The sequence below is a fragment of the bacterium genome (assembly GCA_017744355.1).
Lineage (GTDB): Bacteria > Cyanobacteriota > Sericytochromatia > S15B-MN24 > UBA4093 > JAGIBK01.
In genome coordinates, this window is record JAGIBK010000010.1 from 1 (window position 1) to 55,802 (window position 55,802).

56 protein-coding genes and 1 tRNA gene (1 of these 57 running past the window's edge) are annotated in these 55,802 nt (G+C 65.9%); 37 read left to right on the forward strand and 20 right to left on the reverse strand.

What is annotated here, in order from left to right; all coding sequences use genetic code 11:
• The 7 genes from J7643_18795 to tatC form a co-directional block, all read left to right on the forward strand.
• The coding region (locus J7643_18795; protein ID MBO9542641.1) for a DNA recombination/repair protein RecA at positions 1-254 on the forward strand (254 nt) is incomplete at its 5' end.
• A 92-nt stretch (positions 255-346) separates the two neighbouring features.
• On the forward strand, positions 347-1,900 hold the full coding sequence (rny, locus tag J7643_18800; GenBank protein MBO9542642.1) for a ribonuclease Y: 1,554 nt from the start codon (positions 347-349) through the stop codon (positions 1,898-1,900).
• Between the two features lie 62 nt (positions 1,901-1,962).
• Positions 1,963-2,757 (forward strand): TIGR00282 family metallophosphoesterase, encoded by a 795-nt coding sequence (locus J7643_18805; protein MBO9542643.1) that lies wholly within the window; start codon positions 1,963-1,965, stop codon positions 2,755-2,757.
• Positions 2,758-2,805: 48 nt separating this feature from the next.
• Positions 2,806-3,066: a stage V sporulation protein S gene (locus J7643_18810; protein MBO9542644.1), complete on the forward strand. Its 261-nt coding sequence runs from the start codon at positions 2,806-2,808 to the stop codon at positions 3,064-3,066.
• 101 nt (positions 3,067-3,167) lie between these two features.
• Complete coding sequence (locus J7643_18815; protein ID MBO9542645.1) at positions 3,168-4,100, forward strand: PHP domain-containing protein; 933 nt, start codon at positions 3,168-3,170, stop codon at positions 4,098-4,100.
• Between the two features lie 11 nt (positions 4,101-4,111).
• Positions 4,112-4,666, forward strand: coding sequence for a ribosome-associated translation inhibitor RaiA (raiA, locus tag J7643_18820; GenBank protein ID MBO9542646.1), 555 nt, complete (start codon positions 4,112-4,114; stop codon positions 4,664-4,666).
• Between the two features lie 63 nt (positions 4,667-4,729).
• Positions 4,730-5,470, forward strand: coding sequence for a twin-arginine translocase subunit TatC (gene tatC, locus J7643_18825; protein MBO9542647.1), 741 nt, complete (start codon positions 4,730-4,732; stop codon positions 5,468-5,470).
• A 6-nt stretch (positions 5,471-5,476) separates the two neighbouring features.
• On the opposite strand, the gene J7643_18830 is transcribed toward tatC, so the two are convergent.
• Positions 5,477-6,190, reverse strand: a complete 714-nt coding sequence (locus J7643_18830) for a hypothetical protein (GenBank protein MBO9542648.1) — start codon at positions 6,188-6,190, stop codon at positions 5,477-5,479.
• Positions 6,191-6,273: 83 nt separating this feature from the next.
• On the opposite strand from J7643_18830, the gene J7643_18835 reads away from it, so the two are divergent.
• The 7 genes from J7643_18835 (at position 6,274) to J7643_18865 (ending at position 13,619) form a co-directional block, all read left to right on the forward strand.
• Entirely contained in the window at positions 6,274-7,593 is a 1,320-nt protein-coding gene (locus J7643_18835; protein MBO9542649.1) for a homoserine dehydrogenase, read from the forward strand.
• A complete protein-coding gene (locus J7643_18840) occupies positions 7,583-8,668 on the forward strand; it encodes a threonine synthase (GenBank protein MBO9542650.1) in 1,086 nt (361 codons plus the stop codon). The genes J7643_18835 and J7643_18840 overlap by 11 nt, the downstream gene beginning before the upstream one ends.
• A gap of 152 nt (positions 8,669-8,820) precedes the next feature.
• Positions 8,821-10,062 (forward strand): peptidase S8, encoded by a 1,242-nt coding sequence (locus J7643_18845; protein ID MBO9542651.1) that lies wholly within the window; start codon positions 8,821-8,823, stop codon positions 10,060-10,062.
• Positions 10,063-10,161: 99 nt separating this feature from the next.
• The gene (locus J7643_18850) at positions 10,162-11,067 is read left to right on the forward strand and encodes a phosphate/phosphite/phosphonate ABC transporter substrate-binding protein (protein MBO9542652.1); all 906 of its coding nucleotides are present in this window, start codon (positions 10,162-10,164) and stop codon (positions 11,065-11,067) included.
• An 18-nt stretch (positions 11,068-11,085) separates the two neighbouring features.
• Positions 11,086-11,883 carry a phosphonate ABC transporter ATP-binding protein gene (gene phnC, locus J7643_18855; protein MBO9542653.1) on the forward strand — a complete coding sequence of 266 codons (798 nt, stop codon included), beginning with the start codon at positions 11,086-11,088 and terminating at the stop codon, positions 11,881-11,883.
• Between the two features lie 7 nt (positions 11,884-11,890).
• Positions 11,891-12,835 (forward strand): phosphonate ABC transporter, permease protein PhnE, encoded by a 945-nt coding sequence (phnE, locus tag J7643_18860; protein ID MBO9542654.1) that lies wholly within the window; start codon positions 11,891-11,893, stop codon positions 12,833-12,835.
• 1 nt (position 12,836) lies between these two features.
• Entirely contained in the window at positions 12,837-13,619 is a 783-nt protein-coding gene (locus J7643_18865) for a CPBP family intramembrane metalloprotease (GenBank protein MBO9542655.1), read from the forward strand.
• A gap of 9 nt (positions 13,620-13,628) precedes the next feature.
• On the opposite strand, the gene J7643_18870 is transcribed toward J7643_18865, so the two are convergent.
• On the reverse strand, positions 13,629-14,180 hold the full coding sequence (locus J7643_18870) for a hypothetical protein (protein MBO9542656.1): 552 nt from the start codon (positions 14,178-14,180) through the stop codon (positions 13,629-13,631).
• 149 nt (positions 14,181-14,329) lie between these two features.
• On the opposite strand from J7643_18870, the gene J7643_18875 reads away from it, so the two are divergent.
• From J7643_18875 to J7643_18885, 3 genes are read left to right on the forward strand one after another with little or no spacing between them, the layout of a single operon-like run.
• Positions 14,330-14,980, forward strand: coding sequence for a hypothetical protein (locus tag J7643_18875; protein MBO9542657.1), 651 nt, complete (start codon positions 14,330-14,332; stop codon positions 14,978-14,980).
• A 24-nt stretch (positions 14,981-15,004) separates the two neighbouring features.
• Entirely contained in the window at positions 15,005-15,889 is an 885-nt protein-coding gene (gene miaA, locus J7643_18880) for a tRNA (adenosine(37)-N6)-dimethylallyltransferase MiaA (GenBank protein ID MBO9542658.1), read from the forward strand.
• A complete protein-coding gene (locus tag J7643_18885) occupies positions 15,889-16,680 on the forward strand; it encodes a diaminopimelate epimerase (GenBank protein MBO9542659.1) in 792 nt (263 codons plus the stop codon). Before miaA ends, J7643_18885 begins: the two co-directional genes overlap by 1 nt.
• Before the next feature lie 55 nt (positions 16,681-16,735).
• Here J7643_18885 and J7643_18890 read toward each other — a convergent pair whose 3' ends face one another.
• Positions 16,736-17,182, reverse strand: a complete 447-nt coding sequence (locus J7643_18890; protein MBO9542660.1) for a hypothetical protein — start codon at positions 17,180-17,182, stop codon at positions 16,736-16,738.
• Positions 17,183-17,683: 501 nt separating this feature from the next.
• Here J7643_18890 and J7643_18895 point away from each other — a divergent pair.
• A complete protein-coding gene (locus J7643_18895) occupies positions 17,684-18,616 on the forward strand; it encodes a 1-phosphofructokinase family hexose kinase (protein MBO9542661.1) in 933 nt (310 codons plus the stop codon).
• A 13-nt stretch (positions 18,617-18,629) separates the two neighbouring features.
• On the opposite strand, the gene J7643_18900 is transcribed toward J7643_18895, so the two are convergent.
• Positions 18,630-19,286, reverse strand: a complete 657-nt coding sequence (locus J7643_18900; GenBank protein ID MBO9542662.1) for a hypothetical protein — start codon at positions 19,284-19,286, stop codon at positions 18,630-18,632.
• Between the two features lie 166 nt (positions 19,287-19,452).
• A complete protein-coding gene (locus J7643_18905; GenBank protein ID MBO9542663.1) occupies positions 19,453-20,772 on the reverse strand; it encodes a hypothetical protein in 1,320 nt (439 codons plus the stop codon).
• A 181-nt stretch (positions 20,773-20,953) separates the two neighbouring features.
• On the opposite strand from J7643_18905, the gene J7643_18910 reads away from it, so the two are divergent.
• Together J7643_18910 and J7643_18915 are read left to right on the forward strand one after the other, a co-directional pair.
• Positions 20,954-21,358, forward strand: coding sequence for a DUF2267 domain-containing protein (locus J7643_18910; protein MBO9542664.1), 405 nt, complete (start codon positions 20,954-20,956; stop codon positions 21,356-21,358).
• A 28-nt stretch (positions 21,359-21,386) separates the two neighbouring features.
• Complete coding sequence (locus tag J7643_18915; protein MBO9542665.1) at positions 21,387-22,454, forward strand: alpha/beta fold hydrolase; 1,068 nt, start codon at positions 21,387-21,389, stop codon at positions 22,452-22,454.
• Positions 22,455-22,507: 53 nt separating this feature from the next.
• On the opposite strand, the gene J7643_18920 is transcribed toward J7643_18915, so the two are convergent.
• Positions 22,508-23,071 carry a hypothetical protein gene (locus J7643_18920; GenBank protein MBO9542666.1) on the reverse strand — a complete coding sequence of 188 codons (564 nt, stop codon included), beginning with the start codon at positions 23,069-23,071 and terminating at the stop codon, positions 22,508-22,510.
• A 104-nt stretch (positions 23,072-23,175) separates the two neighbouring features.
• Positions 23,176-24,420: a PD40 domain-containing protein gene (locus J7643_18925; protein ID MBO9542667.1), complete on the reverse strand. Its 1,245-nt coding sequence runs from the start codon at positions 24,418-24,420 to the stop codon at positions 23,176-23,178.
• Positions 24,421-24,596: 176 nt separating this feature from the next.
• Here J7643_18925 and J7643_18930 point away from each other — a divergent pair, with 176 nt between their 5' ends.
• The 3 genes from J7643_18930 to J7643_18940 all read left to right on the forward strand — a co-directional run bounded on the left by J7643_18930 (position 24,597) and on the right by J7643_18940 (position 26,486).
• Entirely contained in the window at positions 24,597-24,911 is a 315-nt protein-coding gene (locus J7643_18930) for a hypothetical protein (GenBank protein ID MBO9542668.1), read from the forward strand.
• On the forward strand, positions 24,908-25,855 hold the full coding sequence (locus tag J7643_18935; GenBank protein MBO9542669.1) for an LCP family protein: 948 nt from the start codon (positions 24,908-24,910) through the stop codon (positions 25,853-25,855). The genes J7643_18930 and J7643_18935 overlap by 4 nt, the downstream gene beginning before the upstream one ends.
• A 133-nt stretch (positions 25,856-25,988) precedes the next feature.
• Positions 25,989-26,486 (forward strand): hypothetical protein, encoded by a 498-nt coding sequence (locus J7643_18940; GenBank protein MBO9542670.1) that lies wholly within the window; start codon positions 25,989-25,991, stop codon positions 26,484-26,486.
• Positions 26,487-26,558: 72 nt separating this feature from the next.
• Here the strand turns inward: J7643_18940 and J7643_18945 are convergent, their stop codons facing one another.
• Together J7643_18945 and J7643_18950 are read right to left on the reverse strand one after the other, a co-directional pair.
• Entirely contained in the window at positions 26,559-26,855 is a 297-nt protein-coding gene (locus tag J7643_18945) for a hypothetical protein (GenBank protein MBO9542671.1), read from the reverse strand.
• A 175-nt stretch (positions 26,856-27,030) separates the two neighbouring features.
• A complete protein-coding gene (locus J7643_18950; protein MBO9542672.1) occupies positions 27,031-27,537 on the reverse strand; it encodes a DNA recombination-mediator protein A in 507 nt (168 codons plus the stop codon).
• 237 nt (positions 27,538-27,774) lie between these two features.
• Between J7643_18950 and J7643_18955 the strand changes: the two genes are divergently transcribed.
• The 6 genes from J7643_18955 to J7643_18980 all read left to right on the forward strand — a co-directional run bounded on the left by J7643_18955 (position 27,775) and on the right by J7643_18980 (position 35,646).
• On the forward strand, positions 27,775-30,018 hold the full coding sequence (locus tag J7643_18955; GenBank protein MBO9542673.1) for a UvrD-helicase domain-containing protein: 2,244 nt from the start codon (positions 27,775-27,777) through the stop codon (positions 30,016-30,018).
• A gap of 63 nt (positions 30,019-30,081) precedes the next feature.
• Positions 30,082-30,543, forward strand: coding sequence for an ATP-binding protein (locus J7643_18960; GenBank protein ID MBO9542674.1), 462 nt, complete (start codon positions 30,082-30,084; stop codon positions 30,541-30,543).
• Positions 30,540-30,887, forward strand: coding sequence for an STAS domain-containing protein (locus J7643_18965; protein MBO9542675.1), 348 nt, complete (start codon positions 30,540-30,542; stop codon positions 30,885-30,887). The genes J7643_18960 and J7643_18965 overlap by 4 nt, the downstream gene beginning before the upstream one ends.
• 39 nt (positions 30,888-30,926) lie before the next feature.
• A complete protein-coding gene (locus J7643_18970) occupies positions 30,927-32,477 on the forward strand; it encodes a diguanylate cyclase (protein MBO9542676.1) in 1,551 nt (516 codons plus the stop codon).
• Between the two features lie 171 nt (positions 32,478-32,648).
• A complete protein-coding gene (locus J7643_18975) occupies positions 32,649-34,793 on the forward strand; it encodes a sodium-translocating pyrophosphatase (protein ID MBO9542677.1) in 2,145 nt (714 codons plus the stop codon).
• Between the two features lie 79 nt (positions 34,794-34,872).
• On the forward strand, positions 34,873-35,646 hold the full coding sequence (locus J7643_18980) for an HD domain-containing protein (GenBank protein ID MBO9542678.1): 774 nt from the start codon (positions 34,873-34,875) through the stop codon (positions 35,644-35,646).
• Positions 35,647-35,683: 37 nt separating this feature from the next.
• Here J7643_18980 and J7643_18985 read toward each other — a convergent pair whose 3' ends face one another.
• The 5 genes from J7643_18985 to J7643_19005 form a co-directional block, all read right to left on the reverse strand.
• Entirely contained in the window at positions 35,684-36,358 is a 675-nt protein-coding gene (locus J7643_18985; GenBank protein ID MBO9542679.1) for a pentapeptide repeat-containing protein, read from the reverse strand.
• A gap of 7 nt (positions 36,359-36,365) precedes the next feature.
• Positions 36,366-36,905 (reverse strand): hypothetical protein, encoded by a 540-nt coding sequence (locus J7643_18990; GenBank protein ID MBO9542680.1) that lies wholly within the window; start codon positions 36,903-36,905, stop codon positions 36,366-36,368.
• A 97-nt stretch (positions 36,906-37,002) separates the two neighbouring features.
• Positions 37,003-38,223 (reverse strand): hypothetical protein, encoded by a 1,221-nt coding sequence (locus J7643_18995; GenBank protein ID MBO9542681.1) that lies wholly within the window; start codon positions 38,221-38,223, stop codon positions 37,003-37,005.
• 9 nt (positions 38,224-38,232) lie between these two features.
• On the reverse strand, positions 38,233-39,084 hold the full coding sequence (locus J7643_19000; GenBank protein MBO9542682.1) for a flagellar motor protein MotB: 852 nt from the start codon (positions 39,082-39,084) through the stop codon (positions 38,233-38,235).
• Between the two features lie 6 nt (positions 39,085-39,090).
• Positions 39,091-39,909: a MotA/TolQ/ExbB proton channel family protein gene (locus J7643_19005; protein ID MBO9542683.1), complete on the reverse strand. Its 819-nt coding sequence runs from the start codon at positions 39,907-39,909 to the stop codon at positions 39,091-39,093.
• 196 nt (positions 39,910-40,105) lie between these two features.
• On the opposite strand from J7643_19005, the gene J7643_19010 reads away from it, so the two are divergent.
• Entirely contained in the window at positions 40,106-41,329 is a 1,224-nt protein-coding gene (locus tag J7643_19010; protein ID MBO9542684.1) for a hypothetical protein, read from the forward strand.
• Here the strand turns inward: J7643_19010 and J7643_19015 are convergent.
• Positions 41,326-42,480 (reverse strand): tetratricopeptide repeat protein, encoded by a 1,155-nt coding sequence (locus tag J7643_19015; GenBank protein ID MBO9542685.1) that lies wholly within the window; start codon positions 42,478-42,480, stop codon positions 41,326-41,328. The two genes, J7643_19010 and J7643_19015, sit on opposite strands and share 4 nt — an antisense overlap.
• Positions 42,481-42,656: 176 nt before the next feature.
• Here J7643_19015 and J7643_19020 point away from each other — a divergent pair.
• The 3 genes from J7643_19020 to J7643_19030 all read left to right on the forward strand — a co-directional run bounded on the left by J7643_19020 (position 42,657) and on the right by J7643_19030 (position 45,413).
• Positions 42,657-42,737: transfer RNA gene (locus tag J7643_19020), tRNA-Leu, on the forward strand.
• Between the two features lie 237 nt (positions 42,738-42,974).
• On the forward strand, positions 42,975-43,661 hold the full coding sequence (locus J7643_19025) for a DUF429 domain-containing protein (GenBank protein ID MBO9542686.1): 687 nt from the start codon (positions 42,975-42,977) through the stop codon (positions 43,659-43,661).
• A gap of 690 nt (positions 43,662-44,351) precedes the next feature.
• Positions 44,352-45,413 carry an alpha/beta hydrolase gene (locus J7643_19030; protein ID MBO9542687.1) on the forward strand — a complete coding sequence of 354 codons (1,062 nt, stop codon included), beginning with the start codon at positions 44,352-44,354 and terminating at the stop codon, positions 45,411-45,413.
• Positions 45,414-45,516: 103 nt separating this feature from the next.
• On the opposite strand, the gene J7643_19035 is transcribed toward J7643_19030, so the two are convergent.
• Positions 45,517-45,870: a hypothetical protein gene (locus tag J7643_19035; GenBank protein ID MBO9542688.1), complete on the reverse strand. Its 354-nt coding sequence runs from the start codon at positions 45,868-45,870 to the stop codon at positions 45,517-45,519.
• A 728-nt stretch (positions 45,871-46,598) separates the two neighbouring features.
• Positions 46,599-47,237, reverse strand: coding sequence for a nucleotidyltransferase domain-containing protein (locus J7643_19040; GenBank protein MBO9542689.1), 639 nt, complete (start codon positions 47,235-47,237; stop codon positions 46,599-46,601).
• A 251-nt stretch (positions 47,238-47,488) separates the two neighbouring features.
• Between J7643_19040 and J7643_19045 the strand changes: the two genes are divergently transcribed.
• Positions 47,489-47,905 (forward strand): carboxypeptidase regulatory-like domain-containing protein, encoded by a 417-nt coding sequence (locus J7643_19045; protein ID MBO9542690.1) that lies wholly within the window; start codon positions 47,489-47,491, stop codon positions 47,903-47,905.
• 17 nt (positions 47,906-47,922) lie between these two features.
• Positions 47,923-48,264 (forward strand): hypothetical protein, encoded by a 342-nt coding sequence (locus tag J7643_19050; GenBank protein ID MBO9542691.1) that lies wholly within the window; start codon positions 47,923-47,925, stop codon positions 48,262-48,264.
• 171 nt (positions 48,265-48,435) lie between these two features.
• On the opposite strand, the gene J7643_19055 is transcribed toward J7643_19050, so the two are convergent.
• From J7643_19055 to J7643_19065, 3 genes are all read right to left on the reverse strand, one after another.
• Positions 48,436-49,050, reverse strand: a complete 615-nt coding sequence (locus tag J7643_19055) for a hypothetical protein (protein MBO9542692.1) — start codon at positions 49,048-49,050, stop codon at positions 48,436-48,438.
• A gap of 130 nt (positions 49,051-49,180) precedes the next feature.
• A complete protein-coding gene (locus J7643_19060; protein MBO9542693.1) occupies positions 49,181-49,879 on the reverse strand; it encodes a response regulator transcription factor in 699 nt (232 codons plus the stop codon).
• Positions 49,872-51,494 (reverse strand): HAMP domain-containing histidine kinase, encoded by a 1,623-nt coding sequence (locus J7643_19065; GenBank protein ID MBO9542694.1) that lies wholly within the window; start codon positions 51,492-51,494, stop codon positions 49,872-49,874. The genes J7643_19060 and J7643_19065 overlap by 8 nt, the downstream gene beginning before the upstream one ends.
• A 313-nt stretch (positions 51,495-51,807) precedes the next feature.
• On the opposite strand from J7643_19065, the gene J7643_19070 reads away from it, so the two are divergent.
• Together J7643_19070 and dinB are read left to right on the forward strand one after the other, a co-directional pair.
• Positions 51,808-54,879, forward strand: coding sequence for a DNA polymerase III subunit alpha (locus tag J7643_19070; protein ID MBO9542695.1), 3,072 nt, complete (start codon positions 51,808-51,810; stop codon positions 54,877-54,879).
• Positions 54,876-55,802, forward strand: the 5' portion of a protein-coding gene (gene dinB / locus J7643_19075) for a DNA polymerase IV (GenBank protein ID MBO9542696.1). 282 nt of this gene lie beyond the right edge of the window; 927 of the gene's 1,209 nt are visible here — the first part of the coding sequence; the start codon lies at positions 54,876-54,878; its stop codon lies beyond the right edge, outside the window. The genes J7643_19070 and dinB overlap by 4 nt, the downstream gene beginning before the upstream one ends.

The window sequence follows — 55,802 nt, forward strand, 5'->3', positions numbered from 1 at the left end:
GGGTCGGTGAGTTCGACCTGATGTTCGGCGAAGGCGTCAGCCGCGAGGGCTGCGTCCTGGACCTGGCCGTCGAGCACGACATCGTCAAGAAGAGCGGCTCGTGGTTCAGCTACGGCGACAGCAAGATCGGTCAGGGCCGCGACGGCGCCAAGACCTTCCTGCAGGCGAACCCCGACCTCTTCACCGAGATCGAGGGCCTGGTGCGGACCAAGATCTTCGGCGCTCAGGAGCCCGAACTCGCGGGTGTTCGCTGAACGTCGTGATCGACTAAGATAGCTGTAGATGCTGCTTTGCGCGGCCCGCTGCGAGGTGGGCCGCGCGCGAAACTAGAAAGAGAGGGGTGGCCATGGTCGCACTCGACGCGATCTTGCTGCTGCTTGCACTCGTCGGCCTCGCGGTCGCCGGCGGCCTGTTCTACGCCGCCGACCGGAAGCGCAAGGCGATCGATAAGACCCTGGCCGAGGCCGAGGCCCGTGCCCAAGCGCTCGTCGCCCAGGCCGAGGCCGAAGCGCAGAACCAGCAGAAGGCCCTCATCCTCGAAGCCAAGGACGAGGCCCTGCGCCTCAAGCTCGACGCCGAGCGCGAGCTGAAAGACCAGCAGGCCGAGGTCGTTCGCCGCGAGAACCGCGCCATCCAGAAGGAAGAGACCCTTGACGCGAAGGCTGAAGCCGTCGCGCGCAAGGGCGAGGAGCTGCTCGTGCGCGAGCGCGAGCTCGTCGTCCTGCAAGAGGAGGTCGAGCGCCTGCGCGATCGTCAGCTTTCCGAGCTGCAGCGGGTAGCGGCCCTCTCCGCCGACGAGGCCAAGAAGCTGCTCTTGACCAAGCTCGAGCACGAGCTGGAGCGCGAGTCGGCCCTGATGATCAAGCAGGCCGAGCAGGAAGCCCGGGCGATCGCCGACAAGAAGGCCCGCGAGATCGTGACCACCGCCATCCAGCGCTGCGCGGTGGATCACTGCGTGGAGGGGACGGTCTCGGTCGTCACCCTGCCCTCGGACGACATGAAGGGCCGCATCATCGGGCGCGAGGGCCGCAACATCCGCGCCCTCGAGAACGCGACCGGCATCGACCTCATCATCGACGACACCCCCGAGGCGGTCGTCCTCTCCAGCTTCGACCCGGTCCGCCGCGAGATCGCCCGCCGTGCCCTGGAGGCCCTCATCGCCGACGGCCGCATCCACCCCCAGCGCATCGAGGAGCAGGTCGAGAAGGCCCGCCGCGACGTGGAGGCCCAGATGAAGGAGGACGGCGAGGCCGCCCTCCTGGAAGTCGGGGTCCAGGGGGTGCACCCCGAGCTGGTCAAGATCCTCGGCCGCCTGCGCTACCGCACCTCGTACGGCCAGAACGTGCTCGCCCACTCCAAGGAGGTCTGCTACATCGCGACCATGATCGCCGAGGAGCTGGGGGCCAACGTCCAGGTGGCCAAGCGTGCCGCGCTCATGCACGACCTGGGCAAGGCCGTCAGCCATGAGATGGAAGGCTCCCACGCCGTGAACGGCGCCGACATGGCGGCCAAGTACGGCGAGAACCCTGCGGTGGTGCACGCCATCCGGGCCCACCACAACGACGAGGAGCCCACCACCGTCGAGGCGGTCATCTGCCTCTTGGCCGACGCCATCTCCGCGGCGCGCCCCGGCGCCCGGCGCGAGAACATCGACATCTACGTCAAGCGCTTGCAGAAGCTGGAAGAGATCGCCAACTCCTTTCCCGGCGTCGAGCGCACCTTCGCCATCCAGGCGGGCCGCGAGATCCGGGTCATGGTCCAGCCCGAGGTGGTCGACGACGTCATGGCCCACAAGATCGCGCGCGAGATGGCCTCGCGCATCCAGAGCGAAATGGAGTATCCTGGAATGATCAAGGTAACGGTCATTCGGGAGACGCGCTCGACCGAGTTCGCCAAGTAATTGGGATCCCCAGTCCCAGGCGAACCCGCCTGCGGCGCTCAAGCTAGAAATGGAACGCCTTCATGTCGGCGCATCCGAATGCCTTTCATGTGGTCCTCATCGGGGACGTGGTCGGGCATCCAGGCCACCAGGCCATCGTCAAAGGCCTGCCGCGCCTGCGCAAGCAGCTCCCGGTCGATCTGGTGATCGCCAACGGTGAGAACGCCTCCGGCGGCTTCGGTCTCCAGGAGAAGACCTACCACCTCCTGCGCGACGCCGGGGTGGACGTGATCACCCTCGGCAACCACGCCTGGGACAAGAAGGAAATCTTCGACTACATCGACGACGCGGATCGCGTCGTGAGACCGGCCAACTACCCGCCCGGCACCCCCGGGCGCGGCCACACCGTGGTCCAGGTCAAGGGCACGTCGGTCGCCGTGATGCAGCTGATGGGCCGCGCCTTCATCAACATCGGGGACTGCCCGTTCCAGGTGGCCGAGCGCGAGCTCAAGAAGCTCAAGACCCAGGCCAAGATCATCATCGTGGACATGCATGCCGAGGCCTCCTCCGAGAAACTTGGGATGGCCTTCATGCTCGACGGTCAAGTGAGTGCCGTGATCGGCACTCATACTCACGTTCAGACCGCCGACGAGCAAATTTTTCCGCGTGGAACCGGGTATATAACGGATGCGGGCATGACCGGGCCCCGCGACTCCATCCTCGGGATCCGGCCGGAGCTCGCCCTGAAGCGCATGCGCCAGCATCTGCCGGTTCGTTTCGAGGTCGCCGAGGAGGAAGGGGTCTTCTCGGCCGTGTGGCTCGCCATCGATCCCCAGACCGGACGCACGCTCCAGATCCAGCGCATCCACTACCGCTAGCGGCACTCCTCATCATCGGCCCCATGGCCAGCAACGGGAGGATCGAACGTGGAGGTTTTCAAGGTTTCCGCCAAGTCCAGCCCGAGCGCGGTGGCCGGTGCCCTCGCGGGGGCGTTGCGCGAGAAGGGCCGGGCCGAGATGCAGGCCATCGGGGCCGGTGCCCTCAACCAGGCGATCAAGGCGGTCGCCATCGCCCGGGGCTACGTGGCTCCCGCCGGCATGGACCTGATCTGCATCCCCGCCTTCATCGACATCGCCATCGAGGGCGAAGAGCGCACCGCCATCAAGCTGATCGTCGAGCCCCGCTGACCGCTTTTCGTCTCGTCTCAGGCTCGGGCCTTTGGCTCGGGCCTCGTATCGCTTAGAATGGGCGGCAATCCCGCACGATCGTGCAAGCGGAAGGGGCGCCCATGAAAGCCGATCTCCACCTCCACACCACCCACTCCGACGGGCGTCACACCCCGGAGGCCCTCGTTCTGGCGGCTGCGCGCGCGGGGCTCTCGGCCATCGCCATCACCGACCACGACACGACCGACGCCCTCGAAGAGGCGGCGGCTGCGATCGCCGCCCACGGCCTCAAGCTCGAGCTCGTGTCGGGGGTCGAGGTCACGGCGATGCACGGCGAGCAGGAGCTGCACATCCTCGGCTACTTCGTCGACCCGCTGACTCCAGGCTGGTGCGAGGCCATGGCCGCTCAGCAGCGCGAGCGCGAGCAGCGGGCCGCCGCCTTCGTCGCGGCCCTTGCCGCCCACGGCGTCTCGCTCTCGCTCGAGGCCGTCCAGCGCCAGGCGGGGGATGGGGCCATCGGGCGGCCTCACGTGGCTCGCGCCCTGGTGGAGGCCGGTGTCTGCAACACCGAGCAGCAGGCCTTCGACCGTTACCTCAACCCCGGCTGCCCGACCTTCGTGCCGCGCGGGGCCCTGACCCCCGCCGAGGCGATCGCCTTGATCCATGCGGCCGGCGGGGTCGCCTCGCTCGCCCATCCGCGCAGCGTCCCCCTGAGCGAAGCGGGAGAGACGGGTGAGACCTTGCTTGAATACCTGGTGGCCTCCGGCCTGGATGCGCTGGAGGTGGTGCACCCGTCGGCCACCTCGCTGCTGCGCGCCCACTACGGGCGCCTTGCGGCCGAGCACGGCCTGCTGGTGACGGGGGGCTCGGACGACCACGGTCCGAGGCCCGGGCACGCGAGCCGCCTTGGAGGCGAGAGCATCCCATACGCCTGGCTGGCGGCGCTTCGCGCGCGGCGTCCTGGAAGCATCCGCGGGGTTGCGGCAAATTACGCTAGACCTTTGCCGGAAAGCTTCTATAATGGGACCATCAAGCAACGGTCCCAGTTTCAATGAGGGAGTGGCTTATGGAACTCGTGATCAAAGGACATCATGTCGAGGTGACGGACGCGCTGCGCGACTACGCCGACAAGAAGGTCGGTCGTGTCGTCCGTAACGTGGATGGGGTCATCGAAACGCAGGTCGAGCTCTCGGTCAACAAGAACCCGAGCGTGCCCGACAACCAGATCGTCGAAGTCACCCTGTTCGCCAAGGGCACGGTGATCCGCGCCGAGGTCAGCACCGAGAGCATGTACGCCTCGCTCGACCTGGTCGCCGACAAGCTCGAGCGCCAGATTCGTCGCTATCGCCAGAAGCTCAACGGTCACGATCGCCACCACCGTCAGAAGACGGCCACGGCGGTGGCCGCCGAGCCGATGGTCGAGGCCACCGAAGAGGTCGAACGCGAGATCGTTCGCTCCAAGTCCTTCCCGGTCCTGCCCATGTCGCCGGATGACGCGGCGGTCCAGATGGAGCTGTTGGGTCACAACTTCTTCATGTTCATCAACCAGTTCACCAGCCAGGTGAACGTGATCTACCACCGCAAGGACGGCAACTACGGCCTGATCGAGCCGACCGCCTAGTCCATTTCCACGACGGGGCCGGCGCATGCGCCGGCCCCGTTTCGATTTTTCGCGAGGCCCCCCTTGACCACCCCCGAGCACGAGCAACTTGCGCCGCGCGATCGCCGCCCCGGCGAGATGACTTTCGTCGAGCACCTCGAGGAGCTGCGCTGGCGCATCGTCAAATCACTCGCCGCCCTCGCGGCGGGCTTCGGCCTCGCCTTCGTCTTCGCTCGGACCCTGATGGCTTGGCTCTCGGTGCCCGCGGGCAACGTGAGCTTCATCTTCACCTCGCCGGCCGAGTACTTCATGGCGAGCCTCAAGGTCGCCTTCTTCGCGGGGCTGTACCTGGCTTTGCCGGTGATCCTCTACCAGCTGGTGGCCTTCGTGGCCCCGGGGCTCAACCCCTCCGAGCGGCGCTGGGTGCTGCCCGTCGTCGTGGGCTCCTTTTTGCTCTTCACCGCGGGCGGGGCCTTCGCCTACTACGCCCTCTTGCCGGCGGGTCTGCACTTCCTTCTGGGCTTCGCGCCGTCCACCGTGGCTCCGATGCTCTCGATCGGGACCTACCTGGGCTTTGCGGCCTCGCTGCTCTTCGCCGCAGGCTTCATCTTCGAGCTGCCGCTCGTTCTCTTGGCGCTTTCGTGGATTGGGGTGCTCTCGTCGGCCATGCTGGCCAAGTTCCGAAAGGTGGCGATCGTGCTCGCGCTCGCCATCGGGGCGATCATCACCCCTTCGGCGGACATCTTCAGCCAGTTGATGCTGGCGGGCGCGCTGGTGCTGCTCTACGAACTGAGCGTCTGGCTCATCCGCCTCACGGGCAAATAGAGCGCTTTACTTCCAGAACATCCAGCTCTTCTTCTCGGGCTTCTGAGGGGCGGTCTTGGCGACGACCGCCGGCCGCGTGCTCAGCGGGCCGGTCTGCGGCTTGACCTGGGACTTGGCCGCGGGCTTGGACTGCTCCCAGTCGAAGACACCGAGCTTGATGACGTCGAGGTTGGAGGCCGAGAGGCCCAGGTACTGGTAAGCGTCCAGCTCGGTCTGCTCGGCCTTGGCGCTGAGGAACGCCTGCCAGGCCTTGGTCATCATGGCCTGCTCGGTGATGAAGCCGACGGCCGGGATCCAGTGGGCGACGCCGATGGTGAGGGTCCGGCGCAGGTTGAGGTTCTGCAGGCCCTGGGTCGCGTAAAACTCGTTGCGCATCTGGTGGGCGATGCGCGCCAGGGGCACCTTGAGGCTGCCCTTGTCGACCGAGCCGAGGCTGAGCACGATGAAGCGATCGAGGCGTATGGCGAAGTCGGCGACCTTGCGCCGGGGGCCTCGCTCGAGCCGGATGGAGCGCTCGGTGGCCGTCTGGGCGCGCTTGAGCAGCCGCTCGCGCATGGCCTCGGCCTCCTGCGCATGCAGGGGGATCTCGTCGGCGATCTCGATGATGACGAAAGCCATTCCCGCCAGGTAGTGATTGCCCAGCTCCAGCTCCTCGCGCAGACGCGCCATGAGCTGGGGGTAGTCGGGATGGGCGGCGAACGATGGCATCGTAGTGTCCATGCGAGGATTATACCCCCTTTATGAGGCAAAGTTCTGGACGGCCCGCGTAGGCTGCTCCTTTTCGGAGACGGGGCGGGATGGGTATGAAACCCTTAGCGTTGGGTGAAGGAAACGAGGTGTCGGTGCAGGACGTGGCCAAGCTCGGAATCGGGTTGCTCGGATGCGGGGTGGTCGGGCAAGGAGTGGTGCGCCTGGTGGCGAAACACCCGACCCTGCGCCTGGTGGCGGTCGCCGTTCGCGACGCGGGGCGCGATCGCGGCCTCGATCCGTCTCTCATCACCACCGACCCGCACCAGGTCGTCGATCACCCCGAGGTCCGGATCGTGGTCGAGGTCATGGGCGGCCTGGAGCCTGCGCGAACGCTCGTCTTGCGCGCCCTTGGGCAGGGGAAGCACGTCGTCACCGCCAACAAGGCGCTGCTCGCTCATCACGGCCGCGAGATCCTCGAAGCCGCCCGCGCCCACGGGGTCGAGGTTTATTTCGAGGCGGCGGTCGGCGGGGGCATCCCCGTCATCATGCCCCTCAAGCGCGGCCTTGCCGCCAACGCCATCCAGCGCGTCAGCGGCATCATCAACGGCACCACCAACTACATCCTCACCCGCATGGCCCAGGACGGCGACACCTTCGGGGCGGCCCTCGGCGAGGCCCAGCGCCTGGGCTACGCCGAGGCGGATCCCACCGCGGACGTGGGCGGCTACGATGCGGCCCACAAGCTCGCCATCCTCGCCTCGATCCTCTCGGGGGCCTTCGTGCCCCTCGGCGCCATCTACCGCGAGGGCATCGAGCGCCTGACGCCCAAGGACCTCGCCTATGCCCGTGAGCTGGGCTACGCGGTCAAGCTGCTCGGCATCGCCCGCCGCGTGGGCGATCGCCTCGAAGCCCGTCTCCATCCCGCCATGATCCCCCTTTCGCACCCGCTGGCGCGCATCGACGGGGTCACCAACGCCGTCACGGTGGTGGGCGACGCGGTCGGCGAGGTCACCTTCTCGGGGCCCGGGGCCGGCTCGCTGCCCACCGCGAGTGCCGTGGTGGGGGATGTCCTGAACATCGCCGAGGCCGTCACGAGCGGCACGCCGCCGAGCCGCCTGATGGACGGCCTTGCTGCCCACGAGGCTCGGGTGGTGCCCATCTCCGAGGTCGAGACGGCCTACTACTTGCGATTGGTGACCGAGGACATGCCGGGGGTGCTCGGAGCGGTCGGCTCCCTTTTCGGAGGGCGAGGCGTCTCGATTCGGTACTTCGTCCAGAAGGAAGTGCGCGATGGCTTGGCTGAGCTGGTCTTCGTCACGCACGCGGGGCGCGAGCAGGCCTTCATGGAGGCGCTCGACGCGATCAAGGCCCTTGGCGCCCTCAGGGAAGTGGCGGCACTCATCCGGGTGGAGGAGGATGCGAATGGACGTTAAGCACGCGGGCCGCGCCTGGCCCGGTCTGATCGAAGCCTACAGGGAATTCCTGCCCGTTACCTCTGAAACGCCCGTGGTGACCCTCCACGAGGGCTGGACGCCCCTGGTGCGCCTGGAGCGCCTGACCGAAGCCATCGGCCTGCCGAGGCTGCGCCTCTACGCTAAGCTCGAAGGGGCGAATCCCACCGGATCTTTCAAGGATCGGGGCATGACCATGGCCGTCACCAAGGCCAAAGAGGCAGGCTCCGAGGCCCTGATCTGCGCTTCGACGGGTAACACCTCGGCGGCGATGGCGGCCTACGCGGCACGGGCCGGCATGCGCTGCTACATGCTGGTACCGGACGGCTACGTGGCCCTCGGCAAGCTCGCCCAGGGCATCCACTACGGCGCGAAGGTCATCCCGGTCAAGGGCAACTTCGACGCGGCCCTCGCCCTGGTGCGCGCCATCTCGGCCCACTACCCGGTGACGCTCGTCAACAGCGTCAACCCCTTCCGCATCGAGGGTCAGAAGACCGCAGCCTTCGAGCTCTGCGATCAGCTGGGCGAAGCCCCCGATATGCTCGCTATCCCGGTGGGTAACGCGGGTAACATCACGGCCTATTGGAAGGGCTTCAAGGAGTACCGCGAGGCCGGCAAGAGCGAGGCGACCCCGCGCATGCTGGGCTTCCAGGCCGCCGGAGCGGCCCCTATTGTTCTGGGCCGGGTCGTCGAGCACCCCGAGACCGTCGCCACCGCCATCCGCATCGGCAACCCCGCGAGCTGGCAGGGCGCCGAGGACGCCGTGACGGAGTCGAGCGGGCTCATCCGGGACGTGAAAGATGCCGAGATCCTCGAGGCCTATCGCATGCTCGGGCGTCTGGAGGGGCTCTTCTGCGAGCCGGCCTCGGCGGCCTCGGTGGCCGGAGTTATCAAGCTTGCCCGCGAAGGCTACTTTACGGGCGACGAGCGCGTCGCCTGCGTGCTGACGGGCAACGGCCTCAAGGATCCGGACACGGCCATGGGGGCGATCGATCAGGCCCCCGTCCCGGTCGAGGCCGAAGAGGAGGCCGTGCTCGCCGCCATGGGCTTTGTTTAGGTTCGATTAAGTCTGTTTAGTTTGGGTTAAGTCTCGGCAAAATCTTGCTTGGTTTTCTTGTGGCTGCTTTCGCGCCGGTGCTATGGTTTAAATCCTGATTATTAGACCATTATCGACCGTCAATGACGCCGGCCGATCCCGAGGAGGACCTCATGGCCAAGCCCCTGCACTCTCTGACGACCACCATCCTGTTGGCGGTGACGATGAGCGTGCTCGGCTGCGCCGGCGCGGGGCCCGTGCCCTCCGAGGGTGCCGCGATCTCGGGGAAGGCCCAGGTCTTCAGCGTCGACGGCGAGGCGCAATTGCTCTTGAAGCCCAAGGAGGGCCGGACCTTCCGCTCGCCCGTGGGCCGCTCGCTCGGCTCCATTGAGGACCTGGGGGTCCAGATCTACTCGGTCCCCGCGAACCAACTCTCAAAGACCCTCGCCTCCCTGCAGGCCGACCCGAACATCGAGTACGCCGAGCCTTCCTACCAGATGAAGGCCTTCGACCTGCCTTCGCGTGACGAGGGGACCCCGAACGACACCCTCTACGCCCAGCAGTACGCCCCCCAGATCGTGCAGGCCCCTCAGGCCTGGCGCACGAGCAAGGGGAGCGGCATGGTCATCGCCGTGCTGGATACGGGCCTCGACACCACGCACCCCGAGTTCGCCGGGCGCGTGGTCACGGGCTTCAACGCCATCACCCGCAAGAGCGACGTCAGGGACGACCACGGCCACGGCACCCACTGCGCCGGGGTCGCGGTGGCGGCGGCCAACAACGGCCAGGGCGTGGCGGGCATCGCCCCGGACGCCAAGATTATGCCCATCAAGGTATTGGCGGCTGATGGGGCGGGTTCCGATGCCTACGTGGCGCGGGGGATCGCCTGGGCCGTCAAGAACGGCGCCGACGTGATCAGCCTCAGCCTCGGGGGCCCCGGCGAGAACAAGACCCTGGCTGCCGCGGTCCAGTCCGCCCTCTCCAAGGGGGTGCCGGTGGTTTCGGCCATGGGCAACGACGGCAGCGGCGAGAAAGCCTTCCCCGCGGCCTATCCCGGCGTGATCGCGGTGGGCGCCACCAACGCCAAGGACCAGACGGCCGATTTCTCCCAGTACGGCAACTGGATCTCGGTGACCGCCCCCGGCGTTCAGATTCTTTCGACCTTCCCGACCTACAAGGTCACCCTCAACGAGTACGGCTTCGGGCTCAACTACGCGGTCCTCGACGGGACTTCGATGGCGACGCCCGCGGTGGCCGGCTTGGCCGCGCTCATGCGCGCGCGCTACGGCCGCAAGCTGACGCCCGCCCAGCTCAAGGCGAAGCTGGAGGGGGCGGCGGACAAGGTGGCCGGCCAATCGGCCTTCGACCCTCACTTCGGCAACGGGCGCGTGAACGCAGCGCGTGCCCTGCAGTAGCGCCTCGACGGGCCTGGCGCGCTGTTTGAACGCCAGCCTATCGGGTATACTATTGCTGCCCTTTCCCCGGCGATTCACCTGCCGCAGAGGAGGCTTCGTGTGACTTTCTCGCTCCGTCCGCTGCTAGGTCTCGGCATGGCGCTGGCCGCGGCGATTACCCTGGTTGCGCACTCCCATCCGGCCGAGGCTTACAAGCCCCGCGTCCTGCGGATGGGCTTCGTCCCGTCCGAGAACGTCCAGGAAGTCATGCGCAACGCGCAGCCCATCGTGGCCATGATGCGCAAGGAGCTGGGTGCCGACGTGGTGCCCTTCGTGGCCACCGACTACACCGGCGTCATCGAGGCCATGCGCGCCAAGCGCCTGGACGTGGCCTTCTTCGCTCCCGGCGCCTACGTGCTTGCCGAGCGCCAGGCCAAGGCCAAGGTGATCCTCAAGGTCGTGCGGGGCGACAAGGACGTCTTCTACGCCGCGATCATCACCAACAAGGCCACGGGCATCAAGTCTCTCAAGGACCTCAAGGGCAAGAGCTTCGCCTTCGTGGACCCGGCCTCGCTGTCGGGCTCGCTCTACCCCAAGGTCATGCTCCTCGACGAGGGCATCAACCCCGAACGCGACTTCAAGCGGGTGGTCTACGCCGGCGGCCACGACGCGACGGTGCTCGCCGTCCTCAGGCGCCAGGTGGACGCCGGGGCGACCTTCGCCAACGACACGACCGGCCATCACGGCGCCTGGGACGAGTTCCTCAAGGACCCCAAGCAGCGTTCCCAGATCCAGGTGGTGGCTTACTCGCGGCCGGTGCCCGCCGACAACATCGCGGTGGCCGCCGATCTCGACCCCCAGTGGGTGGCGCGGATCCGCGCGGCCCTGCTCAAGATCAGCGCCTCGCCCCAGGGTCGGGCGCAGCTCAAGAAGATCTACCATATCGACGGCTTCAAGGCCGCCACGCCGGCCGAGTACGCCCCGGTGCGCGAGGTGTTCGACCGGGTGGGGTTCAAGAGCCGGTAGAAAGCCAGGAACCAAAGCGTGGACCAATTCCTCCAAGTCCAAGGGCTCCAGAAGGCCTATGCCAACGGCCCCACCGTCCTTCACGACGTCAGCTTGACCTTCAAGCCCGGCGAGTTCTCGGTGATCCTCGGCCTCTCGGGCGCGGGGAAGTCGACCTTCCTGCGCTGTCTCAACCGCCTCATCGAGCCGACCGCCGGCCGGATCATCATCCCGCGTGACCTGATTGCGCCCGAAGGCAAGGGCGAGCTCGACCTGGTCCGCGCCAGCTCCCACGAGCTGCGCCTCTGGCGCCGCAAGGTCGGGATGATCTTCCAGCACTTCAACCTGATCAAGCGCCTCTCGGTGGTCGACAACGTGCTCGCGGGCAGTCTCGGCTACGCGGGGATGGTGCCCGGGGCGCTGCGCCTCTTCTCCAAGAGCGAGCGCGATCGCGCCCTCTACAACCTCGAGCGCGTCGGCCTTCTGGACCACGCCTACAAGCGCGCTGATGCCCTCTCGGGCGGTCAGCAGCAGCGTGTGGCGATCGCCCGGGCCCTGATGCAGCGTCCCACCGTGATCCTCGCCGACGAGCCGGTGGCCTCCCTGGACCCCAAGCTTGCCAAGCAGATCCTCGACATCCTCAAGCGGGTGGCCGATGAGGACGGGCTCACGGTCATGGTGAGCCTGCACGTGCTCGAGTTGGCGCGCGCCTACGGCGACAGGATGATCGGCTTCCACGGCGGCCGGGTGATCTTCGACGGTGCGCCCGACAAGCTGGACGACAAGGCGGTCCAGCAGATCTACAGCCGCGGCACCGCCCAGCTCCAACCCGTGTGAGGCCCTGATGCGCTCCTACACCAAGCCCCTGGATCCCCTCAAGCCGCACGTTCCCACTCGGTTCCCCGAGCGGCCTCGGCGCGCCAAGACCCCCTGGGTGCTCGGCGCCCTCATGGTGCTGTTGTTGGCCTGGGCCTTCGCCGGGGTGCAGTTCAACCTCAAGGAGCTGATCGAAGGCACCCCCAAGATGGTGGAGTGGGTCCAGCAGAGCCTGCCGCCCGACACCACGACCATCACCGACCCGGAGCGCTACGCGCTGCCGAGCGAGGTTTCGTCGTGGCAGCTCTTCGCGCCCTCGCCGCTCACCCCCGAGCAGGCCGAGATCAAGGACCGCTGGTGGGCCAACACCTTCCCCCAGACGGTGCTCGGGGCGACCATTCAGACCATCCAGATGGCCTTCGCGGGGACTTTCCTCGCGGTGCTCTTCGCCTTCCCCCTGTGCTTCCTGGCGGCGCGCAACACGAGCCCGCACCCCTACGTCTACCACGCGGTCAAGCTCGCGGTGAACTTCCTGCGCACCATCCCCGACTTCGCAGTCGGCTTGGTGCTCATCACGGCCATCGGCCTGGGGCCCTTTACCGGGACCATGGCGCTGGCCTTCCACACGGCGACGGTGCTGATCAAGCTCTTCGCCGAGGAGGTCGAGAACATCGACGGCGGCGTGGTGGAGGCGATCCAGGCCACGGGGGCGCGCTACGTGCAGGTGCTCGCCTTCGCGGTGGTGCCGCAGGTGATGCCGGGCTTCATCTCGTCGGTGCTCTACCGCTTCGAGACCAACATCCGCGCGGCCGCGGTGCTCGGCCTCATCGGCGCGGGCGGTATCGGCTTCATCATGAAGAGCGACTTCAGCCTCTTCCAGTACCCGCAGGCGGCCACCACGGTCCTGGTTTTGATCGTGCTCGTCATGCTGGTGGACTACACGTCGGCGCGCCTGCGCAAGATTGTGATCTAGCTTGAAACAGCATCCTAGCGCTCGCTCGGTGCTCTGGGTCGTCCCCGTCACGATGGTCGCGTTCTTTGCGACCGCCGTGCTGTGGAGCATCATCGGCCCCCTCTTGATCCCAGCCCTGCGGGGCAACGAGCGCCTCATCTCCCTGACCGGCTTCTTTCCCATCGAGCTCATCGGGGTGCTCGTGCCGTCGCTCGTGGCCTGCAAGATCGGCAAGGTCGACTTTCGCGCGGTCTTTCCCTTCCGGCGGGTGGCCTGGTGGCGCCTGTTGCTTATCGTGGGCGCCACCTTCGGCCTGGCGCTCGTCATCACCTACCTGCAGGGCTGGTTTGCCCAGGCGACGGGCCTGCCCTATCCCAAGGACGTCACTGACCTGATCCGGGCGCACACCCCGATGCAGTGGGCCTTCATGTTGCTTGCGGTGGCCTTCGTGCCCGCCTTCGCCGAAGAGATGGTCACCCGGGGCTACGTCCAGTCGGCCCTGGTACCGCGCCTCGGCCTGGTCTGGGGGATCCTGCTCACGGCGGGAATCTTCGCCCTCATGCACTTCCTGCCGGCGGGGATTCCGACCTACGTGATCCTCGGGATCTGGCTGTCGTGGGTGCGGCACCGCACCGGCTCGATGATCGGGCCGATCGCCGCCCATGCCACCAACAACACGCTCGCCCTCTTGCAGGCGAACCTGGTGCCCGAGGCCTACTGGGCGACGAACATCGCATGGGTGCTGCCGCTGGGCGTCGTGCTGTTCGGCACGCTGGGCTACCTGTCCTTGAAGGACCTGAAGTAGCCCCCTGTCCTACTGTTCCGCCTGCGGCTGGATCGCGGGCTTCGGGAACGGCAGCTTCTCGCGGTCCTTGGCCACGGCGATGACCAGGAGCGGCACATCGGCCGGGATCATGAGCGACTGCACCATGTGGTCCCCCACCCGGCGCGGGGCCGGGGTGCCATCCAGGGCTGCGACCATGTGCTCGCGGACCTCGGGGTGGTACTTGTCGGGGATGCCCGATTGCATCAGGAAGCTGTCGAGGAGCTCACGCTCGGCCTTGAGGACCTCGGGGTCGCCGACCACGGGGATCGCGAAGATCTCACTCTCGATCTTGCCGCCCTTCACGACCAGCATGACCTGGCAGGCCTTCTTGTAGGTGGTGGTGGCCCGGTAGGTAACGCCGTTGAGCGTCTTGTTCTTGAGCGAGAAGGGCTCCAGGAAGGCGACCTGGCCGCTGGTGACCATGGGCCCCGCCTCGAAGTTTTCTACCGTGTCACCGACGCGCGCTTCGGCCCCGTGTGCGGAGAGCAGCCCAAGCGCCAATGCGAGCGCCGCCACGATCCCCCGATGTCGCCCTGCCATGAGCCACCTCCTCCGATGAGGATCCGCCTCCCCCACCCGGAGGAGTGTGGCGCTATGGTAGTGCAGCGCGCCCCGGCGTGCATCGCATGGTCTGTCGCTGCGGTATGCTAGAATCACCTGTCGGCGCGACCATCCAGAAGGAGATTCCGTTGCCCCGCCTTTTCCCTCTTGCCGTTGCCCTGGCGCTCGTCGTCCCGCTTGCGACCGCCTGCGCCCCTTCGTTGCGGATCATGGATCGCTCGCGCGATGCATCCTTTCCGGGTGCGCGCGGGGATGCAGCGCGCTACGAGGCGGTCCGTGCCGAGTGGACCCGGACCGAGGCGCTGGGCGTGCGCAGCGAGGCGACGGTGACCATGCTCGATCCATCTCTCGGGGCCGACTGGCTCGCGATGAAGGCCGGCAAGGAGGGGCGCGAGGTCGCGGACGCTTACGACCAGGGGCTATGGGAGGGCCTGTATGGCCCTCGCCAGGATCGCCTCCCCTTCGAGGTCTCGTGGCGCTTCGACAAGCTTTACCAGCCGCAGCGCGTCACCAACCCGCAGGTGGGCTGGACCTTCACCCTGCTCGACGATCACGGTCGCTCCTGGAAGCCCCTTTTCCTGGGGGACGTCCAGCAGGCTTTCGACGCGGACGCCTGGACCGGCTCGTTCCGGGTCTGGTTCCCCACCAAGGATACGCTCAAGGGCCCTCTCTTCGACGGCCGGACCCGCTCGCTCACCCTGCGGATCAGCGGCGCCCCCGGCACGGCTGACTTCGTCTGGAAGTTCCAGCCCGAGGTCGGCGCCCCCGCCGAGGACTGAGTCATGGCCCGGATTCCTCTTCTGGTGCTGGCCGGTGCGACGGCCAGCGGTAAGAGCCACCTCGCGCTTTCGCTGGCTGAGGCTTTCAACGGCGTGATCATCGCGGCCGACAGCCGCACCATCTACCGCGACTTCGATATCGGGACGGCCAAGCCGACCGCCGAGGAGCAGGCGCGGGTGCCCCACCGCATGATCGATGTGGCGGACCCGACCGACACCTACACGGTGGCGCGCTTCAAGGCTGCGGCGATCGAGGCGATCGCCGAGGTCCATGCGGCCGGCAAGCTCCCCATGCTGGTGGGCGGCACGGGCTTCTACATCCGAGGCCTGATCGGCGGCCTATCCATCCCCGAGGTACCGCCCCAGCCGGAGCTGCGTGCGAAATTCGAGGCCCTGGCCGATCCGCACGCGCGCCTCGCCGAGGTGGACCCGGTCACGGCGGCGCGACTGCACCCCAACGACCGGATGCGGGTCATCCGCGCCCTGGAGGTCGAGGCGGTGCTGGGCAAGCCGCTCTCGGAGGCTGCGACCAAGGTGGAGTCCCCCTACGACGCGCTTTACCTGGCGCTCGGGATGGACCGCGAGCTTCTCTACGACCGGATCAACCGCCGCACCCACCTGATGATGGAGATGGGCCTGGTCGAAGAGGTGGAGCGTCTGATGGCGCGCTACGGCGCGGAGCTGCCTCTCTTGCAGACCCTGGGCTACGCCGAGACCATGGACTACCTGACGGGACGCGCGACCAAGGACGAGGCGATCGCGGCCATCCAGCAGCACACCCGCAACTACGCCAAGCGCCAGCTCACCTGGTTCCGCCGCGAGGCGGGGGTGCGCTGGCTCGACGGGGACAGGCCCGAGGGCCTGTTCGACGAGGCGACGGGCTTGATCGAGGAATGGCGGAAGGCATGATTTCATTCACCAAGATGCAGGGAGCGGGCAACGACTTCATCGTCATCGATTGTCTCGGCGACCAGGCAGCGGACTATCAAGCCCTCGCTCCGGCGCTTTGCGATCGCCACTTCGGGATCGGGGCGGATGGCCTCTTGCTCGTGTTGCCTTCCGAGGTGGCCGACTTCAGGATGCGGGTGATCAACGCGGACGGTACCGAGCCCGAGATGTGCGGCAACGGCCTGCGCTGCTTCGCGCGCTACCTGCACGTCGCGGGCCTGAGCAGCGCGGCGTCGCTCGCTATCGAGACGGGTGCAGGCGTGCTCGGCGCCGAGGTGCTCGAAGACGGCGTGCGGCTCGACATGGGCGCCCCGCGCATGGCAGAGCGCATGGCCGAGCCCCTGAAGGTAGGGGATGCGGCTTTCGAGGCCACCGCCGTCTCCATGGGCAACCCCCATTGCGTCGTCTTCGTCGAAGACCTGGACGCCTTCGATTTCGAGCAGTACGGCCCCCTGGTCGAGGCCCATTCCGCCTTCCCGCAGCGCACCAACGCGGAGTTCGCCCAGGTCCTCGCCCCCGACCACATCCGGCTCAAGGTCTACGAGCGCGGGGTTGGTCCCACGCTCGCTTGCGGCACCGGCGCCTGCGCGACCCTGGTGGCCGCGGCGCTCTCGGGCCGCACCGGTCGCGCGGCGCAGGTCGATCTGCCGGGCGGAACCCTGGCGATCGCCTGGGGCGAAGACGGTCGGATCCAGATGACGGGTCCTGCCCAGGTGGTCTTCAAAGGGGTCGTCGACGCGCTCAACTTGTAGTCGGCGACCCGGCACGCGGACGTTCTATTCGCGCGCCTGGTTTGACGCGAATGTTTTATTTCTTTGTGAGGGTTAGCGAGCGAGTGGCACCACTTGTCTCAGTCTCAAGGTAATCGATAGAGCCGCTTGCATTGAGCGTGAAGCGCTCGGAGTAGGTGGGGGTTCTATTCGGGCTCAACTCGTAAAAGTTATCGCCCTTCGTCTCCTTATAGGTGTCATTGAAGCCATGGTAGTCCCTTAAAGTGGAGGCATACAAGCCGCCGGATGAGCTGCTTTTGAGGGATGAAATCGACCTTGTCATCGTGCTTCCATACGGATGGCTTGCAACTTCAAACCAAAATCGATCTTCAGTATCGTGTCCTTCCCAGGTTCCAATAAACCAGGAAGGCGGCGTCGGACGGAATATTTCGAATTTCGGCCCTGTATTAGCGGGCTGGCAACTTGGCAGTAGTACGGCAAGGGAGATGGCTACGCCAAGGCGTTTAAGCTGCAGCAAGGTCATGTTTCGCAGGTCCTCCTCGTCTTTGATGTAATGGTAGTGCGATGTGTTGAGCTTTTTGTGGCTCTATCTCCGGATTAGTCCGTTGCCAACGCTGACCCCTCGTCAATCCTTCGTTTGTGCTCCCTCTCTCAACCGGCGAACGAAGCTTCATGCATACGATTTTGTGGAGAAGCGAAAATCTCCAAGGGGAGAGAGCGTAGCCAGGCAAAGGGTAAGGTGACGTGATGCACGGAGGTAACCCTTTTTCGGAGTGATGAAGGGGTGATTTTTTGTGAGGTAATCGTGAGGAGTATACCCTCGCTTGCTGATCGGTGGTTCATCTTTCAGGTGGTTTGATCGAAAATAAAATGTACGCTCAATATATATATTTTCTCTAAGGTTTAGAGGAGGCTGCCGGGAGAGAAGCATCCCAAACGCGCGATTTTCCATTATGATGACAAGGGAGCGCCTGTTTTTCGGGATGCTCAGAGCCCTCGCACCTTCCCGTCCCCCGGAGCGCCCGTGATCGTCACCGTCACCCCCAACGCCGCCATTGACCGCACGGCCGTCGTGTCGGGCTTCTCGCTCAACGCCGTCAACGAGGTCAAGAACATGCCGGCGTTGCCCGGCGGCAAGGGCATCAACGTGGCGCGGGTCCTCAAGGCGTTCGGACAGCCGGTGGTGGCGACCGGTTTCATCGGGGGCGAAACGGGCAAGACCATCAAGATGGGCCTGGAGCGCAGCGGCGTCGGCACCGACTTCGCCATCGTCATGGGCGAGTCGCGCACCTGCCTCAAGATCGTCGATCCCCAGCGGATGATGGTGACCGAGCTCAACGAGTTGGGCCCCGAGATCACCGCCCAGGAAGTCACCAAGCTCACGGCCATCCTCAACAAGTGGAGCCAGAAGGCGTCGGACGCCGTCTTCTCGGGCAGCTTGCCCCCCGGTGCCCCGCAGGACTCGTACCGCAAGTGGGTCGAGGGCTTCCAGCGCATCGGCGGCAAGGCCTACGTGGACGCGCGGGGCGCGGTGCTCTATCACGCCCTGGAAGCCCGCCCCTACCTGGTCAAGCCCAACCAGAAGGAAGCCGAGGAGCTGGTCGGCTTCTCGCTCGATTCCGAGACGCGGATCTCGCAGGCCATCGAGTACTTCATGGCCAAGGCCCAGATCGCGCTCATTACCTTGGGCGAGCGGGGCGCTGCGGTGGGCTGCGAGGGCGAGCGCTGGCGCGCCTACGCCCCGCCCGTCAAGGCGGTGAACCCCATCGGCAGCGGGGATGCGTTCCTCGCGGGCTTCATCGTGGGCCTCAAGCGCCACCTGCCCCTCAAGGACTGTCTGCGCCTCGCCACCGCGACCGGTGCGGCCAACTCCCAGGCACCGGTGGCCGGCATGATCCGTCTCGAGCAGGTGGACCGCCTCAGTAGCCAGGTCCGGGTCGAGGCGCTGCGCCGCTGACGCAGCGGCGCCTTCAAAGCCCCGCCTGAGTTTTCAATGAGTACTTGCCCACCGGCCAGGTATCCCGCGACACGGGGGCGCGGGGTGAGGCGACCGGCTCCTGTCGCTGCCCCAGGGATTTGAGGGCTTCTAGGATCAACGGGGCGTGGAAGCCGGCCTTGCGCAAGGCGTTCGCTATCATCTCGTTGGGGAAGAAGAGGGCTTTCAGGAGCCTTGCGATTTCCTTCGGATCGCACTGGAGCGCCTTCAAACCCTCCGCGATCTCGTTGCAGGAGTGGCCCGCATCCTTCATCACATGCGCGATCTCGTGTCGGCTCAAGGCTTGGCCCGGCCCAAGGTTGAGCTGAAAGAGCGCCTTTGCCGTCTCGCTCGCGGGAAAACCGGCGGCTCTCAGGGCCTTCGCGATCGCCTCGGGCGAGCGACAGGCTTTGTGCAGCGCTGCCGCGATGTCTTGGGCCGGGAACTCGAACGATTTGAGGGTCCAGGCCAGGTCTTTCGTTGAGATGCCCGCTGCCAACAGCATTCGGACGATTTCATCGAAGGAGGCCCCGCCCTCTCTCATCTCCCGGATTTGCTCGTTCAGGCTCTTGTAGGCTCGCTTGAGCTTAGTGGCCTCAAGGCCGCCGAACAGAGGGCTTCCCAGAAAAGGGTTCGCGCTTGAATCGAACATGGCTGCTTCTCCTCTCGGGAGTCGGTAGCACTTGTCCGATTCTGCGCTTTTCCTGGGGGGCTTGTCGCGCTTATTTTGAAGATTTAACGGATAAATAAAGCAATTCAAACGGTAGGACGAAGCTAGATGTGAAATTATCGGCGATTTTGTGCCGTTTTCGCTCCGTTTAATCGAAGAGGCTCGCGATTCCCTTCCCGATGGAGCGGCCTAGCGAGACGACCCCATCCACGATCGCACCACCTGCCGTCGCGGCCTGATCGGCAATCTCCTCGGCGCCCTTGCCGATGAGCTTGATACCGTTGGTGAAGTTGGAGGCCACGACCTTGGGCAGGTCTTCGATGCCCGGCTCGTCCTGGGCCGGATCGGCCTTCTTGCCGCCGGTGAGCGCGCGGATGCCCTTGGAGACGGTGTTGATCAAGAGGCCCGGGATGGGCAGGATGGGGGCACCCACCGTCTGGATGACGCCCTTGGGCAGGTTGCCGAGCCCCACGGTGAGGGTGGCCCCGGCGCCGCCGCCGACGCCCGCGGCCGCCTTGGCACCGGCTCCCAGCGTGATGGCCCCGTCCTTGATTGCGATGACGCCGTCGAGGCCCGCGCCGACCCCGGCGAGAGCCTCGGCCGATCCGCTCGCGCCCACCTGGATGAGCCCGAGGATCGAGGCGAAGCCCTTGGCCTGGGCTTTGCTCCAGGCACCCGAGACGGCTTCGGCGGCCGCGCCGATCCCGAAGGAGGGCAGCCCGAACCGGTCGATTCCGAGGTGAAGGCCGCTCTTGGCTTTGGTCTTGGTTCCGGTGACGGCCTCGCCTTCGAGGGCGGCCCCCACGATCTTTTGCTCCTTGAGGGCGACTTCGCCGGCGACCTCGCCGCGGGCGCGGGCGTAGGCCTCGGCGCTCGCTTCGGCCTGGGCGTCGAAGGAGGTCGGCGTGGCGACCAGCGATGCGTTCCCCTGAGCGCGCGCCACCAGCTCGGCGTCCACGCTCACCATGCCGGTGGCCGTCGCGTTCGAGCCGAGTTGGGCCTGGCCGATTGCGGCCGCGCGGATGCGGGCGGCCGCTTCGGCGAGAAGGGTCCCCTGGGCTGCGACCAGCTTGGGGGCGATCAGGGCGAAGCCCTCGGCGGCGGCTCTGGCGGTGCCCTCGGCTTCGAGACCGGCCGCACCGCGCAGGGCGAGCGCGCCGATGGAGGTCTGGCCTGCCGCCTGGGCCCTGATGCTCGCCGTGGCAGCGGCTTCGGCCTGGGCGCGAAGCGCCGAGAGGGTGGGGCCGTCCACCATGGTCATGGTGGCCTGGCTGCGGGCTGCGGCGTCGAAACGATAGGAGTCGCCCTCGCGCTGCGTGCGGGCTTCGTGCTGGACGGTGTGGGTTTCGATGCGCGGCGCAGGAGGCGCGGTCGGGGCAGGGTTCGCCAGCGCGTGCAGCCGCCGCAGGCGCTCCGCATGGGCGGGGCCTCCGGTGAATGGCTGGTTGTTGGCTTGTAGCGCGCCCATGGGCTCTCCTCGTCACAGGGACTAGAAAGGTTATCGACGCTCGGGTTACAGGGATCGGTAAAGACCCGGCTAAACCTCATTAATGCCTGGCTTAATCCGGCCGTTTGCGCCTTGCCTCACCAGGGCCGATCCCCGATGATGCGGCCCGTGGCGAAGACCAGACCCAGGACAGGAGGGCGTGATGAAAAAGGAAACGTTTATCCACCGGATCCAGGAGCTTGCGGGGATCCAGGAGCGCAAGCGCGCCGAGGAGGCGACCGAGGCGGTCCTCGGCACCCTCTGCGGTCGTATCACGCGGGAGGAGGCCAAGGACCTCGCCTCCCAACTGCCCGATGGGATCGACTCCCTGTGCCAGGGCAATCTTCTCAAGGAGCTGGTCCGCCGGGTGGAGGGCCCCAAGCGGCTTGAGCGAGACGCCTTCGTCTCGGCGGTGGCCGACAAGATCCACCTCGAGGACAAGACGGAGGCCGCGCGGGTCACGACCGCGGTCTTCCGCACCCTCAAGGAGCAGATCTCTCAGGGCGAGGCCGAGGACGTGGCCTCTCAGTTGCCGCAGAAGCTCAAGGTCATGTGGCTCGAAAGCTAGCCACCGGCGTCGGTGCTATCATGGCGGGATGCAGTTCAAGCAGCCTCCCGCCTTCGAACCGACGGCCTTCGAGCCCCATCCTCTCTTCCGCCATCCGCACCTGCAGACGGTGATCGGAGAGGTCTTGCCCCGCCACTTCGCGAGCCGCCACGCCGCCTGGCTTGCCGCCGGTCGGGAGGAGCAGTTCGTCCTGGCGGACGGCGATAGGCTCCAGGCCGTGGTGCACCTGCACCCGGGTGATCCCGAGCGCTTGCGGCCGGTGGTGCTGCACCTGCACGGCCTGGAGGGCAGCGCTGAGGCCCGCTATCAGCGGGGGATGAGCGCCAAGGCCTTCGCCGCGGGCTTCCACTCGGTCCGCCTCAACTTCCGCAACTGCGGCGACACCGAGCACCTGGCCCGTGCCCTCTACAACGGCCGATCCACGGATGACGTGCTCGCCGTTCTGGGCGCCCTGCGCGGGCACTGGGGCTTCTCGACCCTCTACGCGACGGGGGTCTCGCTCGGGGCGAATCTCTTGCTGCGCTTGCTCGCCGATGCGGGCGAGCAACTGCCGGACGGCTTCGCCGGGGCGGTCGCTGTCTCGCCGCCGGTGGACATGGCCATGACGGGCGAGGCGCTGGGGCAGGGGCTCAATCGCGGCTACTCGGCCTATTTTCTCGGCCTGCTCAAGCGCAAGATGCACCGCAAGCACCGCCTCAGCCCCGGGGGCGAGACCCTTGCGCCGCTCATCGCGCAGTTGCGCGATGTGCGTACGCTGCGGGCTTTCGACGAGCTGGTGACGGCCCCCCTCTCGGGCTACGCGGACGCGGCGGCCTACTACGCACATGCGAGCTCGGGCGACGATCTGCACCGGATCCAGGCGCCGGCCTTGATCATCCACGCCCAGGACGACCCCTTCTTGCCCTACGGCATGTACGCGCCCCGAATGGAGGCGATCGCCGCCAACCCTTACCTCACGACCATTTTTCCGGCGCACGGGGGCCATGTGGGCTTCTTGATGCCCAAGGGCCGCCCTGTTCGTAAGCCCTGGATGGACGAGTGGTGGGCCGAGAACGAGGCGATCGCCTACCTCCAGGCCCTGCACGAGGCCCGCTGAGCACGAAGAAAGGGCGCCCCAGACGGGGCGCCCTTTCTCGATGGGATGAAGCCTTAGAACTTCGGAACGATCACGAAGCGGTTGGCCTTGAGGCTGAAGTTGAGGTAGTAGGTCGTGACGGCGCCATCGGGACGCACGGCGGTCATTTCCTTGGTCTGGGAGTTCCAGCGGACCACGTTGGACTGGTAGCCCTTGGCGAAGCTGGTGGTGTCGAAGTAGAACTTGAGGTCGCCGCGCTTGCCGGCGGCCAGGTCGGTGGCCTGCTGGAGGTACTGGGCGGCCGAGGTGACCTTGGGGTTGAACTCGTGGCCGTGCTTGAGGAAGTGGGTCTCGAGGTTCTGCTCGGCGGTCAGGTTGGCCGCGGGACGCGAGGCGAACTGGCCGTTGGGCGCCATGTTGCGGCTCTTCGAGATGATGTCGAGCTGCTCGTCGGTCAGCTTCACGCCGAGGGCGGAGACCGCCTTGATGAACTCGGCCTTGGTCGTGGGCTCGGCGGCGAGGGCCTTGCTCGTCTGCGTGTTGGACGAGGCGACGATGCCGGTGCCGGCAAGACCGCAGCCGCTCAGCGACAGGAGCAAAGTGGAGAGGGCGAGCGCGGAGAACAGCTGCTTCTTCATTGGGTACCTCGGTGAGGGGATGGGGGCCACTCTCCTTATCCCCGGTTTTGGATCCAACCTTGCTAATGTGATCTAATGTTTGTGTTAAGAAGTGGTAATGATGCTCATTCCAGCGGGATCATTTCTTCGATCCCGCGCCCGCTGACGTAGTAGAGGCGATCGCCTCCGGGAGAAAGGCACAGGCTGCCGACTTGGAGGCTGGCGTCGTAGCCGATGCTCACCGCGCCGAGGTTGTAGGCGCTCGTGTCGTCCAAGCGCCGCTTGAGGACGCTGCGCCCCGAGCGGAAGTACACCCAGGCCTGATCGGGCGAGAGGGTGTGGTCGTACTCGCTGTAGAACCAGAGCTTTTGAAGCTGCGCGCTTCCTGGATCGAGCAGGAAGAGGCCGTCGCCATCCGTCTGGCCGTAAGTGTAACTCAGGGTGCAGAACATGGGCTTGTGGAAGAGGATCCCGCGCGGGGTCCACTGGATCGGGCCGAAGCCGAAGCTCCACTGGGGATGGATGGGAAAGCGCGCAAGCGATGTCTCGCGACCCATGGCGTCCCGCTTGACGATTTCAAGCTGATTTTCACCCGTAAGGCCCAGATCCGGCGCTGTCCAAGCTTCCTGGACCTGGGCGAGGTAGGCGAGTGCCGTGCCGTCCGGTGAAAAGGCGGGTGCCAGCAGGGGAGTGGCGCTCGAGGTGGCGAGCTGAACCGGTCCGGCGGGATCGGACCCGGTGCCGAGCCAGAGCTCGTAGCGAGGCGGGATCGAGCCACTCGAAGCCACGGCGTAGGCGAGCCCCCCGGATCCCCAGTCGAAGGAGTCGAGGCGATCGCCTGGCGCGAGCCCGAAGTCGCGTACGATCCGAGCCCCGCTGCCGTCGAGGGTGATGCGCTTGAGGGCGCCGTCCTCGACGAAGGCCAGGCCGTTGCCGTCGGGGGTGAGGGTCAGGCTGGTCAAGGGCAGGCCTTCGCTCGGGTCGTAGAGGGTCCGGCTGGGATAGATCACCCGGTGGTTGGAGAGGGTGACGGTCGAGACATTCGCCGATGGGCTCGAGAGGCTCACGGCCTGCTGCTGGGGGAAGTAGCGCGGCTGCTCGAATTCGAGCGCGTAGCTCCCGTAGGGGATCCCCTCGAAGGCGTAGCGTCCCTTGGTGTCCGTGTGCACCTCGCGCGAAAGCGTCGCCGAGCGCAGGCGGACTTTGAGCCCCTCGTGTCGGATCAACCCTTCGAACCGGGCCGTCCCCGAGATGCTGCCCGTTGGCTCGGGCGCCGGGCTCGGGGAGAGGGGGCCGGCCGGCGCGCGGCAGCCCGCGATGATCGCGCTCGCGAGGAAAAGGGCCGTGAAAAGGGGAAGGGCCTGCGGCATGACGGGGTCTCCCGGAGGGGCGGCACGACTCCCGTACCCGAAACGGTCCACCGAGCGACCCCCCGCTTGTTTGCTATCGACGAGGCGATCCGGCAAAAACGGCCGTTGAGCACGCCGAGACGGCGTGATTCCATAGAGGCCTTGCGCTGTTCGACGTGGGAGAAGGAGGCAAGCCGATGGGCTTCAGGCCTCTGGGTGCGCTGCTCTGGGGCGTGGGGATCGCCGTGCTCCTCTACGGGATCGCCTTCTTCGGCCTGATGACGGGGCGCCTCGGGGTGGACCCGGCCTTCGGCTGCGGGGTCGTGGCCTTCCTCGTCGGGGTCGGGTCGCTGGCCGTCTTCCTCTGGGCCATGCTGCTCGATTGCCTTAGGCGACCCTTCGATGAGGGAGAGACCCGCCGCCTGCTCTATGCGGCCTTGATTGTGGGCTTGGTGCCCGTGGGGGCGCTGCTCTACTACTTCAGGGTCGTGCGCCCGGGAGCGCGGTCATGACCCGCCGCCAAGGCGTCGCCCTGGCCCTGACGGCCCTCTTGAGCTTCGGCCTGGGCGGCGTCTCGGGTTACGTGGTGGGCGATCTCTTGCGACCGCCGCCGCCGCCCGTGGTGCTCGCATCGCTTCCTCCCGCGCCGACGCCGACCCCCCACGCCGATGCGCAGACGATCCTCGTCATGGCGAGCGACGCCAAGGGGGACGACGGCCGCGACTCGCTCCACAGCAACACCGACTCCATGCTCTTGATCCACATGGATTCGACGGCCAAGCGCCTGAGCGTGCTTGCCATCCCCCGCGACACCCGCACGGCGATCGAGGGGCACGGCACCTTCAAGGTCAACGCCGCCAACGCCTACGGCGGGCCGGAGCTCGCCAAGCGCACCGTCTCGCGGCTGGTCGGGGTGCCGATCGATCGCTACCTGCTCTTGAGCCTGCGCGGGGTGCGCGCGGCGGTCGACGCCATCGGCGGGGTCGAGGTGACGGTGCCCAAGCGCATGTACTACCGTGATCGCGCCGGAGGTCTGACGATCGATCTGCAACCGGGTCGCCAGCGCCTCTCGGGCCGGCAGGCCGAGGCCTTCTTGCGCTTTCGCCACGACGATGAGGGCGACATCGGGCGCATCCATCGCCATCAGGCCTTCATGACCGAGCTCGCGAGCCAGGTCTTCGGCCCCCGGAGCTTCTTCCAGATCCCGGCGCTGTGGGTGGCCCTGCGCGGCCACGTCGAGACGGATCTCTCGACCGCCGAGGCCCTGCGCATCGCCCACACGGTGCGCGGCCTGGATCTGGCGAACGGCGTCGAGATGGTGGTGCTGCCCGGTCACGAGGATCGCAGCCGAGGCCCCTGGTACTGGGAGGCCGACCTGGCGGCGATCGAGCCCTTCTTGGCGCGCAACTTTCGCAAACCCGCCGTGAATCCGCCGCCCGCCTCCGAGGGCGGCTGATGTTCTAGGAGGTTTACGATTTCTTTCTCAGTTGATAACAAATCCTAAAACTCAAGGGCGAAAGATCGATCCATTGGGAGACGACAATCCCTCTCAGCTATCATCCATCACGCTGAGAAGGAGGCCGTTCTTCATGTTCAAGCGCCTGACCCTGACGCTCGCCGCTCTGACGCTCCTGGCCGGTTGCGGGATTGCACCCCAGGCAGGGGTGGGGACTTCCGCCGCGACGGGCGAGATGCAGGCGAACAGCCTTTTCGGCGGCTTCAAAGAGAAGAACTACGCCGCCTCGGCCACCATCGCGGAGCTGCGGAAGCTCGCCGACGACGACGTCCACAACAAGGCCAACGCGGGCAAGCGCTTCCAGGCGACGGGGGTCTTGAACGCTTCAATCGGCGACATGCAATTGGTGGACAAGAACGACGTCACCCTCTCGCTTTCCGGCGAGGGTGGCGATTACGCCTACATCCACCGGGAGCGCTTCATCTTGCGCAGCGGCGCCGATGCCTTCATCAAGAAGGTGGGCGCAGGCGAGCGGGTCACGGTCTACTTCACGGTGAAGACGGGCAATCTCAACACCCGCCTCCATGTCGATGCGATCAAGCGGGCGGACGGCAAGGTCGTCACCCTCTAAGCTCTGCTTCCTTAGCACGAACCAGCCCCCTCTCACCTTTCGGCGAGAGGGGGCTGGTTCGTGCACCGTGTCTTAGAGCACCACGTGGTTCTGCCAGGCGCGGTAGGGATCGGGGGCGCTGGCGGTAGCGAGCGGCTTCTCGCTCGGCGAGCGGCGGTAGAGCGCTTCGAACTGGCGCTGGCGATCGCGCAGCCGATGCAGCATGTAGTCGAAGTACTCCTGAAGCTGCGTGTACTCGGGATGGACCGAGATCTCGGTGAAGAAGTTGGTCTCCCGGCAGCGGGTCACCACCTCGCGCTTGTGCTCGTGCGCGAGCTCCAGCAAGAGCATCGCTTCGGCGCGGCTGTAGATGGAGAATTGATACGTCATGGCGTCGCCCCCCTTGCCCTGTTGGTGCAGAATCGGCCATGTATTAACTTTTGCTAAGTATAGCGTCCCCCCCATGACCGTCAACACTCGCTCCAAGCCCTATCGGCCGCCTCAAACGCCGACCGCGCCGGCCCCATCAATGGGGCCGGCGCGGTAGAAGGTGATAGGAAAGTGACTAGTCCAGGTAGAAGGAGGTGACGACCTTGTGCTTCTCCTGGGCGTACTTCACCGACTCCATGAGGGTGTGGCTGGAGTGGTAGAGGAAGCAGATGAGCTGCTGGCAGTTGTCGATGATCTCCTGGTTGCACATCTGCGAGGCCTGGGCCAGGGTCAGAAGGCGACGCTCGGAGTGCTCGCGCACGTTGGGCAGGGTGCTCAGGAGCTCCTGGCTCTCGGCGCTCTGCTGCGAGAGCGTCTGGGGCAGGATGACCGTGAGGTTGCCGGGATTGGCACGCTGCACGCCCTTGATGACGGCCGAGTTGGTGCCGGCGGCGCCCGAGGTCAGGACGTTGTTGCCGGTCAGCGCGAGCGCGTAGGCGAGCATCTCGATCAGCTGCTGGTGGGTCAGGGAGATGTGACGGGTGCCGAGGATCGCGATCTTCTTGGAGCCGGACGACTGAATCGTCTGGAGCTCGGCCATGAAGGCATCGACGGTCTGGGGAGAAGCGGTGGTAACGTCCATAGGATGCGGGGTCCCCCTCGAATGAGTGATGGTGGTCAGCGATCCCGGGCGGCCAGGTCAAAAGCTCGACTCCGGCGCATAGAGCCCATAAACTAAGGATAGAGCGTCTAACGAAACTGTTCCTTCTAGCCGCCAAAGGCGGCCAACCAGTGGCAATGCCTGGTTTTGTTAGATGCTCTTATCCCGAGAGAATAGCACGGTTGATTCTCTTCCGTCCAGCGGTAGCAAGGAGAACGCATGGCCACCCTCAATCCGGTTCAGCAAGCGGCTGTCGAGCACGTCCAGGGCCCGCTGCTGATCCTCGCGGGGGCCGGCTCCGGCAAGACCCGCGTCCTGACTCACCGCATCGCCCACCTCCTGCGCGCGGGCCACGCCCGCCCCTACGAGATCCTGGCCGTTACCTTCACCAACAAGGCCGCCAAGGAGCTCAAGGAGCGCTTGGATGTGCTCTTGCAAGCGGATGACATCAAGGCGTACGGCATGTGGGTAGGGACCTTCCACTCGATCTGCGCGCGGATCCTGCGCGAGGACATCGAGCTCTTGGGCGATCGCTACCGCCGGAACTTCGTGATCTACGACGACTCCGAGCAGCTGACGGTCATCAAGGACGGCCTTGCGCGCCTCGGCCTCGACGACAAGGCCTATCCGCCCCGCTCGGTGCTCTCGGCCATCTCGCGCGCTAAGAGTCACGGCCAGGACGTGGAGCGCTACCAAGCCGAGGCTCGCGGCCACACCGCCCAGGCCATCGGTAGCCTCTACGCCTACTACCAGCAAGAGCTGGTGCGCCAGAACGCCCTGGACTTCGACGACCTGCTCCTTTTGGCGGTCCGCCTCTTCAGGGCCGCTCCCGACGTGCTCGACAAGTATCGCAAGCGCTTCAAGCACGTCCTGGTCGACGAGTATCAGGACACCAACCAGACCCAGTACCAGCTGGTCTCGCTCTTGGCCTCAGGCCACCACAACCTGTGCGTGGTGGGCGACGTGGACCAGAGCATCTACTCGTTCCGCGCCGCGGACTTCCGGATCATCCTGCAGTTCCAGCAGGACTTCCCCGACGCCAAAGTCGTCACCCTGGTCGAGAACTACCGCTCGACCGGGCGCATCCTGCAGGCGGCCAACGCCGTCATCGAGAACAACGCCGAGCGCTATCCCAAGGAGCTTTGGACGAACAACCCCGAGGGCGAGAAGCTCGTGGTCTACGAGGCCGAGGACGAGCGGGGCGAGGCCAGCTGGGTGGTCGAGCAGATCCGTGGTCCCCTGCGGCAGGAAGGCTACGGCTCCGAGGCGATCGCCGTTCTCTATCGCACCAACGCCCAGTCCCGCGCCATCGAGGACGAGCTGATGCGCTGGGGGATCCCCTACCGCCTGATCGGGGGCACCCGCTTCTACGATCGTCGCGAGATCAAGGACGCCATGGCCTACCTGCGCCTGGCCTTCAACCCCTCGGACGACTCGGCCTTCTGCCGGATCGCGAACGTCCCGCGCCGGGGCCTGGGCGCCACCAGCCTGGGCAAGCTCGAAGAGGTCGCCCGCGAGCGCGGCATCTCCATGCTCGAGGCGGCGCTCGGCGAGGTGCCGACCCTAGGCCCCAAGCCGCGCAAGACCCTCGCCGATTTCGCCGCCTGGCTGATGGACTGGCACCGCAAGAGCGAGGACCTGAGCGTTCACGACACCCTCGCGCGCATGCTCGACGAGAGCGGCCTCTTGCCCGACTATCGCCGCGATACCAGCATCGAGGGCCGCGCCCGGGTCGAGAACCTGGAGGAATTGGTGACCGGTGCTCACCTCTTCTCGGAGGAGAGCGACGATCCTTCGCTGGGGGCTTTCCTGCTGACCACGGCGCTCGTTTCGGATGCGGACCAGGCCGCCGAGGGTGAGGCCGTCACCCTCATGACCCTGCACTCGGCCAAGGGGCTGGAGTTCCCGGTGGTCTTCCTGGTCGGGATGGAGGAGGGCCTTTTCCCGCACAAGCGCACCCTCGATCATCCCGACGAGATCGAGGAGGAGCGCCGGATCTGCTACGTGGGCATCACCCGTGCCGAGGAGCGTCTGTTCCTGAGCCACGCCGGGCGCCGCATGCTCTTCGGTCAGTCCCAGTTCGCCATCCCCTCGCGCTTCCTTTCCGAGCTCCCCGAGGACCTGGTCCGGACCATCACCCGGGTGGTGCCCGATGCCCCGCGCCGGGCCCGGATCCGGCAGGAGGAGCCGTGGCTCGACGAGGGCCTGGATGTTACATGGTCGGATGATTCGGGCATAGAAGAGGCGAGGGGCCGTTCATTGCGCCGAGCGCCCTCGAAGCCTCCCGCCGAGGTTTCTGCCCCCTTCGCCATGGGCGATCGCGTCGCGCACCCGGCCTTCGGGCACGGGGTCGTCGCCCGGATCATCGGATCGGGCGAACGGGTTTGCCTCGCGGTTTCCTTCCCCGGCCTGGGACAGAAGATTCTCGACCTGCGCTTTGCGCCGCTGGAGAGGCTGGACTAGCCAGGCGCTTCGTTTTCGTTTCTTGTAGCCGTGCCGCCTGACGGCGAGCGGCGCCGGAGGTGGATGTTGAATCAGAGACCAGGCACCTCGGATCTCCCGCAGGAGATTCAGCTGACCATCCCCATATTGCAAAATATGGAGGTCGCCGCCACCCAGACCGCCGAGGCCGTGGCCGGGTTCATGGAGTTCGATTCCGACCAGATCGACGAACTCAAGCACGCCCTCATCGAGGCTTGCATCAACGCCTTCGAGCACTCCAAGTCCCAGGAGAACAAGGTCTACATCCGCTTCGTGATGCGCCCCGACGACCTGATGGTGATCATCCAGGACTACGGGCAGGGCTTCGACCGCGAGTCGGTGCCTACGCCCGACATCAGCGCCAAGGTCGGCGGCAAGGACGACTACAAGCGGGGTTGGGGCCTCATGCTCATCGAAAGCATGATGGACTCCGTCGAGATCGCCTCCGGAGAGACCGGGACGATGATTACCATGATCAAGCTTCGGCAAAAGGGAGGTTCCCAGTGATCAACCAGTTCGCGGTCACCGTCCGCAAGGAAGGCGATTACGCCGTGCTCTACACGGACGGCTACATCAACAACCTCGGCGGCGAGAAGATCGGCGAGGCCGCCCTCGCGTTGCTGGGCGAGGGCGTCAAGCGCCTCGTCATCAACATGGAGAAGTCGACGGTCATCAACTCGATCGGCATCTCCATCCTGATCGAGGTGATCGAGAAGGTTCAGGAGATCAACGGGGGGCTCGCCTTCTGCGGCCTGACCAAGACCATCGCCAAGACCTTCACGATCATGGGCCTGGCTCAGTTCGCCACGCTCGCGGAGAGCGAGGAGCAGGCGATCGCCGCTCTGAGCTAAATTCCAAGCATGAGCCGCAGGCGCTAGGAGACCTTCCCCATGGAGCCCGACGTCGAAAACCCCAGCGAGCTGCTGGAGCGCCTCTTGATCTGCCTGTCGGGTCTGGGGGACATGGCCGCCGAGATCACGAGCAATTCGAACCTGAAGGGCTCCATGCGCACGGTGCTGCGCATGATCAAGGGCACCTTCGCCATCTCGAAGGCCGCCATCGTCCAGTGCCAACCCGAGACCCGCCGCCTCACCATGCTGGCGGCGATCGGCGTCGAAGAGCGCCTGGTGCTCAAGCTGAGCGATCGCGCCGAGCGCTTCTGGCTCTCCAACGACACCCCGCTCGACATGGAGGCCATGGAGCAGGAGCCCGCCCTTCGGCAGTTCCTCGCCCAGAACGAAGAGGTGCTCGCGCAACTGCCGACCACTCTCTGGATTCCTCTTGTCATGAAGGGGCAGTTCTACGGCCTGTTGGTCCTCTCGGACAAGCTGGGCGGGACGTCCTACTCGGCGACCGACCGGGATCTGCTGGGGGTCATGGCGCGCCAGATCGCGGTCGCCCTCCACAACCACTCTCTCAACTTCAAGCTGGATCTCAAGGTCGTCGAGCTGGAGCGCCTGCACGAGATCTCGAGCATCATCCACTCCAGCCTCAACCGCCAGACCATCGTCCGCGAGCTGGTCGGCAACGCGGTGTCGCTGCTCAACGCGCGGCGCGGCATCCTCATGAGCTACGACGAGCACGCCGAGCAGTTCGAGTTCGAGGCCGCCTTCGGCTTCACCTACTGGTCGGTCGGAGCCCGCTTCAAGGTCAGCGAGCTGTGGCTCGAGGACGTGCTCAGGTCGGGCGAGGGCCAGATCTGGCACGACCCGCTCATGATCCCGGCCGAACTCGACAGCTTCACCTGCCTCGCGGTGCCCATCAAGGTCCGGGACCGGGTGGTGGGCGTCCTCGCCGTCTTCGACAAGGAGGCGGGGATGGGCATCGGCTCGTTCACCGACAGCGATTGCCAGCTGCTCTCGGCGCTCGCGGTCCAGGCCGCGGCCAGTATCGAGAATGCGCGTCTCTACGAGCTCGCCACCGTCGACGGCCTCACCAAGCTCTACATCCGGCGGCACTTCGAGCAGCGCTTCGTCGAGGAGATGCGGCGCTCCCAGCGCTACGGCTCGCCGCTGTCCTTGATGATGATCGACATCGACTTCTTCAAGAAGTTCAACGACACCTACGGCCACGCCACCGGGGACGACGTCCTCAGGCTGGTGGCGGCCGTCATCCGCAAGTGTGTCCGCGAGGACCTGGACATCCCCGCGCGCTACGGCGGCGAGGAGATGATGGTCCTGATGCCCGAGACCGGCCCGGAAGGCGCCATGCTGCTCGCCGAGCGCATCCGCCATGCCATCGAGACGACGGATTTGCCCGGCCCCAACGGCGAGACCCTGCACGTGGCGGTCTCCATCGGGGTGGCGAGCTTCCCCGAGCACGCCAACACCGAGGAGGCCCTGATGGAGTTCGCCGACCAGGCCCTTTACGCCTCCAAGCGCGGCGGCCGCAACCGGGTCACCCTCTACTCCTCCGAGGCCGCTCCGCAAGAGATCTCTTAGGCCTTTTGCACTAGTAGCTCGCTTGGCCCCTCCCTAGCATGGCTCCGCCGGATGCCATCGCAGAGGAGGGGCTTCATGTCGCAACCAATCGCACAGACCCATGCGCAGCCGATCGCAGACCATCTGAGTACCGGGGCTCACCTCCAGAACGCGCAGTTCCCCATCGAGGGCATGCCTCTCGAAGGCGTCGCACCCCTCTTGGGGCCGGTCACGTGGGGGGCGGTGCTCGCCTCCCTCTTGGTGCTCGGCTACTCCATGCTGCTCGCGCGCAACGTGGTCATGCAGCCCGCGGGCAACGCGCGCATGCAGGAGATCTCGGGGGCCATCCAGGAGGGGGCCATGGCCTACCTCAACCGCCAGTACCGCACCATCGCGGTGGTCGGGGTGGTCCTCGCGATCCTCTTGGGGCTCGCCTTCAGGAGCCCGGTGCCTGCCATCGGCTTCGTCATCGGGGCGGTCTTCTCGGCGGCTGCCGGCTACGTGGGCATGAACATCTCGGTGCGCGCCAACGTCCGGACGGCCCAGGCCGCCGAGAAGGGCCTCGCCTCGGCCCTGTCGGTGGCCTTCAAGGGCGGGGCGGTGACGGGTATGGCGGTCGTGGGCCTGGGGCTCTTGGGGGTGGCGGGCATCTTCCTCGCCCTCTGGAACGGCCCCGGCGAGGTCGATACCTTCAACATGGCCATCGAGGGCCTGGCCTTCGGGGCCTCCTTGATCTCGCTGTTCGCGCGCCTGGGTGGCGGCATCTTTACCAAGGCCGCCGACGTGGGAGCGGACCTGGTGGGCAAGGTCGAGGCGGGGATCCCCGAGGACGACCCGCGCAACCCGGCCGTCATCGCTGACAACGTGGGCGACAACGTGGGCGACTGCGCGGGGATGGGGGCTGACCTCTTCGAGACCTACGTGGTCACCATGATCGCAGCCATCCTCTTGGGTCAGATGGCTTTCCCCGGCTCGTCGATCGGGGTGCTGATGCCCCTCGCGCTCGGCGGCGCCGCCATCGTGGCCTCGATCGTGGGGTCCTGGTTCGTCAAGCTCGGGGCCAACAACGCCATCATGGGCGCCCTCTACAAGGGGACGCTGGTCTCGACGGCCATCTCGGCGGTGCTGTTCTTCTTCATCAACCAGGCGATCACGGGGCAGGTGGCCTTCTTCCTCGCGTCGCTGGTGGGGCTCGCCGTCATGGTCCTCATCACGGTGATCACCGAGTACTACACCTCCACGGCGTATCGGCCGGTCAAGGAGATCGCGAAGGCCTCCCAGACGGGGGCCGCCACCAACATCATCTCCGGCCTCGCGGTGGGGATGGAGTCGACCCTCGCGCCCATCCTCGTCATCGCGGCCGGCATCGCCGCGGCCTTCTTCTCGACCTCCTGGGTCGCCGAGCTGATCGCTGCCTCCTTGCCGCCCGGCGTGGTGCCTCCCAGCCCGCTCATCGTGGGGACGTACGGGATCGCGATCGCAGCCGTCGCCATGCTCTCGAGCACCGGCATGGTGGTCGCCATCGACTCGTTCGGGCCCATCACCGACAACGCGGGCGGCATCGCCGAGATGAGCCACATGCCGCGCGAAATCCGCACCATCACCGATAGCCTGGATGCGGTGGGCAACACCACCAAGGCCGTTACCAAGGGCTACGCCATCGGTTCGGCGGGGCTTGCGGCCCTTGCGCTCTTCATCACCTTCACCCAGCGGGTGGACACGGCCTTTGCCGAGGAGGCCGCCCGGCTCGGTCGGAGCTTCGTGCCCATCGCCTACACCCTCCAGGATCCGCTCGTCATCATCGGCCTCTTCATCGGCGGGGTCTTGCCCTTCTTCGCCAGCTCCATGTTCATGAACGCGGTGGGCGAGGCGGCCCAGTCGGTCATCGTCGAGGTGCGCCGCCAGTTCCGCGAGATCCCGGGCATCATGGAGGGCGAGGCCAAGCCCGAGTACGGCAAGTGCGTTGACATCGTGACCCGCTCGGCCATCCGGCAGATGCTCTTGCCGGGTTTCCTCGCGGTGGCCGTGCCCCTGGTGGTCGGCTACGTGGCGGGCCCAAGAGCCCTGGGTGGGCTCTTGGCCGGGGCCATCCTCACGGGGCTCATGATGGCCCTCATGATGGCAACGGGCGGCGGAGCGTGGGATAATGCCAAGAAGTACATCGAGATGGGGGACTTCGGCGGCAAGGGCTCCGAGGCCCACAAGGCAGCGGTGGTCGGCGACACGGTGGGCGATCCCTTCAAGGACACCGCGGGTCCCGCCCTCAATCCGATGATCAAGATCGTCAACATCGTGGCGCTCTTGATGATCGGCCTGATGGTCCACCGCGCCTTCTAGCGCGATCGGTCTCTCTCCGCCCCCGGCGGGGCGGGGAGAGCCTGGCAAACCTGTTCCTTATCGTCTCTGGGAGAGAATCTTGCTCGAGTGGTTGCTCAGGCTCGTCGGCTACCTTAGCCTTTTCGCGGCCGTTTGCTATCTGGTCTACCTCTTCCTCCCCGTCGAGGAGGGAGGCCTGCGCAGTCGTATCGACGCCTGGGTCGAGGGCCTGTTTTCAGGCGACTTCAAACCCTTCGCCTCGTTCGCGGCTCCCCGCGCACGCATCGAGCAGCGCACGCCCGCCGAACAGGGGGCTGCCATGGCCCTCGTCGAGGGCTACGACGCGGACCACGCCGCCCGCATCGCCGCCACCGCCCGTCTCTTGGGTGAGGCGGCGGGCCTCGACGCTGAGGCCCTTGAGGCCCTGGTCGAGGCGGCCCACCTGCACGATGTGGGCGAGGAGGACTTCGCCGAGATCCTTTCGAAGCCTGGTCCCCTCTCGGTGGAGGAGCGCGATCGCCTGGGGGCTCACCCGCTCATCGGCGAGGCGATCGCCCGCACCCAGGCCCATCAGCCGGATGCGGCCTGGTGGGTGCGCTGGCACCACGAGCGCTTCGACGGCACGGGCTATCCGGACGGCCTGGTCGGCGACGAGATTCCCCTTCCGGCGCGCATCCTGGCGGTGGCGGACGCCTTCGAGGCCATCACCCACGCGCGCCCCTATCGACAGGCGCTCGATCCCCAGGATGCTTTGACGGAGCTGCGGAACCTCGCGGGCCTGCACTACGACCCTCACCTCATCGCGCTCTTCACCGATAAGGTCTTCCCGGCCCTGGTCGAGCCTCGCAAGGCCGAGGACCTTGGGGTCCACTAAGAGCGTTCAGCAAAGAGATTCGTCTAGCGCTTGCGGCTCAGTCCACGACGCTCACGCCGAGCAGGGCGGCGAAGTACTGGGACAGCTCGATGACCTGCCCCGCGTCGATCACCATCCCCTTGAGGTCGGCCGGTCGCACGTTGATCCCTTCCAGCCGGGCGCCCCGGAAGTCGGCACCGACGAGCTGAGCGCTGGTCAGGTTCGCACCGCTCAGGTCGGAGCCCTTGAAGCTCACACCCCGCAGGTCAGCCCCCTGGAAGTCGGCTTCGCGCAGGATGCAGCGCTCGAAGCTGACGCTGTTGAACAGGGCGAAGCGAAACTGGCTGAAGTCGAGCTTGCAATCCACGAAGCGCACGTCGCGGATCGTGGCTTCGTTGGCCTTGAGGCCGGTCATGCGGCCTTCGAGCACCTCGACCCGTTCGAGGGACGCATCCCCCAGATCCAGGTTGGAGAGGTCGCTGTGAGTGATGCGGACGTCCCGCAGCCGGGCGCGCTTCATGCGCGCGTCCGAGAGGCGCCCTTGCTCGATCAGCATGTACTCCAGCCGGAGGTCATCCCCCAGGCCCGCCGAGAAGTCCCAGTTCGAGAGGCACAGGTCGCTCAGTTGCGACCCCTTGCCGATCTCGAGTGGCAAAAGGGGCGCCTGCAGCGTCTCGGGAAGCTGCGGCGCCTGGATGAGGGTGGAAGCTGCTTTTTTGCGTAGATTGGCCATGGGTCGATTATAACAAGCCTGCCTGGGTGAGGGTGCTGTCCACGTTGGCGCGGAAGTGAGGCCGGACCTGTTCGTCGTAGAGCTTGCCCAGGAGCGACCCCACGGCGACGCCGCCGAGGATCCCGAGGGCGGTGCCGAGGAAGGGGATGGGGATGAGGGTGCCCACCACGGCGCCCACCACCGAGCCCAGGGTGCCCGAGACGGTGTAGGCGAAGCCGTCGGCCACGGTGTTGACCGCGAACTGCTTCTTGGTGATGTTGCCGTGCGTGAGGTCGCCGTAGTTCGAAAAGGCCGCGAGCGGGAACGAGAGCAGCGCCGAGAGACCCGCCGTCTTGAGCAGGCCGAAGGGCGAGAGGATCTGCTTGAGCATGCCGCCGAAGGTGGTCTGGTACGCGCCGCCGGCCTTGGCGCTGCTGATGGCGGCGGCCTGGCGCATCTGGGGGACGCGGACGGCTGCGGGGGCACCTGCCGCGAGGCCCAGGGACTGGGGTGCCGGGCGCGAGTTGGGTGGGTAAGAGACCACCGGACTATTCAGACTGACGGCCATGACGTACCTCCCGAGACGCGGATCGTTCCACGGGAGTTGTCGGGTGGGCGGCGCGTCCAGGCGGTAAACGCCTCGGCAAGGTTTCGTTAAATTTTGGCTACCAGCCCTTGAAGCCCCACCAGAACAGGCCCCACAGCTGCACCAGGGCACCGGCCAGGGTGACGGCCACGAGCAGAGGAGTGAGACGGCCCTTGGTGCCCGAGGCGATGAGCAGCATGCAGAAGGGCAGGAAGTCCACCGAGTAGCGCCGGCCGAACTGGGCGTAGCCCGACCAGTAGTAGAACAGGTACATGGCGAGGATGCCGAGGCAGGCGGTGAGCGCGAGCAGGTCGAGGCGCTTGCGGTAGTCGGCCTTGAAGGCGAAGACCAGGGCGGGCAGCGAGAGGAAGATGCTGAAGCCATCCATGCTGGGGTCGAACCATGGGAAGGTCGGCAGGCGCTGGGGCAGCTTCAGGAAGTAGCCGTGGAACTCCTGGACGAAGTAGTTGAGGTGGAAGATGCCCCAGCGCAAGAACTCGGGGGGTGTGGTGTCGTAGATGACGCGCTTGTAGGCGTTGTCGAAGGGGGTGCCGAAGCGCGCGGCGTTGTAGAAGGCGTTGAAGGCCAAGAGCGCGCCTAGGGCCGCCGAGAAGGTCAGGCCCTTGTGCCAGAACGACTTGCCGCCCGTTTGGCGATCGTCGCGCAGCATCATGCCCGCAAAGAAGGGCAAGGAGAGGAGCACCGGCTGGCGCGAGAGGACGGCGAGGCCGAAGCCAAGGCCCACCAGCCATCCGCGCTGCTTGCCGAGCGTTTCGTGGATGGCGAGCATCAGACCGAGGACGGCGACCACGTGCATCATGGCCCAGGTGTTGCCGCTCTGCCCGCTGTAGAACCAGAACAGGGACCCCGCCCCGAAGAGCGCCGTCAGCCAGTAGCGCGCCTGGCCGAAAATCCCGAGGCGCGGCAGGGTGTCGTGCCAGAGGGCGACGGCCACGGCCCCCAGGGCCGCCGAGAACAGGGCCTGGTGGAAGCCGAGCCCGAAGATGGCGACGAAGGGCAGCATCAAGAGGGCCGGGGCGATGCCGTAGGCCACGTAGGCGTGCCCGTTCACGTGGGTCATCTCGAAGTGCTGCGGCGGGTTGATCAGCGCGAAGCTGCCGTGCAGCATGGCGTTCGCCAGGTGGACGTGGGCGTTGTAGGGCGTCCAGCGCAGGGCGCCCGAGAGGGCGTAGAGCCCCCAGAACACGAGGAAGACCCCGAGCAGCTCGCCCCAGCGCTGGGACGGTTGGCTCGGAGTCTCGGAGAGCGTCGTGGTGGCCGCTTGCGGCGTCTGCTGCATGATGCCCCTCTAGAAGCTGTTGCCGAAGGGGTTGGGGATGCCACTCCCCCCTTCGTTCGGGTTGCGGTTGAAGGGGTTGGCGGGACGGCCCTCGTTGGGGTCGCCGAACGCCGGGGCGAAGGTATCGGCCGTGGGCTCGGGTTTCGGCGTGAGCGCGGGCTTGGGGGCGCCTTCCTGGATGACGATGTCCACCCGGCGGTTCATGGCCCGGTGCTCGGGGGTGTCGTTGGGGAAGAGCGGCTTGAACTCGCCGTACGAGACGATTTCAAAGCGCTTGGCGGGGACATTGCCTGATTCCGAGAGGAACAAGGCGACGTTGGACGCGCGGGTGGCGGCGATGACCCAGTTGGAGGTGGCCTTGCCGCCTGCGCCGCGGACGCTGTCGGTGTGCCCCTCGATCCGGATGGCATTGGACTCGGTGGCGATCGCCTGGGCGATCTTGAGCAGGGCCGCCTTGCCCTCGGCCTTGATCTCGGTCGAGCCCAGGTCGAAGAAGGAGGTGTCCGCCAGCGAGATGACGAGCCCCTTGGAGTTGAGGTCGATCTTGACCTGGCTCTTGCCCTCGAAGGGGGCGAGGGCCTTCTTGATGACCTTGCTCTCCTCGGCGAGCTCGACCTCCGGCGTCACGTCGACGTCGAGGGGATCGACCTGCTTCTCCTGCTTTTCCTTCTTGGTCAGCGAGGTGTTGAGGCTCTTGGCGAGGCGCTCGAAGTTCTTGGCCGAGATCTTGCTCGACAGGGCGTACATGACGATGAAGAAGATGAGCAGGACGGTCATGAGGTCGGCGTAGGTGACGAGCCAACGCTCGTTATGCCGCTCTTCTTCGTCCCCGTCGCGCTCGACGCGCCATTCGCGGGCCATCGGGCGTTACTCCTGGAGGGTGGCGGTTTCGAGCCGGCCGGTGCCGCCCTTCTTGCCGCCCTTGCCCTTGCTGTCCTGGATGAGCTTGCGCGTCTCAGGAGGCAGCGAGGCCTTGAGCCGTTCGCGGATGGTGCGAGGGCTCGCGCCGCCGTGCATGGCCAGCACGATCTCGATCATGATCCAGCGCAGGCGCAGCTCTTCTTCGCTGAGCTTCTTGAGCTTGGTGGCGAGGGGCAAGAAGAGCAGGTTGGCGCTGGCGACGCCGTAGAGGGTCGCGACCATGGCGTGGCCGATCTCGGGGCCGAGGGCCTCGGGGTTATCGAGGTTGCCCATGATGGCGACCATCGACATGACGGTGCCCATGATGCCGAGGGTCGGCGCGTAGCCGCCCAGGGTCTCGAACACGTTGATGTTGTTGCGGTGCCGGCCGCGGATGCCGATCATCTCCGCTTCCAAGAGGTCGGTGATCTCCTTGGAGTCGAAGCCCTCGGCGATGTACTGGAGGCCGCGCTTGAGGAAGGGGTCCTTGACGTTCTTGAGTTCGGCGTGGAGGGCGTTGACGCCGCCCGAGCGCAGCCGGTCCGAGACACGGATCAAGGTGGCGACGATGGAGGTCACCTCGAGCTTGGGGGAGCGGATCGCCTCGATGATCAGCCGGGGGATCCGGAGGACCTGCTTGGTCGGGAAGGAGAGGAGGGTCGCGGTGAAGGTCCCACCAATGACGACCACGGCGGCGTGGGAAGACCACAGGCCGCTGACGGAAGGGCCCTGCATCGCCAGCATGGCAAGCACGAACAGGGCCAGGACGACGACACCGAACGACACGTGAACCTCGCGATCGCCTTCAAAAGGCCCACTCCAGGCTTGGGGGCCTTTCTTTCATTTACCCGACGCTCTTGGCGACCAAACGGCGCCGACCTCAGCCTATTCCCCCGAAAGGGCCGCCGCAAGGGCCTTTGTCACACCTCTTGCCCTCGCTCGCTCGTCACCCCACAATAAAGGGTTGATCCAGGAGGGGTTCATGCGGCTTCTAATCTTTTTGCTCGTGGCGTGGTGTTGCCTTATTTCGCCGTCGTGGGCGGCGGCTGGCCACACGGCTTTGGTGGTGGTGCCCAACGAGGGGCTTTTTCCCGTGGGCGATCGCCGTTTGGCCGATGCGTTGCGCCAGGAGATTCGCGGGATCAGTCGCTTTCACCTGCTGGAGATGCCGGCGGGCCCATCGGGCGAGATGCTCGGCACCGAGCGTCGCGCCCTGGCGATCGGCCGCGAGGTCGGGGCGGACACGGTGGTACGCATCGGCTTTTTGCGCGACCCGCAGGCGCGTTACCTGCGCTACACCGACCTCCAGGGTTACTATGCCGCCTCCAGCGAGGTGGAGCTGACCCTGTTCGATCTGCCCGAGGGGCGCCTGCGACTTCGCAAGCTCTATCCCTTCTACGGCGAGAGCCCGAGCTCCAAGGAGATCGCCGAGAACCTCGCCTACGAGCGGCTGTTGCGGGACCTTTCGGCGGATCTGCGCAAAGCCTTCCGCCTGAGCGCGACCATCACCGGCCGCGAGGGGCGCAAGGCGACCCTGGACGCCGGGGAGGACGCGGGGATCCAGGTGGGGATGTTCTTTGCCGGCCTCGATGGCACGGGTAACCCCTTCGGCCGCCTGCGGATCACCAAGGTTTCGAGCGCCTCGGCAGAGGGCGAGTTGCTGAGCGGTTACGAGGACCTGACGCCCGGGGTGCGCGTCTACGAGCAGGCGTATGCGAGCTTCCCCGCAGCGGCAGGGATCTCGCACCACATGTTCTGGCAGGGTAGCTTCACGGGGGTGACGCTCGAGTACAACCGCTCGGGCTTCGGCTCGGGGGCGGGCCTCGAGGTCGGGACCCTCTCCCAGGACGGCGTGACCGGCTTTGCGATGCTCGCGCGTTGGGTGCCGCAGCGCGAGATCCGGCCGGAGCGGCTCTGGGCGTACGGGGAGCTCGGGGGCGGCGGGGCGCTCTTGAGCCAGCGGATTCCGGGCGGTACTTCCCACGCCAATGCCTTTTCGCTGCATGCGATCGCGGGAGCAGGGCTTGCCGGGCGACTCTTCTCGGGCCTCGGTGCTTCGTTGGGCCTCGTCTACTGGACCCCCTGGGCACCCGAGACCTGGAGCCACACGCCTGCGACGAGCGCGCCCCTCGACGTCTCGGACCAGGTGGTGTATCCCACCCTGGGCGGCCTCGGCCTGCGCGTGAGCTTGACCTGGGACTTCTAGGTCGTCGGAGACTGCCAGCGATGCGCCTGGAGGGTGCCGGTCATCGCGGGGGCCGACAGGAGGCTGGTCTGCGCCTGGAAGCGGCTGAGGTCGGCCAGGGGCTGCAGGCGCTTGACCATCTGGAGCTGGAAGTTGCCCCGCAGTGGGTCGTTGAGCTGGAAGGCGACCTGGGCGAGGTAGAAGCGGGCCACCGCGTTCCCCGGATCCAGCTGCACGGCCTTTTCGAGGGCGAAGGCGGCCTCGGGGAGCTTCGCCTCCTCGTAGGAGAGGATGCCGAGCCAGGCGTGCGGGTCGGAATGCTTGGCGCCGAGGGTCGACGCCTGGTAGAAGGACTGGCGCGCGAGCTCGCCTTCGCCTAGCTGGTAGTAGAGCTCGCCGAGCCCCAGTTGCAGGTCGTAGTCGCGCGGGCGGTAGCTCGCCGCGTGCTGGAGGTGCCGCTCGGCCTCGCCGTAGCGCTCGGTATCGAGCAAGAGGCGCCCCAGTTTGGCATGGGCGTCCAGGTGATCGGGCTCGGCGGTCAGCACCCGCTTGAAGAGGCGGATCGCATCTTCCTTCTTGCCCTGGCGCGCGAGTTGCTGGGCCTGCTGGAAGCGCTCCGCCACCTTCTGCCTGGCGGCACCGGGGCCGAGCAGCTGGACGAGGATCTTCTCCCAGAGGTCTTCCACGGCTTCGCCGAGACGCTGCTCCCCTTCGGGGTCCTTGCGGCTGGCTTCTACTTTTTTGGCTTCGCGCTCGGCGATGCGTTTGAGCGATTCGCGAAGCTTGGAGAGCTGCTGGTACTGGGGGTGCTTCTGGAGGCCCCGGGATTCGAGCTCCTTGAGGAAGGTCTCGAGCTCATGGCCGGTTTCCTCGACCAGTTGCGCGTCGGGATCGACCCGCATCTTGTCGCGGGCCTTGCGCCAGTTCTCCGAGAGCTTGAGCTGGTCGGGATCGAGCGGCTGCCCCTCGCCGGGTCGGGACGGATCGAGGGGGCGGGTGAGGTTGGTCTTGGACCAAGGAAGGGTGCCCTTGACGCCGCGGGTGAGGCGGGCCATGTCGGGGCGCATCTGGGGTTCGGGCGCAACGGGGCGCTCCGGCGCAGGCGGCGGGGCCTTGACCGGGGTGTTGTTGACGTGCGTGACTTCAACGTTGAACCTGGGATCGACACGCATTGGCGTTCCCCCCCGTACCGCTGGCCATGCGGGTACCGGGAGATATACCCCCTTCAAGCAAGCATCAAACGAGGCCGTGGAGCCATTGAAACCCGCTTGATTAGTGTGCGTCGGTTAGCCCCGTCACCGTCAGGCCCTTGCGGCAGAAGCGAGCATCGAGTAGAATCAAGTCCTTCGGCCAAGTGGCGGAATGGCAGACGCAGTCGACTCAAAATCGACCGCCGAAAGGCGTGTGGGTTCGACTCCCACCTTGGCCACTATGAAGTGGAGACGGGCTTCTCGATGATCATCATCGAGAAGCCCGTCTCTCTGTTTTTGCTCGGTGATGCCTTTTTTGGTAATTAAATATAAATATTTTTATTGGCGTAATGTATTCATTATTGGGTATGGAGCGTTCGTGAGCTTGACCTGATGTGCCTATCAGGCTTTTGGCCTTTCTCAAGTGTGGCAGGCAGGGCGAATCAGGCGAACGACGGGCGCGAGATGAGGGATGAATGAAACTGGCAGGCGTTGATGGATGCTCAACCGGATGGGTCGTTGCCTCCTGGCACGATAACGGCCATACCGCCGGTGTGACCATCCACCTGGTCAAGACTTTCAAGGAAGTTGTTGACGCCGGATACCGCGTCATCGCGGTGGATATTCCCGTCGGCATGCCAGATAAGGGCGTAAGAGACTGTGACCCGCAGGCTCGCAAGCTACTGGGGCCTCGCCGTAGCAGTGTCTTCCCTGCGCCAATCCGCCCCGTGCTCACAGCGAAGGATTATAGCCAGGCCTGCGACATTGGTCGCCAAGCCGACGGTCGTAGCCTCTCTCAGCAGGCCTGGGCGATTACCAAGAAGGTCGCCGAGGTGGATCGGATGGTGACCCCTGATTTGCAGGGCTCGATCATCGAGATCCATCCTGAACTGTGTTTTTGGGCCTTGAATGGGGGACGCCCGCTGGAGTACCCGAAGAAGGATTATCAGGGCATGGAGGCCCGTCGCATGCTTCTGAAGGAGCATCTGCTGGATCCGGTGGTCTTTTACGACCTGCGGTTGCCTGGCGCGGGGCGTGACGATATCCACGATGCCCTGGCAGCCCTGTGGACGGCGAGGCGATATGCTCAGGGCGAGTCCGTGCGGATTCCTGAGCACGAGCAGCGTGATGCCAAAGGCCTGCGGATGGAGATGTGGTACTGACGGCGGCATCAGGACGAGCGGCCAAGGTGCTTGATTCCGAATAGGAACCGGGCCTTGATCCTCACGTAACGTGAGGTTATATGGTTCTGCTCATGGAACCACAACTACCCCCTACAAGCCCTGGAACGCGCTGGCGGGTCGGCGACCTCGCCAAGATGACCGGCCTCACGGTTCGCACGCTCCATCACTACGAGGCGATCGGGCTGCTTGCCGCAGCTACCCGAGGCGAGGGTGGGCACCGTCTGTACGACGAAGCCTCCGTGCAACGCCTTTACCGGATTCGCGTGCTCCGCAGTCTCGGCATCGCTCTGGCCGAGATTCGGCGCTTCATTGACGACGATGCATCGCTTGCATCGGTCATGCAGCAGCACCTTGCGCGGGTCGAGCAAGAGGTCGAGGACCTCACGAGGCTGCGCGATCGCCTGCGACGCATCTGCCACCAACCCGGTTCGCACGTCGAGACCGCCGAGCTGCTTCGCACGATCGATGCGATGTCGCGCCTGGAGCGTCATGTGGGCGCTCGCCAACAGCATGCCGCAGAGCGACCGCCGCGCGGCGTCGAGCGGGAGTGGCGGATGCTGGCGGACGAGCTGCGCGCCTGCATGGCCGTCGGTGATGATCCATCGACCGGGCGTGCCCGCGATGTCGCGTTACGTGCTCGCGAACGCATCCTGGAGTTCGCGGGACACGATGCCGCGATCCTCGAGGCGCTCAAGCATCTGCGAACGGCCGCTCCGCCCACCGACCTCGCCGGCTGGGACCCGGCGCTCATGGCTTACCTGGACCGCGCGCTTCAGGCACTCGACTCAGAGGAGAACGAACTTGCTGAATGAACAGATCGCCACGAACGTGGGGCCGTCGCAGCTCGACATCGCCTACGAACGGCGCGGTCGCGCCACCGACCCGGTGGTACTCCTCGTGATGGGCGTGGCAGCACAGCTCGTCAATTGGCCCGAAGGCTTCCTCGACGTCCTCGTGAGCCGTAGGCTGCAGGTGATTCGCTTCGACAATCGCGACTCGGGGCACTCGACGCACCTCGTCGACGCGCCATCCCCGAATCTCCCCGCAGCGCTCGCAGGCGACTTATCATCGGCCTCCTACACGCTGTCCGACATGGCGGCCGATAGCGTCGGCCTTCTCGATGCTCTCGGCCTTTCCGCCGCTCATGTGGTGGGAGCGTCGATGGGTGGTGCGATCGCGCAGACGATGGCCATCGAGCATCCCGATCGCGTGCGCTCGTTGACTTCGATGATGTCCACGACGGGCGACCCATCCGTCGGACAAATCCGCCGAGAGACGATGGCGGCCGTGTTCGGCGGTCCCCCCGCAACCACCCGGCAAGAGGTCATTGACCGGGCGGTTCGTGCTTTTGGGATCATCGGCTCTCCTGCCTACCCAAGCGATCCGGTCGCCATCGCCGCACAAGCGGGAATCGCTTACGACCGTGACCACGACGAGATTGCCGTCGCCCGCCAGGCCGTGGCATCGGTTGCCTCGGGCGATCGCACTCAGCTCCTCAAGTCTCTCGATGTTCCAACGCTCATCATCCATGGCACTGCCGATACCGTGTGCGATGCTAGCGGGGGGCGTGCAACTGCTGAGGCGATCCCCGGTGCAGACCTCGTTCTGATCGAAGGGATGGGGCATAACATTCCGCCTGGCCTGTGGGATTGCCTTGCCGACCACATCGCGCGAATTGTTGAGCGCGGCGAAGCGCTTGGAAAAGAGCCTGAATCGCACACAGCGGGATGAGCACTTACCTCTTCCTGACACAGCAAGACCTCCACGCGCTAGTGGAGGTCTTGCTCAAGGATTTCTAGCTCGCTACCAGGGGGCAGATCTGATAACGGTGGGCTTAGTTGAGGGGTGGTTCGGGCGGAACGTCCGGCCCCTTGTGTGGCTTGTCGGTCATGGCCCACCAGAGGCCGACCACGGACACGGCAGCACCCGCCAGCACGCCCACGGCCACGCCGGGCGGACCGGCGACGAAGCCGCCAATGACGGCGCCTGCGACCACGGGACTCGCCATCAAGCTGATCTTGGCGACGGGGCCCCACTCCCTGGATTTGCGCGCAGGATCCTTCTCCGGGGTGTTGCTGAGCTTCAGCGTATCGCTGGCCATGACGGCCTTCGGGGCGCTGGTCGCTGTGGCGCGAGCGCTGGGGGCGGGCGCAGCCGCGCGACGGGTGGCGGAGAGGCTGGAGATCATGGGGTCACCTCGTGCTCACATCTCGGCATCAGGGATCTTTCCCTAGCTGTCGGGGATCTTGGCGAAAAATTTCTTGTGGCCGGGTGAAGTTCTGGTTAATGAGTGCTGAGGGAGCCCATCCAAGCAGAAGGGGCCCTGCCGCTCGCGGCAGGGCCCCTGAAATTTACGACTGCTAACCGTACCCAGACCAGTAACGCATGGTGACCCCCTTTCGGCTCAGCCGAGAGCGACTCCCAAGGGATGGGCGACGGACAAACGACTGTGGTCTCGATCCTTGTTGCTTTATTACTCTTCGCCCGTCTGTTCGGGCCCACAAGGTCTACCACAGGGCGTTTGTTTTCGCGGACTGCGCCGGACACGCCACTCTACAGGCTCGTTTTGTGCCGCGGTGCGTTCGCTGTCTATACTTTCAAGATAACACTCGCTTGTTAAGCAGCAAGCAAGAGCGTTGTAGCTCTTCGTAAAATCTTCGTTTGGGATTGATTGGGCCGTGCGGAGCTAGCCGGCAAGCAGGCGCAAGGCGGATCACGTCGACGGTGTCAGGGCGATCGCTTCCGGTTTCGGCGGGGTGTGGCAAGATACCCGCATCAACCACACACCACCTCTCTGAGAGCGCCTCACGAAACTGTTCCTTCAAGCCGCCCACGGCGGCCAAACCAGACACATGCCTGGTTTTGTGAGGTGCTCTGACCCTCGGCCCGCCGTGCACACCGGCGGGTCGAATCCTTTCAAGGGGCGATTGGCGCGATGACGTGTTCGACCAGCAGGTGCAAGTGCTCGTCAGAAGCGTGCGGTTCAAGCGCCGCTTCAAAGCGGCTGTACGTGGGGGGATCGTTGGCCTGGAGCCATGCGAAACTTTCCTTGGGGCCGCGATACCACTGCCGGCGCAGGTAGAAGTAGTCTTCCAGCAGTTGTACGAGTAGCCAGTGGCGCCGGTAATGCGCCTCGAGGTCCTGGCGCTGGATACGAGCGAGCATCTTGCGTGCCCATGTGATGCGCGTCTGGACTTCTGTAGGATCAGGGGCTGCCGGGCCTGCTGAGAACAAGGCATCGACGCGCATGAGAAGCTGGCGCCCCCAAGCCTCTTGTTCAATGAGGACGCGTCCGCCGTGCAGGCGTAGCATGCCCTCGTCCAGTACATCGAAGGCTGCCTCGGGGTAGATGAAGGCGTCCAAGTAGCTATCTTGCCAAGGCCGTGCATCGCGGTAGGCCTCGCCGTCCTTGCGGATCCCAAGGACGTCGTAGTCACTATGCGCCGAGTGGTCGCCGCGCGCCCGCGAGCCGTACAGGATGACGGTGTGGCAGGCGTGGCGATCGCGCAGCTCATCGATCAAGAGGTTCAGCATCGCATCCATCGCTTGGATCATAGCGCGATTCGGGCCATCGGAGCGAACGAGCGAGCGAATGGCGGATCACACCCCGGATGAGGGGGCGATCGCTTCTAGTTTCGGTGGTGTGTGGCAAGATAAGCACATCAACCACACCACCTCTCTGAGCCCCTCGGCCCGCCGACCGCACACCGGCGGGCCGAGGTCGTTCTGGCGTGCTGTCGATCATATGACATGGTTTTGCTAAGATGTTAATGAAGCGAGCTTTACGTTTTGGAAGGATATCGGGCATGCCGCGCGCGCGAATCAAGGGCTTCTCGTTGGCGATGCTGCTCGCCGCTCTTACCGTGCTGGCGGGCTGCTCGGGCCTAGGGAATCCCGTTCCCGCAGGCGAGGAGGGCGGTTGCAATCCTCAGGTGGCCACGGCCTATCGCGTGCTTTCGGGCATCCAAACCGGCATCCTCGAAATTCGCGTGCAGGACGCCAGCGGCAGCCCGCAGGCCAGTGTGAGCGTCACGGCGTACCGGTTGGTGTATACGGGGGCCAAGTGTCCGTCGATGATCAGCGGGGTGACGGATGCGCAGGGCCTGCTGCGCTTCGAGCGCATGAAGACCGGTCCTTATCAGGTGAGTCTGGAGGCCGCGGCAGCGACGGCCAGCACGGAGGTCGAGGCGGACAAGACGGCGACGGTGACGCTCGTCGATTGAGACTGGAAGGAGGGGCGATGGAGACCTACATGAGCCGCAGGGGGGAAGCTTTCGACCTGGGTGCGTTGACGGAAACGGAGCAGGCCTTTCTGGAGCAGGCCCGCCATCTCATTGCGCAGGGGGTCGCCTGGGAGACGTTCCAGCGCTTCTATCTCGACAAGCGATCGCCCATCTGGTTCGTCGGGGGCGAGCCCCAGGCCGGACGCCTCGAGAATACCAGGGTGATGCGCTCTCGCCTCTATCGCATCCTGCAGGACATGGCAGGGAATCTGGGCCTCGAGCAGGGTTACCTGAGAGAAAGAGGCCCGAGCGGCCTCTCCCTGGATGCTTGCCTGGAGGAGATTCGCCTCGGGTGCTAGCCTTGTTTCAGGCCGGCAAGCAGGCGCATGGCGGATCACACCCCGGATGAGGGGGCGATCGCTTCCGGTTTCGGTGGGGTGTGGCAAGATAATCCCATCAACCACACACCACCTCTCTGAGATGACCTCGGCCCGCCGACCGCACACCGGCGGGCCGAGGTCTTTTGACGCCTAGCGCTCGAAGTTCAGGTTCACCGGCTGCCGGCGATAGCTGGTCGCGTTCGCAGGCTTGGTCGGGGGGACGTTGCCCGCCAGCTCGAACTTGAAGTCATCCACCCAGGTCTCGCCCGTCTTGCTCAGGAGCAGACCGAAGGCGATGGCCTCGCTCTCTTGCGGGACGTCCAAGACGATCTCGTACTTCTTCCAGTCGGACGTGCCCTTGATGGGGCGCTCTTGCATGTTGTCGAAGCTCAGGACCGCCTGCTCAGGCCCGTCGACCCGCATCCACAGCCCCGCCCAGTCCTTCACGTCCTTGCTCTTCACGAAGGCCGACATCCGGACGCGCTTGCCGCGGTACTCCCGGGCGCTGAAGGTCTGCATGAGCGTTCCAAAGCTCTCGTTGTCCCGGATGGCCGTGACGGACTTGAGGTAGGCACTCGCTCCCTTGCCGTGCCGCACGCTTTGATCGAGGCCGACGGCGTACGCCTCGGGCTTGCTGCCTGCCTTGTACCAGCCCTCGGGGGCCGTCTGCGCCGTGGCGGGCTGGTGGGGTACCAGGGTCACGGCGGCCATGGCCGTGGCGGCCACGATGGCGAGGGTCGCGATGCGCTTCACTGGACCGAACATGCTGAAGTTCCTTTCTGGTGGGTGCTGCGAGGGGGGCGTTACGACTGTTGTGACTGTAACGCGGGGCTCGCTTCCCAGTCGGTCAACTTTGGTCCCGACTTCGTCATGATTTGATCACATCGCTCGCCCCTCAGCGGTCCAGGCGATAGCCGACCCCGTGGACGGTCTTGAGGAAGCGGGGCTCGGCCGGGTCCGCCTCGATGGTCTGGCGCAGCTTCACCACGAGGTTGTTGACCGTCCGCTGGTTGATGAACTGGTCCTGGCCCCAGACCTCGTCCATGAGGGTATCGCGCGAGACGACCGTGCCCTCGTGACGCGCCAGGACCCGCAGGATGTCGAACGCCTTGGCGGGCAGCTCCACCGCCTTCTCGGGGTGGTGAACGGTATAGCGTTTGATGTCGAACACCACCGGGCCGAAGGTGAGCGTCTCATCAGCCGGCGCTTCGCGCGTGGCCGCCGGGGGCTCTGCGCGGCGCAGGACGGCGCCGATCCGACCCAGCAACTCGAGCAAGCTGAAGGGTTTGGTCACGTAGTCATCCACCCCGAGCTCGAAGCCGAGGACCTTGTCCATCTCGGTGTTCTTCGCCGTCAGCAGGATCACGGGCGTGCGCCTTCCCGCCTGGCGCAGCGCCTTCAGCACTTCGAAGCCGCTCAGCTCCGGCAGCATGACGTCCAGGAGGATCAGGTGGTAGGGGCGCGTCAGCGCCATCTCGAGGGCTTCGTCCCCGCGGCCGCTCGACTCGACCTCGTAGCCGCGCAGGCTCAGCACGTCGAGCAGCCCCTTGAGCAGGGACGGTTCGTCCTCGACCACCAGCAGCCGTTCACCCATCCTTCGTCTCCTTCTCTTGCGCGAAACTGAGCCGGAAAAGGCTCCCGCCGCCTTCGTTCCCGAGGACCTCCACTTGGCCGCCTTGCCCCTCGGTGAAGGCCTTCACGAGGGCGAGGCCGAGGCCCGTGCCCGGGTGGCTGCGGCGTTCTTCTTGCTCCAGGCGGGTGTAGGGCTCGAAGATCGCCTTTCGCTTGCTCGCTGGGATTCCCGGGCCGCGATCGGCGATTTCGACCAGGAGGCGGCCATTCGTTTGGCGGGTGGTGACCTTCACCTGCGTCGGATCGCCGCCGTACTTGAGGGCGTTGTGGACCACGTTCGAGACGGCGCGGACCGTCACCTCCGGGTCCACCCAGGCCGGCGGCAGCGCGGGAGCGAGCGCCAGGGCGACGACGGGCGGCGCGGAGCGATCGTACGAGAGGGCGGCTTCGTGGGTGGCCTGGCGGACCAGCTCGTTGAGGTCGGTGGCGACGGGGACGTAGGTCCGGACGCCACGCTCGATCTTGCCGAGGTCCAGCAGGTCGTCGATGAGCCGGTGAAGGCGGGCGGCTTCCTTCCCGATGATCCGGTGATACTCAGCGATCTTGGCTTCGTCCGCGACGAGGCCGTGCTCGAGGATCTCGGCGTACATGCCGATGGCGGCCACCGGCGTCTTGAGCTCGTGAGAGACCATGGCCGTGAAGTTGCTCCGCAACTCCGCAAGCTCCAGCTCGCGCCGGATGGCACGGCTCGCGAGGCGCAAGGCGATCGCAAAGCCGCCGAAGACGGCGAAGCCACCTGCCAGGATGGCGGCGTAGCGCAGGAACACGCCTCGCAGGAGGCTGCCGTTGTCCACGGTGATGAGCAGGGGGGCGATCGGCTTTCTCGCGTTCGTCGAGAAGGTATCGACCCTGAAGCGCCAGGACTGGGCGGCGAGGAGGGTGTGCCAGGCGGCCCCGTACCCGAGACGGTAGGAGGCCTTGTCCGCGAGCAGGGGAGGCCGAGCATCGGGGTGGTCCTGGTGCTGGTACGTGGTGCCAGGAGGCAAGCGGAGCGCCTTGATGCGGGTTTCGAGCCAAGGGCCGAATATGTAGGCGAAATCCAGCTCGGTGACGAGGCATTCTTGTCGCGCGTTGCGGCTCACGGAGAGGCGGTAATCCGCAGGCTCGCCCTCCAGGGGGGCGAAGCTCTCTGCATAACCGATCGGGGCTGGGCCGAGGGTGGTGATCAGGCCACTGGCGGAAGGCGGAACGCGCAAGGCCTTGGTGGCAAGCCAGGCGGGCGGTTGCGGCGAGCCATCGAGGGGGCGGCCTTGCGCATCCAGCAGGTAAAGCCTGAAGGTGGGCGAGATGGCGGTGCGGGCCTCTTCGAAGGTTTTTGCGGACAAGCTTTCCGTCTTGAAGCGCCTGACCAGCGATAGCATGACGGCCCGCTCCTTGTCCTGGAGCGCGTCAAACGAGGCGGATAGCTGTTGGAGCTTGGGGACTAGCGCCGCTTCTTTTGCCCCGAGCTGGAAGAGGCAATCGCTCGCCAGGGCCATCGACCAAATGAAGGTCACGAGGACAAGACCGATGGCCCACCAGGCCCAGAGGAGGCGGACGCGATGCTTCAAGGGAAGGTGGGGGAGTCGCGGCAGCACGTTCATCCTCTCGGCAAGCAAGCTACCCCTTATATACCAAGCGTCTCGATCAGAGAAAAGGCCCGAAGGCGAAGCTGCCAAGCGAGCGAGAGCTTTCTCACGCGCCGGAAGTCAGGGCGATCGCTTCTGGACTCGGTGGAGTGTGGCAAGATAAGTCCATCAACCACACACCACCTCTCTGAGCCCCCCTCGGCCCGCCGACCGCACACCGGCGGGCCGAGGTCGTTCTGGCGGAGCAGGGGCTCTGGACAAAACAGCAGGCAAGGCTTTAATCTCCATGTCGAACATATGTTCAATTATTCGAGGCTTCGACATGCACGACATCGTCCACCTGCAGACCCACTCCGTTTACTCCTTTCGCCAGAGCACCCTCGCCATCCCGGACCTGGTCTCCGAGGCGGTGGCGCGGGGGCACAAGGCGATCGCCCTGACCGACATGGACGGCCTCTACGGCTTCGTGCCCTTCGTCCAGGCGGCGCGCAAGGCGGGGATACGCCCGATCATCGGCGCGGAGCTCTCCTTGAAGCTCGGCGATGCGATGGCCAAGGTGCCCCAGCGCGCGACGCTCTTGGTTCGCGACGAGACGGGCTTCAAGAACCTGTCGCGCCTCGTATCCCGCTTTCAATTGGGGGGGCGAAAGGGCCTCTCGCCCGAGGAGCTCGCAGACCATGCGGCGGGGCTGATCCTGTTGACCGGTGGTGAGCGGGGCGCTTTGCCGCGCCTCGTCTCGGAAGGGCGCATCCAGGCAGCTGAGGCGCTGCTACGAGACTGGCGAGAGGCCTTCGGCGCCGCGCATTGCTTCGTGCAACTCGGGCCGTGGTGGCCGTCGCAGCCCTTGCTTCGACTTGCCGAAGCGTGCGAGGTGAAGGTGGTGGCCGCCCATGAAGCCGCTTACTTACGCCCTGAGGACCTGCGTACTTGGCACTTGCTGCGAGCAGGGCATGGCCTGGCGCCTGTGGCGTCCGGACCGCGTCATCTGGCAAGCGATGCGGAGCTGCGGCAGGCCTGGCAAGCCCTGCCCGAGGCGCTGGCCAACACCTGGGCGATCGCTGAGCGCTGCACTTATACGCCGGTCTTCGGGGCCTATCGCTTGCCCGAATTCCCGGGACGTGCCGCTGACGAGACGAGCGAAGCCATGCTCCGTCGCCGCTGCGCAGCGGGCCTCGAACACCGCTACGCGGCTTCCTCCCGCGGGGCTGAGGCGCGGCGACGGATGGAAGAGGAACTCGCCGTCATTGTGGCGATGGGGTTCGCGGATTACTTCCTCGTGGCCTGGGACTTGGTGCGGTTCGCCCAGACGGCGGGGATTCCTCACATTCCGCGGGGCAGCGCCGCTGGGAGCCTCGTCCTCTACCTCCTGGGGGTGACGCAGATCTGCCCCCTGGAGCACCATCTGTGCTTCGAGCGTTTTTTGAATCCCGAGCGTAAGAGCCTGCCCGATATCGACATGGACTTCGACTGGCGGCGTCGTGACGAGGTGGTGGATTACTGCTTCAAGACTTACGGTGAGGCGCATGTGGCCCGCATCGCCACCCACCAGCACCACGGCGCGCGTGGGGCCGTTCGCCTCGCGGGGGCTGCCCTCGGCCTTGAGCCTGCCTTGGTCGATGACGTGGCGCAGCGCATGCCACGCTGGGCCGGTGCGGGCGACATCGCTTCGGCGGTCGCCAAGGCGCCCGAATGCCAGGGCTTGCCGATCGAGCAAGCGCCTTACAAGGAGCTCTTCGAAACGGCGCAGGCCTTCGAGGGCATCCCCGACCACCTGGGCTTGCATGCATGCGGTGTCGTGATCAGCAGCGGGCCGCTGAGCGACGTGGTCCCACTTGAAGCCTCCGCCAAGGGCCCCATCGTGACCCAGTTCGAGATGGAGGGGGTCGAGGCGGTGGGCCTGCTCAAGATGGATCTTTTGGGCAATCGTAACCTCGCCATCCTCGACGAGGCGGTAGCCCTGGTCAACAGGCGTCATGGCCTCTCCCTTGCGGTTGATGAATTGCCTCTGGACGACCCCGAGGCCTTTCGCTTGCTGGGCGAGGGGCGCGCTTTCGGGATCTATCAGATGGAGAGCAGTGGGGTCCAGGGGCTTTTGCGCCAGTTCCGGCCGACGGACCTCGAGGACGTCACGGCCATCACCAGCTTGTATCGACCGGGCCCCCTTCAGGGCGGCATCACTACTCACTACGTCGAGCGGCGCCACGGCCGCGAGGCGGTCGTCTATCCGGATCCTTGCCTGGCCGAGCTCCTTACGCATACTTACGGCTGCATCTTGTATCAGGAGCAGTGCCTCCAAGTGAGTCACCTCTTCGCCGGCCTGAGCCTGGGGCAGTGCGAGAACCTGAGGCGAGGGCTCGCCAAGCGCAAGCGTTCCGAGATTACGGGTTTGGAGCAGGCTTTCTTCGAGGGCGCGCGGCGCCTCGGGCGAGAAGAAGCCCATGTGCAAGAGGTTTGGAAGTTACTCAGCAACTTCGGAGGCTATGGCTTCGTGAAGGCGCACGCGGCTTCGTGCGCGGCACTCGCCATCCGCGAGGCTTATATCAAGGCGCGCTGGCCCATCGAGTACCTGAGTGTGGTCCTGTCGGCCGGCTGTGGCTACTATCCACCCCGGATCTACCTCGAGGATGCACGCTCCTTCGGGGCGCGCGTCGTGTTGCCCTGCGTGAACCGCTCCGACGAGGCCTATACCGTCGAGGAGGGCGGCGTGCTGCGGGTAGGGCTCGGGGCGATCAAGGGCCTGGGGCCGGTGGGGATGGCGACGATCCTGCGAGCTCGCCAAGACGGTCCGTTCCTCCATCTGGGGGATTTGCGTCGTCGGACGGGGCTCTCGCGTTCGGAGCTCGAGACCTTGATCACCATTGGGGCGTGCGATGCCTTTGGTGTCTCTCGGCCAGGTCTCCTTTGGCAATTGACCATGCTAGGAACTACCAAGACGGCCCCTCGTATACCTGCTCAAGCGATGCTCTTTCCCCTCGTCGAGGCCATGCCCGAGCCACCGAGCACGCTGGCCGATTATTCGGACCAGCGCCGTCAGGCCATCGAGCGCGAGCGCCTCGGCTACGCCGTCACCGTGACCCGCTTGCCCAAGATGCCGGGTTGCCACTCCTTCGAAGAGGCGCGCGCTTTACCGGTGCGAAGCAAGGTTCAGGTGGTGGCCGAGTGCGTCTCTCGCTCCAGTCGGCGCACCAGGAATGGGGATAAGATGTGCTTTCTGACCCTCTCGGATGGAGAGAACCAATTGAGGGCGATCCTGTTCCCCGAGGCGTACCGGAAATTCGTCTTGGAGCTGCGCAAGGGGGCGGCAGTGTTTTCCGGGGTCCTCGGGAACGATGAGGGTGAGCCCATCCTGACGGTGACATGCGTGACGCCGCTGGTAGGAGGTGAGGTGGCATGAAGCAGCGTTCGATTCTGCACGTGGACATGGATGCGTTTTTCGCGTCGATCGCGCAGCGCGACTATCCCGAGTACCGCGGGAAGCCGGTGATTATCGGAGGGCACTCGACCAAGCGCGGGGTGGTGGCGAGCGCGAGCTACGAGGCGCGCGCCTTCGGGGTGCGCTCGGCCATGCCGCTCTACAAGGCTTACGAGCTCTGTCCCCATGCGACGCGCTTGCCCGTCGAGATGAACAAGTACCGGGAGGTGAACGCCCAGCTCCGGGAGATCTGGAGCCGCTTTTCTCCCGTGGTCGAGCCGGTTTCCTTCGATGAGGCCTACCTGGACTTGACGGGCACCGAGGCCTTGCTGGGACCTGCGGCGGGGGTGGCTGAGGCCCTGCGAGCAGCGATCCTCAAGGAAACGGGACTGAGCGCTTCGGTCGGCGGGGGGACGTCCAAGCTATTGGCCAAGATCGCCTCCAAGGAGGCTAAGCCGGCGGGAGTGTACCTCATCCCGCCGGGAGAGGAGATGGCCTGGCTGAGTCCGCGGGACGTGGCCATCGTCCCAGGGGTGGGCGAGCGCACCAAGGAGCGCCTGTACAGCCTCAACATCAAGACGATCGGTCAGCTCCTCGATGTGGGGGAGGCCTTCCTCACGGCGCACTTCGGCGCGCAGGGGGCGGACCTGGCGTTGATCGCGCAGGGGCAGGATCCTCGGCCTGTCTCACCTGGTGGCCCGCCCAAGAGCATGGGCGGTGAGGAGACGTTCGACGTCGATAGCACCGATCCGGTCTTCTTGCGCCGGATGATCCTCAAGATCGCCTGTGAGCTGGGGTACCGGATGCGCAAGCACGGGCTGACGGCCGCGACGGTGACGGCCAAGGTGCGCTACGGCAAGACCTTCGAGACCGTCGAGCGCAGCAAGACCCTGCCGGTCGGGACC

Excerpts from the sequence above, each read along its gene's own strand:
- rny (MBO9542642.1), top strand. The coding sequence starts at position 347 with ATGGTCGCACTCGACGCGATCTTGCTGCTGCTTGCACTCGTCGGCCTC.
- J7643_18805 (MBO9542643.1), top strand. The coding sequence starts at position 1,963 with ATGTCGGCGCATCCGAATGCCTTTCATGTGGTCCTCATCGGGGACGTG.
- J7643_18815 (MBO9542645.1), top strand. The coding sequence starts at position 3,168 with ATGAAAGCCGATCTCCACCTCCACACCACCCACTCCGACGGGCGTCAC.
- raiA (MBO9542646.1), top strand. The coding sequence starts at position 4,112 with ATGGAACTCGTGATCAAAGGACATCATGTCGAGGTGACGGACGCGCTG.
- J7643_18830 (MBO9542648.1), bottom strand. The coding sequence starts at position 6,190 with ATGGACACTACGATGCCATCGTTCGCCGCCCATCCCGACTACCCCCAG.
- J7643_18835 (MBO9542649.1), top strand. The coding sequence starts at position 6,274 with ATGAAACCCTTAGCGTTGGGTGAAGGAAACGAGGTGTCGGTGCAGGAC.
- J7643_18840 (MBO9542650.1), top strand. The coding sequence starts at position 7,583 with ATGGACGTTAAGCACGCGGGCCGCGCCTGGCCCGGTCTGATCGAAGCC.
- J7643_18845 (MBO9542651.1), top strand. The coding sequence starts at position 8,821 with ATGGCCAAGCCCCTGCACTCTCTGACGACCACCATCCTGTTGGCGGTG.
- phnE (MBO9542654.1), top strand. The coding sequence starts at position 11,891 with ATGCGCTCCTACACCAAGCCCCTGGATCCCCTCAAGCCGCACGTTCCC.
- J7643_18870 (MBO9542656.1), bottom strand. The coding sequence starts at position 14,180 with ATGGCAGGGCGACATCGGGGGATCGTGGCGGCGCTCGCATTGGCGCTT.
- J7643_18890 (MBO9542660.1), bottom strand. The coding sequence starts at position 17,182 with ATGACCTTGCTGCAGCTTAAACGCCTTGGCGTAGCCATCTCCCTTGCC.
- J7643_18900 (MBO9542662.1), bottom strand. The coding sequence starts at position 19,286 with ATGTTCGATTCAAGCGCGAACCCTTTTCTGGGAAGCCCTCTGTTCGGC.
- J7643_18905 (MBO9542663.1), bottom strand. The coding sequence starts at position 20,772 with ATGGGCGCGCTACAAGCCAACAACCAGCCATTCACCGGAGGCCCCGCC.
- J7643_18910 (MBO9542664.1), top strand. The coding sequence starts at position 20,954 with ATGAAAAAGGAAACGTTTATCCACCGGATCCAGGAGCTTGCGGGGATC.
- J7643_18915 (MBO9542665.1), top strand. The coding sequence starts at position 21,387 with ATGCAGTTCAAGCAGCCTCCCGCCTTCGAACCGACGGCCTTCGAGCCC.
- J7643_18920 (MBO9542666.1), bottom strand. The coding sequence starts at position 23,071 with ATGAAGAAGCAGCTGTTCTCCGCGCTCGCCCTCTCCACTTTGCTCCTG.
- J7643_18925 (MBO9542667.1), bottom strand. The coding sequence starts at position 24,420 with ATGCCGCAGGCCCTTCCCCTTTTCACGGCCCTTTTCCTCGCGAGCGCG.
- J7643_18930 (MBO9542668.1), top strand. The coding sequence starts at position 24,597 with ATGGGCTTCAGGCCTCTGGGTGCGCTGCTCTGGGGCGTGGGGATCGCC.
- J7643_18935 (MBO9542669.1), top strand. The coding sequence starts at position 24,908 with ATGACCCGCCGCCAAGGCGTCGCCCTGGCCCTGACGGCCCTCTTGAGC.
- J7643_18940 (MBO9542670.1), top strand. The coding sequence starts at position 25,989 with ATGTTCAAGCGCCTGACCCTGACGCTCGCCGCTCTGACGCTCCTGGCC.
- J7643_18945 (MBO9542671.1), bottom strand. The coding sequence starts at position 26,855 with ATGACGTATCAATTCTCCATCTACAGCCGCGCCGAAGCGATGCTCTTG.
- J7643_18950 (MBO9542672.1), bottom strand. The coding sequence starts at position 27,537 with ATGGACGTTACCACCGCTTCTCCCCAGACCGTCGATGCCTTCATGGCC.
- J7643_18955 (MBO9542673.1), top strand. The coding sequence starts at position 27,775 with ATGGCCACCCTCAATCCGGTTCAGCAAGCGGCTGTCGAGCACGTCCAG.
- J7643_18960 (MBO9542674.1), top strand. The coding sequence starts at position 30,082 with ATGTTGAATCAGAGACCAGGCACCTCGGATCTCCCGCAGGAGATTCAG.
- J7643_18970 (MBO9542676.1), top strand. The coding sequence starts at position 30,927 with ATGGAGCCCGACGTCGAAAACCCCAGCGAGCTGCTGGAGCGCCTCTTG.
- J7643_18975 (MBO9542677.1), top strand. The coding sequence starts at position 32,649 with ATGCCTCTCGAAGGCGTCGCACCCCTCTTGGGGCCGGTCACGTGGGGG.
- J7643_18985 (MBO9542679.1), bottom strand. The coding sequence starts at position 36,358 with ATGGCCAATCTACGCAAAAAAGCAGCTTCCACCCTCATCCAGGCGCCG.
- J7643_18990 (MBO9542680.1), bottom strand. The coding sequence starts at position 36,905 with ATGGCCGTCAGTCTGAATAGTCCGGTGGTCTCTTACCCACCCAACTCG.
- J7643_18995 (MBO9542681.1), bottom strand. The coding sequence starts at position 38,223 with ATGCAGCAGACGCCGCAAGCGGCCACCACGACGCTCTCCGAGACTCCG.
- J7643_19000 (MBO9542682.1), bottom strand. The coding sequence starts at position 39,084 with ATGGCCCGCGAATGGCGCGTCGAGCGCGACGGGGACGAAGAAGAGCGG.
- J7643_19010 (MBO9542684.1), top strand. The coding sequence starts at position 40,106 with ATGCGGCTTCTAATCTTTTTGCTCGTGGCGTGGTGTTGCCTTATTTCG.
- J7643_19015 (MBO9542685.1), bottom strand. The coding sequence starts at position 42,480 with ATGCGTGTCGATCCCAGGTTCAACGTTGAAGTCACGCACGTCAACAAC.
- J7643_19025 (MBO9542686.1), top strand. The coding sequence starts at position 42,975 with ATGAAACTGGCAGGCGTTGATGGATGCTCAACCGGATGGGTCGTTGCC.
- J7643_19030 (MBO9542687.1), top strand. The coding sequence starts at position 44,352 with ATGCCGCGATCCTCGAGGCGCTCAAGCATCTGCGAACGGCCGCTCCGC.
- J7643_19035 (MBO9542688.1), bottom strand. The coding sequence starts at position 45,870 with ATGATCTCCAGCCTCTCCGCCACCCGTCGCGCGGCTGCGCCCGCCCCC.
- J7643_19040 (MBO9542689.1), bottom strand. The coding sequence starts at position 47,237 with ATGATCCAAGCGATGGATGCGATGCTGAACCTCTTGATCGATGAGCTG.
- J7643_19045 (MBO9542690.1), top strand. The coding sequence starts at position 47,489 with ATGCCGCGCGCGCGAATCAAGGGCTTCTCGTTGGCGATGCTGCTCGCC.
- J7643_19050 (MBO9542691.1), top strand. The coding sequence starts at position 47,923 with ATGGAGACCTACATGAGCCGCAGGGGGGAAGCTTTCGACCTGGGTGCG.
- J7643_19055 (MBO9542692.1), bottom strand. The coding sequence starts at position 49,050 with ATGTTCGGTCCAGTGAAGCGCATCGCGACCCTCGCCATCGTGGCCGCC.
- J7643_19060 (MBO9542693.1), bottom strand. The coding sequence starts at position 49,879 with ATGGGTGAACGGCTGCTGGTGGTCGAGGACGAACCGTCCCTGCTCAAG.
- J7643_19070 (MBO9542695.1), top strand. The coding sequence starts at position 51,808 with ATGCACGACATCGTCCACCTGCAGACCCACTCCGTTTACTCCTTTCGC.